The organism is Limnobacter sp. (genome assembly GCF_036846585.1).
In the GTDB taxonomy this organism is placed as follows: Bacteria; Pseudomonadota; Gammaproteobacteria; order Burkholderiales; family Burkholderiaceae_B; genus Limnobacter.
This window is the reverse complement of record NZ_DAIUBR010000008.1, coordinates 1-56,489: the sequence shown is the minus strand read 5'-3', so window position 1 is coordinate 56,489 and position 56,489 is coordinate 1. Positions and strand designations below refer to the sequence as shown.

63 protein-coding genes (1 of these 63 running past the window's edge) are annotated in these 56,489 nt (G+C 53.5%); 10 read left to right on the top strand and 53 right to left on the bottom strand.

All coding sequences use genetic code 11. The annotated features are described in order from the left end of the window. The 4 genes from V7028_RS05775 to V7028_RS05760 all read right to left on the bottom strand — a co-directional run. Positions 1-307, bottom strand: partial view of a hypothetical protein gene (locus V7028_RS05775; protein WP_334119145.1) — the 5' portion only. Its footprint begins 122 nt before the window's first position; only the first 307 of its 429 coding nucleotides appear in the window; it begins with the start codon at positions 305-307; its stop codon lies off the left edge, out of view. 61 nt (positions 308-368) lie between these two features. Continuing rightward, positions 369-758, bottom strand: coding sequence for a RhuM family protein (gene rhuM, locus V7028_RS05770; RefSeq protein ID WP_334119144.1), 390 nt, complete (start codon positions 756-758; stop codon positions 369-371). Between the two features lie 339 nt (positions 759-1,097). Next, positions 1,098-1,616 (bottom strand): single-stranded DNA-binding protein, encoded by a 519-nt coding sequence (ssb, locus tag V7028_RS05765; RefSeq protein ID WP_334119143.1) that lies wholly within the window; start codon positions 1,614-1,616, stop codon positions 1,098-1,100. 60 nt (positions 1,617-1,676) lie between these two features. Beyond that, positions 1,677-2,942 carry an MFS transporter gene (locus tag V7028_RS05760; protein WP_334119142.1) on the bottom strand — a complete coding sequence of 422 codons (1,266 nt, stop codon included), beginning with the start codon at positions 2,940-2,942 and terminating at the stop codon, positions 1,677-1,679. A 102-nt stretch (positions 2,943-3,044) separates the two neighbouring features. Here V7028_RS05760 and uvrA point away from each other — a divergent pair, with 102 nt between their 5' ends. From uvrA to V7028_RS05740, 4 genes are all read left to right on the top strand, one after another. Continuing rightward, positions 3,045-5,930, top strand: a complete 2,886-nt coding sequence (gene uvrA, locus V7028_RS05755; RefSeq protein ID WP_334119141.1) for an excinuclease ABC subunit UvrA — start codon at positions 3,045-3,047, stop codon at positions 5,928-5,930. Positions 5,931-6,009: 79 nt separating this feature from the next. After that, positions 6,010-6,867, top strand: coding sequence for a mechanosensitive ion channel family protein (locus tag V7028_RS05750; protein WP_334119140.1), 858 nt, complete (start codon positions 6,010-6,012; stop codon positions 6,865-6,867). A gap of 95 nt (positions 6,868-6,962) precedes the next feature. Beyond that, a complete protein-coding gene (locus V7028_RS05745) occupies positions 6,963-9,329 on the top strand; it encodes a hypothetical protein (RefSeq protein ID WP_334119139.1) in 2,367 nt (788 codons plus the stop codon). Between the two features lie 134 nt (positions 9,330-9,463). Next, positions 9,464-10,690 carry a TIGR03118 family protein gene (locus tag V7028_RS05740; protein WP_334119138.1) on the top strand — a complete coding sequence of 409 codons (1,227 nt, stop codon included), beginning with the start codon at positions 9,464-9,466 and terminating at the stop codon, positions 10,688-10,690. Positions 10,691-10,751: 61 nt separating this feature from the next. Here the strand turns inward: V7028_RS05740 and V7028_RS05735 are convergent, their stop codons facing one another. The 11 genes from V7028_RS05735 to V7028_RS05685 form a co-directional block, all read right to left on the bottom strand. Next, the gene (locus V7028_RS05735) at positions 10,752-12,239 is read right to left on the bottom strand and encodes a glutamate synthase subunit beta (RefSeq protein WP_334119137.1); all 1,488 of its coding nucleotides are present in this window, start codon (positions 12,237-12,239) and stop codon (positions 10,752-10,754) included. Between the two features lie 30 nt (positions 12,240-12,269). Next, complete coding sequence (locus V7028_RS05730) at positions 12,270-16,994, bottom strand: glutamate synthase-related protein (protein WP_334119136.1); 4,725 nt, start codon at positions 16,992-16,994, stop codon at positions 12,270-12,272. 145 nt (positions 16,995-17,139) lie between these two features. Continuing rightward, a complete protein-coding gene (locus V7028_RS05725; RefSeq protein WP_334119135.1) occupies positions 17,140-17,844 on the bottom strand; it encodes a hypothetical protein in 705 nt (234 codons plus the stop codon). Between the two features lie 10 nt (positions 17,845-17,854). Further along, positions 17,855-18,991, bottom strand: coding sequence for a deoxyguanosinetriphosphate triphosphohydrolase (locus V7028_RS05720; protein ID WP_334119134.1), 1,137 nt, complete (start codon positions 18,989-18,991; stop codon positions 17,855-17,857). A 2-nt stretch (positions 18,992-18,993) separates the two neighbouring features. Beyond that, positions 18,994-20,088 (bottom strand): 3-dehydroquinate synthase, encoded by a 1,095-nt coding sequence (gene aroB, locus V7028_RS05715; protein ID WP_334119133.1) that lies wholly within the window; start codon positions 20,086-20,088, stop codon positions 18,994-18,996. Then, positions 20,085-20,642: a shikimate kinase gene (locus V7028_RS05710; protein WP_334119132.1), complete on the bottom strand. Its 558-nt coding sequence runs from the start codon at positions 20,640-20,642 to the stop codon at positions 20,085-20,087. Before V7028_RS05710 ends, aroB begins: the two co-directional genes overlap by 4 nt. 49 nt (positions 20,643-20,691) lie before the next feature. Next, a complete protein-coding gene (locus V7028_RS05705) occupies positions 20,692-22,770 on the bottom strand; it encodes a type IV pilus secretin PilQ (protein ID WP_334119131.1) in 2,079 nt (692 codons plus the stop codon). Next, a complete protein-coding gene (locus V7028_RS05700) occupies positions 22,770-23,279 on the bottom strand; it encodes a hypothetical protein (protein ID WP_334119130.1) in 510 nt (169 codons plus the stop codon). The genes V7028_RS05705 and V7028_RS05700 overlap by 1 nt, the downstream gene beginning before the upstream one ends. Next, positions 23,276-23,905 (bottom strand): type 4a pilus biogenesis protein PilO, encoded by a 630-nt coding sequence (locus tag V7028_RS05695; RefSeq protein WP_334119129.1) that lies wholly within the window; start codon positions 23,903-23,905, stop codon positions 23,276-23,278. Before V7028_RS05695 ends, V7028_RS05700 begins: the two co-directional genes overlap by 4 nt. After that, positions 23,892-24,470: a PilN domain-containing protein gene (locus V7028_RS05690; RefSeq protein WP_334119128.1), complete on the bottom strand. Its 579-nt coding sequence runs from the start codon at positions 24,468-24,470 to the stop codon at positions 23,892-23,894. Before V7028_RS05690 ends, V7028_RS05695 begins: the two co-directional genes overlap by 14 nt. Then, positions 24,461-25,429, bottom strand: a complete 969-nt coding sequence (locus tag V7028_RS05685) for a hypothetical protein (protein WP_334119127.1) — start codon at positions 25,427-25,429, stop codon at positions 24,461-24,463. Before V7028_RS05685 ends, V7028_RS05690 begins: the two co-directional genes overlap by 10 nt. Positions 25,430-25,610: 181 nt before the next feature. Between V7028_RS05685 and V7028_RS05680 the strand changes: the two genes are divergently transcribed. After that, positions 25,611-28,091, top strand: a complete 2,481-nt coding sequence (locus V7028_RS05680; protein ID WP_334119126.1) for a penicillin-binding protein 1A — start codon at positions 25,611-25,613, stop codon at positions 28,089-28,091. Between the two features lie 10 nt (positions 28,092-28,101). On the opposite strand, the gene cyaY is transcribed toward V7028_RS05680, so the two are convergent. Further along, the gene (gene cyaY, locus V7028_RS05675; RefSeq protein WP_334119125.1) at positions 28,102-28,428 is read right to left on the bottom strand and encodes an iron donor protein CyaY; all 327 of its coding nucleotides are present in this window, start codon (positions 28,426-28,428) and stop codon (positions 28,102-28,104) included. On the opposite strand from cyaY, the gene lptM reads away from it, so the two are divergent. Then, positions 28,427-28,585, top strand: a complete 159-nt coding sequence (lptM, locus tag V7028_RS05670; protein WP_334119124.1) for an LPS translocon maturation chaperone LptM — start codon at positions 28,427-28,429, stop codon at positions 28,583-28,585. The two genes, cyaY and lptM, sit on opposite strands and share 2 nt — an antisense overlap. A 27-nt stretch (positions 28,586-28,612) precedes the next feature. Further along, on the top strand, positions 28,613-29,920 hold the full coding sequence (gene lysA, locus V7028_RS05665; RefSeq protein WP_334119123.1) for a diaminopimelate decarboxylase: 1,308 nt from the start codon (positions 28,613-28,615) through the stop codon (positions 29,918-29,920). A gap of 5 nt (positions 29,921-29,925) precedes the next feature. Here the strand turns inward: lysA and ccsB are convergent, their stop codons facing one another. The 3 genes from ccsB to V7028_RS05650 all read right to left on the bottom strand — a co-directional run bounded on the left by ccsB (position 29,926) and on the right by V7028_RS05650 (position 34,186). Further along, entirely contained in the window at positions 29,926-31,266 is a 1,341-nt protein-coding gene (gene ccsB, locus V7028_RS05660) for a c-type cytochrome biogenesis protein CcsB (RefSeq protein ID WP_334119122.1), read from the bottom strand. Next, the gene (locus V7028_RS05655; RefSeq protein WP_334119121.1) at positions 31,263-33,440 is read right to left on the bottom strand and encodes a cytochrome c biogenesis protein ResB; all 2,178 of its coding nucleotides are present in this window, start codon (positions 33,438-33,440) and stop codon (positions 31,263-31,265) included. The genes ccsB and V7028_RS05655 overlap by 4 nt, the downstream gene beginning before the upstream one ends. Positions 33,441-33,532: 92 nt before the next feature. Further along, complete coding sequence (locus V7028_RS05650; protein ID WP_334119189.1) at positions 33,533-34,186, bottom strand: c-type cytochrome; 654 nt, start codon at positions 34,184-34,186, stop codon at positions 33,533-33,535. A 157-nt stretch (positions 34,187-34,343) separates the two neighbouring features. On the opposite strand from V7028_RS05650, the gene yihA reads away from it, so the two are divergent. The 3 genes from yihA to V7028_RS05635 are packed head-to-tail and all read left to right on the top strand — an operon-like array spanning position 34,344 to position 37,061. Further along, positions 34,344-35,000, top strand: a complete 657-nt coding sequence (yihA, locus tag V7028_RS05645) for a ribosome biogenesis GTP-binding protein YihA/YsxC (RefSeq protein WP_334119120.1) — start codon at positions 34,344-34,346, stop codon at positions 34,998-35,000. A gap of 16 nt (positions 35,001-35,016) precedes the next feature. Beyond that, entirely contained in the window at positions 35,017-36,012 is a 996-nt protein-coding gene (hemB, locus tag V7028_RS05640) for a porphobilinogen synthase (RefSeq protein ID WP_334119119.1), read from the top strand. Positions 36,013-36,017: 5 nt separating this feature from the next. Next, a complete protein-coding gene (locus tag V7028_RS05635) occupies positions 36,018-37,061 on the top strand; it encodes a magnesium transporter CorA family protein (protein ID WP_334119118.1) in 1,044 nt (347 codons plus the stop codon). Between the two features lie 19 nt (positions 37,062-37,080). Here V7028_RS05635 and dsbD read toward each other — a convergent pair whose 3' ends face one another. From dsbD to tuf, 34 genes are all read right to left on the bottom strand, one after another. After that, positions 37,081-38,979 (bottom strand): protein-disulfide reductase DsbD, encoded by a 1,899-nt coding sequence (gene dsbD / locus V7028_RS05630; protein ID WP_334119117.1) that lies wholly within the window; start codon positions 38,977-38,979, stop codon positions 37,081-37,083. Then, entirely contained in the window at positions 38,976-39,311 is a 336-nt protein-coding gene (gene cutA, locus V7028_RS05625) for a divalent-cation tolerance protein CutA (protein WP_334119116.1), read from the bottom strand. The genes dsbD and cutA overlap by 4 nt, the downstream gene beginning before the upstream one ends. A gap of 4 nt (positions 39,312-39,315) precedes the next feature. Further along, positions 39,316-40,080 carry an ABC transporter permease gene (locus V7028_RS05620; protein ID WP_334119115.1) on the bottom strand — a complete coding sequence of 255 codons (765 nt, stop codon included), beginning with the start codon at positions 40,078-40,080 and terminating at the stop codon, positions 39,316-39,318. Continuing rightward, positions 40,073-41,026: an ATP-binding cassette domain-containing protein gene (locus tag V7028_RS05615; RefSeq protein WP_334119114.1), complete on the bottom strand. Its 954-nt coding sequence runs from the start codon at positions 41,024-41,026 to the stop codon at positions 40,073-40,075. The genes V7028_RS05620 and V7028_RS05615 overlap by 8 nt, the downstream gene beginning before the upstream one ends. Before the next feature lie 165 nt (positions 41,027-41,191). Further along, entirely contained in the window at positions 41,192-41,590 is a 399-nt protein-coding gene (gene rplQ, locus V7028_RS05610; protein WP_334119113.1) for a 50S ribosomal protein L17, read from the bottom strand. Between the two features lie 33 nt (positions 41,591-41,623). Continuing rightward, entirely contained in the window at positions 41,624-42,604 is a 981-nt protein-coding gene (locus V7028_RS05605) for a DNA-directed RNA polymerase subunit alpha (protein ID WP_334119112.1), read from the bottom strand. 63 nt (positions 42,605-42,667) lie between these two features. Next, positions 42,668-43,291, bottom strand: a complete 624-nt coding sequence (rpsD, locus tag V7028_RS05600; RefSeq protein ID WP_334119111.1) for a 30S ribosomal protein S4 — start codon at positions 43,289-43,291, stop codon at positions 42,668-42,670. A gap of 74 nt (positions 43,292-43,365) precedes the next feature. Next, a complete protein-coding gene (gene rpsK / locus V7028_RS05595; protein WP_159569022.1) occupies positions 43,366-43,761 on the bottom strand; it encodes a 30S ribosomal protein S11 in 396 nt (131 codons plus the stop codon). A 27-nt stretch (positions 43,762-43,788) separates the two neighbouring features. After that, a complete protein-coding gene (gene rpsM, locus V7028_RS05590; protein WP_305586142.1) occupies positions 43,789-44,154 on the bottom strand; it encodes a 30S ribosomal protein S13 in 366 nt (121 codons plus the stop codon). A 15-nt stretch (positions 44,155-44,169) separates the two neighbouring features. Beyond that, on the bottom strand, positions 44,170-44,283 hold the full coding sequence (gene rpmJ, locus V7028_RS05585) for a 50S ribosomal protein L36 (RefSeq protein WP_008249416.1): 114 nt from the start codon (positions 44,281-44,283) through the stop codon (positions 44,170-44,172). Between the two features lie 24 nt (positions 44,284-44,307). Continuing rightward, a complete protein-coding gene (infA, locus tag V7028_RS05580; RefSeq protein ID WP_008249415.1) occupies positions 44,308-44,526 on the bottom strand; it encodes a translation initiation factor IF-1 in 219 nt (72 codons plus the stop codon). 3 nt (positions 44,527-44,529) lie between these two features. Further along, positions 44,530-45,858: a preprotein translocase subunit SecY gene (secY, locus tag V7028_RS05575; protein ID WP_334119110.1), complete on the bottom strand. Its 1,329-nt coding sequence runs from the start codon at positions 45,856-45,858 to the stop codon at positions 44,530-44,532. An 11-nt stretch (positions 45,859-45,869) separates the two neighbouring features. Beyond that, positions 45,870-46,304: a 50S ribosomal protein L15 gene (rplO, locus tag V7028_RS05570; RefSeq protein ID WP_334119109.1), complete on the bottom strand. Its 435-nt coding sequence runs from the start codon at positions 46,302-46,304 to the stop codon at positions 45,870-45,872. Next, complete coding sequence (rpmD, locus tag V7028_RS05565) at positions 46,304-46,486, bottom strand: 50S ribosomal protein L30 (protein ID WP_334119108.1); 183 nt, start codon at positions 46,484-46,486, stop codon at positions 46,304-46,306. The genes rplO and rpmD overlap by 1 nt, the downstream gene beginning before the upstream one ends. Positions 46,487-46,488: 2 nt before the next feature. Next, positions 46,489-47,013: a 30S ribosomal protein S5 gene (gene rpsE, locus V7028_RS05560; protein ID WP_008249411.1), complete on the bottom strand. Its 525-nt coding sequence runs from the start codon at positions 47,011-47,013 to the stop codon at positions 46,489-46,491. A gap of 9 nt (positions 47,014-47,022) precedes the next feature. After that, positions 47,023-47,385: a 50S ribosomal protein L18 gene (rplR, locus tag V7028_RS05555; protein WP_334119107.1), complete on the bottom strand. Its 363-nt coding sequence runs from the start codon at positions 47,383-47,385 to the stop codon at positions 47,023-47,025. Between the two features lie 18 nt (positions 47,386-47,403). After that, positions 47,404-47,937: a 50S ribosomal protein L6 gene (rplF, locus tag V7028_RS05550; protein WP_334119106.1), complete on the bottom strand. Its 534-nt coding sequence runs from the start codon at positions 47,935-47,937 to the stop codon at positions 47,404-47,406. 12 nt (positions 47,938-47,949) lie between these two features. After that, positions 47,950-48,345 carry a 30S ribosomal protein S8 gene (gene rpsH, locus V7028_RS05545; RefSeq protein ID WP_305586149.1) on the bottom strand — a complete coding sequence of 132 codons (396 nt, stop codon included), beginning with the start codon at positions 48,343-48,345 and terminating at the stop codon, positions 47,950-47,952. Positions 48,346-48,357: 12 nt separating this feature from the next. After that, a complete protein-coding gene (gene rpsN, locus V7028_RS05540; protein ID WP_334119105.1) occupies positions 48,358-48,663 on the bottom strand; it encodes a 30S ribosomal protein S14 in 306 nt (101 codons plus the stop codon). 8 nt (positions 48,664-48,671) lie between these two features. Next, positions 48,672-49,211 carry a 50S ribosomal protein L5 gene (rplE, locus tag V7028_RS05535; protein ID WP_334119104.1) on the bottom strand — a complete coding sequence of 180 codons (540 nt, stop codon included), beginning with the start codon at positions 49,209-49,211 and terminating at the stop codon, positions 48,672-48,674. 10 nt (positions 49,212-49,221) lie between these two features. Then, on the bottom strand, positions 49,222-49,536 hold the full coding sequence (gene rplX, locus V7028_RS05530; RefSeq protein WP_305565516.1) for a 50S ribosomal protein L24: 315 nt from the start codon (positions 49,534-49,536) through the stop codon (positions 49,222-49,224). A gap of 7 nt (positions 49,537-49,543) precedes the next feature. Continuing rightward, complete coding sequence (rplN, locus tag V7028_RS05525) at positions 49,544-49,912, bottom strand: 50S ribosomal protein L14 (protein ID WP_305565514.1); 369 nt, start codon at positions 49,910-49,912, stop codon at positions 49,544-49,546. A 108-nt stretch (positions 49,913-50,020) separates the two neighbouring features. Further along, positions 50,021-50,293, bottom strand: a complete 273-nt coding sequence (rpsQ, locus tag V7028_RS05520) for a 30S ribosomal protein S17 (RefSeq protein WP_305565512.1) — start codon at positions 50,291-50,293, stop codon at positions 50,021-50,023. After that, the gene (rpmC, locus tag V7028_RS05515; RefSeq protein WP_334119103.1) at positions 50,290-50,484 is read right to left on the bottom strand and encodes a 50S ribosomal protein L29; all 195 of its coding nucleotides are present in this window, start codon (positions 50,482-50,484) and stop codon (positions 50,290-50,292) included. Before rpmC ends, rpsQ begins: the two co-directional genes overlap by 4 nt. Positions 50,485-50,487: 3 nt before the next feature. Continuing rightward, complete coding sequence (rplP, locus tag V7028_RS05510; protein ID WP_130557586.1) at positions 50,488-50,904, bottom strand: 50S ribosomal protein L16; 417 nt, start codon at positions 50,902-50,904, stop codon at positions 50,488-50,490. A gap of 14 nt (positions 50,905-50,918) precedes the next feature. Beyond that, entirely contained in the window at positions 50,919-51,719 is an 801-nt protein-coding gene (gene rpsC / locus V7028_RS05505; protein ID WP_334119102.1) for a 30S ribosomal protein S3, read from the bottom strand. 9 nt (positions 51,720-51,728) lie between these two features. Then, positions 51,729-52,058, bottom strand: coding sequence for a 50S ribosomal protein L22 (gene rplV / locus V7028_RS05500; RefSeq protein ID WP_305565505.1), 330 nt, complete (start codon positions 52,056-52,058; stop codon positions 51,729-51,731). A gap of 10 nt (positions 52,059-52,068) precedes the next feature. Next, positions 52,069-52,344, bottom strand: a complete 276-nt coding sequence (gene rpsS, locus V7028_RS05495) for a 30S ribosomal protein S19 (protein WP_305565503.1) — start codon at positions 52,342-52,344, stop codon at positions 52,069-52,071. A gap of 15 nt (positions 52,345-52,359) precedes the next feature. Beyond that, positions 52,360-53,187 (bottom strand): 50S ribosomal protein L2, encoded by an 828-nt coding sequence (gene rplB / locus V7028_RS05490; RefSeq protein WP_105028065.1) that lies wholly within the window; start codon positions 53,185-53,187, stop codon positions 52,360-52,362. Between the two features lies 1 nt (position 53,188). Next, a complete protein-coding gene (rplW, locus tag V7028_RS05485) occupies positions 53,189-53,485 on the bottom strand; it encodes a 50S ribosomal protein L23 (RefSeq protein WP_305565501.1) in 297 nt (98 codons plus the stop codon). Then, positions 53,482-54,102 (bottom strand): 50S ribosomal protein L4, encoded by a 621-nt coding sequence (rplD, locus tag V7028_RS05480; RefSeq protein ID WP_334119101.1) that lies wholly within the window; start codon positions 54,100-54,102, stop codon positions 53,482-53,484. The genes rplW and rplD overlap by 4 nt, the downstream gene beginning before the upstream one ends. A 10-nt stretch (positions 54,103-54,112) precedes the next feature. After that, a complete protein-coding gene (gene rplC / locus V7028_RS05475; RefSeq protein WP_334119100.1) occupies positions 54,113-54,757 on the bottom strand; it encodes a 50S ribosomal protein L3 in 645 nt (214 codons plus the stop codon). A gap of 113 nt (positions 54,758-54,870) precedes the next feature. After that, a complete protein-coding gene (rpsJ, locus tag V7028_RS05470) occupies positions 54,871-55,194 on the bottom strand; it encodes a 30S ribosomal protein S10 (RefSeq protein ID WP_334119099.1) in 324 nt (107 codons plus the stop codon). 101 nt (positions 55,195-55,295) lie between these two features. Beyond that, positions 55,296-56,489, bottom strand: coding sequence for an elongation factor Tu (tuf, locus tag V7028_RS05465; protein WP_334119098.1), 1,194 nt, complete (start codon positions 56,487-56,489; stop codon positions 55,296-55,298).

The window sequence follows — 56,489 nt, the reverse complement described above, 5'->3', positions numbered from 1 at the left end:
GCACCACATTGCCCATGCAATCGGCTTCGCTGTTGACCTGAATCACCGTGTCAACCCACTTGTAGAAACCTTGCTCGTCGGGGCGCAGGCTGATGTCATACCGGGTTTGAACCACCTGTCCGCCACTGAGAATTTGTGCAGTGCCGTCGGTACGAATGTCGTAAATTTCAGAACAGTTTTGCTCGGGTAAATTGATGCGCCACAAACCCACCAGCGGGTGTTCTTTGGGCAGTATGGGTTCGGCCTGCAAAGGAGAAATCAGCAAGGCTGCGCTCGCGCAGGCCAAGAGGGAAAAACGGTACTTCATGACAAACCTCTGCTGCAATGGTTGGTGCAACAAGCATACTAAGTTGACACGCACACCGCAATCACCGCTGAATTCGTTGCCATTTCAACAATGTGTCAATGTCCTGCGCCCCGCGTAGTTCTTTATGGGCGCGCTGCTGTAAAGCGTAGTGATCATACTCAGCGTAGGCTTTTTTCTCAGCCTGATGTTTACCCACTCGTCCAGCATCTGGTAGCACGTCGCGATCATTAAACTTTAAAAACTGCTCAAGCTTCTCAAGCCAATCACGCAAGAATACTTGCTTACGCCGCATCGCCTGGTCTTCAGCAAAATTCAGCCACATACTGACAATCCGATTCAATTCTACGATTTCAGCTTCACTCAAATAATTCTTGGCAACAGTTACATCAGCCTTCCGAACCTCACTTCCCTTGAAAGTACGTAACCCCATGTCGGGTTGATTGGCATCCACTCACTCGTAAATGAGCTCTGCTGCTGTCTTGCCTGAACAGGCAAAATGCAGTTTGTTTTGAATGGAACTGGTTAGTTTGATTAAGCGATGGCTCGTAATCGGCTGCAAGCGTACTGGAGGCCCATTTTCGGAATTGTGTCCCACGGGGGGAGCGACCGAGGTCCCCCTGAAATTGCAACGACGATTTGTCTGTGGGCATTTAGTTTGCTCCATCAACAAGGCTTTTAGAGCTTAGTTGTTAACGCTTGCCACGTTAAACCAAGTCCCTATTAAAAAAACCCCACCAAGCGATCAGCTCGATAGGGTTTCCTGACTGCCAAAATAATACTTTTATCCCAATCAAAACGGAATATCGTCGTCCAGATCGGCCACGCTTTGAGGTGCCGAGCGCTGCGGTGCGGGCGCAGACGAACGCATGCTGCTGCCACCGCCTGAACTGCCACCTGAGCTGCGGCTTGGTGCAGGTGACTGATCAAAGTCATCACCACCGCCCATGGACGAACCACCGCCACCGCCGCCGCCTTCACGACCACCCAGCAACTGCATTTGATCCGCAATAATTTCAGTGGTGTATTTGTCCACACCCGACTGGTCTTGCCACTTGCGGGTTTTCAGGCGCCCTTCAATGTACACGGAGCGGCCTTTCTTGCAGTATTCACCTGCAATTTCAGCCAGGCGACCGTAAATGACCACGCGGTGCCATTCGGTTTCTTCGCGTTTTTCACCTGTGTTTTTGTCTTTCCAGTTGCTGGACGTGGCCAAGGCCAGGTTCACCACGGCACCGCCATCGGGTAGATAGCGCACATCGGGATCTTTGCCCAAATTACCAACCAGAATTACCTTGTTTACTGAGGCCATGGAATGAAATGCTCCTTAAATTCTTGAAATGAGTATTGAAATGCATTTAAGTGGGGCTGGCTAAGTGTGACTGATTGAGCCATCGACGGGTGCCTGTTGTGCTGCAGCCGCCGTTGATGCTCGCGGGGGCAGGGCTTTGATGCCCACAGCCAACAAAAACCACAACACAACCAACAACAACACGCCTTCAAACACGCCTTGCGCACCCAAATGGCGAAAGGCCAAACCACCCAGCGCGCCACCGGCAAAAAGCCCCAACGCTTGAGAAGTATTATATACACCCAAAGCCAAACCCCGGTGACTGAGGGGTGCCACTCGTGATACCCACGAGGGAAGGGTAGCCTCGAGCAAATTAAAGCCCACGAAGTAAGCCAACAGCAACACAACCACGGCCCAGCCTTGTTCTGCAAACAACGCCAGCCCTAGCAACACCGCCCCCATCAGTCCAATTGCGCCCAACTTCACCAGTTTGGTTTTTGCTTTTTTCTCGGCCCACACCATCAGTGGCACCATCAGCAGGAACGAGCCCAACACCACAGGCAAGTACACTTTCCAGTGTTCTTCGAGCGGCAATTCCAGGCCACGGAGAAGCAGGCTGGGCACCACCACAAACAAGGACATTTGGGTCAGGTGCAAGGTAAAAATACCCAAATTCAAGCGCAGCAGGTCGGGCTGAGTTAACACAGCCCAGCCATCTGCAAAGCTGCCTTTCAGCTTGGCCTCCTGATCCGCCAAATTCGGGGTGGGCAACAGCCAGATCACCACCCCAATGCCCAGAATACTGAGCCCCCCAGTGATGCCAAACAAACCACTGAGCCCAAGAAACTTGTACAGAATTGGCGCAAAAACCAGCGACAGGGCAAAGGTAATCCCGATGGATGCGCCAATCATGGCCATGCCTTTTGAACGCACTTCATCGCGGGTTACATCGGCCAGCAAGGCCGACAAAGCGGCTGAAATGGCCCCTGCCCCTTGTAGCGCGCGTGCCCACACCAGCTGCTCGACCGTTTCGGCCACATAACCCAACCAGCAACCCACGGCAAACAACAGCAAACCGCCAATGATGATGGGCTTTCTGCCAATTTTGTCGGAAGCCCAGCCCAGTGGAATTTGCATGCAGGCCTGCGCCAGCCCATAAATGCCCATGGCCAGGCCCACCACGCTTAAGTTGTCGCCCCCTGGCATGCCTGCTGCATGCAGGGAAAACACCGGCAGGATCATGAACATGCCAAACATGCGCAATGCATAAATGCTGGCTAGCCACACAGCGGCTTTGCGCTCGGCGGGCAACATTTTGAAAGCATCGGGGGCGGTGTTACGGCTCATGTGTTATTGAAATTCAAGGGCTTGAACAACCCGTGTAGATGTGTTGATCCGGGAAACCGTCTATAGTATCAGGTTGGCCGCTGATTCCATTTGCTGTACCGCATGAACTCCATTCGCATTCGTGGCGCTAGAACCCACAACCTGAAAAACATTTCGCTTGACCTGCCCCGCGATTCCCTCGTGGTGCTGACCGGGCTATCCGGGTCGGGCAAATCAAGCCTGGCTTTCGACACCCTGTATGCCGAAGGCCAGCGCCGCTATGTTGAAAGTTTGTCGGCGTATGCCCGCCAGTTCTTGCAATTGATGGAAAAGCCTGATGTCGATTTGATCGAGGGGCTTTCCCCGGCCATTTCCATCGAGCAAAAGGCCACCAGCCACAACCCGCGTTCAACCGTGGGCACTGTGACTGAAATTCACGATTATCTGCGCCTGCTGTTTGCCCGTGCCGGCACGCCCCGCTGCCCTGAACACGACATGGAACTGAGCGTGCAAACGGTTTCAGAAATGGTGGACACGGTGCTGGGCTGGCCGGAAGAGGCCCGCATCATGATTTTGGCGCCCGTGCTGAACCAGCGCAAAGGCGAGCATGTCGATTTGCTGAACGACCTGCGCGCCCAAGGCTTTGTGCGCATTCGTCTGAAAAAAGGCCCACAGGACGCCCCCGAAATTCTGGAACTGGACAAACTGCCACCGCTGGACAAGCACCACAAACACAACCTGGACGTGGTGGTCGACCGCTTGAAGGTGCGCGTGGACGCCCGCCAGCGCTTGGCTGAAAGTTTTGAAACCGCATTGCGCTTAAGCGATGGCAAAGCGATTGCCGTGAATCTGGACACCGATACAGAAACCGTGTTTTCCAGCAAATTTGCCTGCCCGGTGTGTGATTACAGCCTGACCGAGCTTGAACCCCGTTTGTTCTCGTTCAACAACCCGGCCGGTGCCTGCCCGGTGTGTGATGGCTTGGGCCATGAAACCTTTTTCGACCCGCTGCGCGTGGTGGCCCATCCAGATGTTTCACTGGCCGCGGGCGCGATCAGCGGTTGGGACAGGCGCAACGCCCTGTACTACCAAATGATTCAAAGCCTGGCAGCCCACTACGGGTTTGATCCGGAATCGCCCTGGAACGAGTTGCCGGAAGATGTGCAACAAGTGGTGTTGTATGGTTCTGGCAGCGAACAGATCACGTTTACTTACTTAAGCGAACGCAGCAAGCCAGTTGCCAAAACCCATGCCTTTGAAGGCATATTGCCCAACCTCACCCGCCGCCACCGCGACACCGATTCTTCAGCTGTGCGCGACGAACTGGGCAAGCTAATGGCGGTGCGCAGTTGCCAGGCCTGTCAGGGTTCACGCCTGAAAACCGGCGCACGCCATGTATTCATTGGCGAGCACGAACACCGCAAAGCCTTGCACCAGGTTACCGAGCTGCCGATTCACAAAGCGCTGAACTACTTCGAGGCCATGCAGATGCATGGCGCGAAAGGGCAGATCGCCGACAAAATTGTGGTGGAAATCAAGGCACGTCTGCAGTTTTTGAACGACGTGGGCTTGAACTATTTGACGCTGAACCGCAGCGCCGATACCTTGAGCGGCGGCGAAAGCCAGCGCATTCGACTGGCCAGTCAAATTGGTTCCGGACTGACCGGCGTAATGTATGTTCTCGATGAACCCTCCATTGGTTTGCACCAGCGCGACAACGACAGGCTGATACAAACCCTGTTGCGCCTGAAGAATTTGGGCAACACCGTGCTGGTGGTGGAACACGACGAAGACGCCATTCGCTGCGCAGATTACGTGGTGGACATGGGCCCCGGCGCGGGCGAACACGGCGGCCAAATTGTTGCGCAAGGTACGCCTGCAGAAATTCTGGCCAGCCCCGAATCGCTAACTGGTCAGTACCTGAACGGCAAGCGGAAAATTGAACGCTTAAGCCCCATGCGCAAACCCGACCCGGCACGCATGCTGTCCATTCACAATGCCACCGGCAACAATTTGAAAGACGTAAGCGCCAGCATTCCCGTGGGTCTGTTTGTGTGTGTCACGGGTGTTTCCGGTTCAGGCAAATCAACACTGATCAACGACACCTTATTGGCCGAAGCCGCGCACCAATTGAACCGCGCGCACAAGGAAGGCGCGCCGCATAGCCACATCAGCGGGCTTGAACATTTCGACAAAGTAATTGCGGTTGACCAAAGCCCCATTGGCCGCACGCCACGCAGCAACCCAGCCACATACACAGGCTTGTTCACACCGATTCGCGAATTGTTTGCGGGTGTACCGGCATCGCGTGAGCGTGGCTACGATGTGGGCCGCTTTTCGTTCAACGTGAAGGGTGGCCGCTGCGAAGCCTGCCAGGGCGATGGCGTGGTGAAAGTGGAAATGCACTTTTTGCCTGACCTGTATGTGCCTTGCGACGTGTGCCACGGCAAACGCTACAACCGTGAAACGCTGGAAATCTTGTACCGCGGAAAAAGCATTGCCGAGGTATTGGAGTTGACCGTTGAACAGGCGCTGGAGGTATTCTCGGCGGTGCCCAACATTGCGCGCAAACTGCAAACACTGATTGATGTGGGTTTGGGGTATATACGCTTGGGGCAATCGGCCACCACGCTGTCGGGCGGTGAAGCACAGCGCGTGAAGTTGTCGCTTGAACTGTCGAAACGCGACACAGGCAAAACGCTTTACATTCTGGACGAGCCCACCACCGGCCTACACTTTCACGACATTGCGATGCTGCTGAAAGTGTTGAATCCGCTGGTTGAACAAGGCAACACGGTGTTGGTAATCGAGCACAACCTGGATGTAATCAAATGTGCAGACTGGGTTCTCGACATGGGCCCAGAGGGTGGCGACAATGGCGGCATGCTGATTGCGCAAGGCACACCGATGGACATTGCAAAAAACGCAAACAGCCACACCGGAAAATTTCTTGCACGGTTTTACAACGATGAAGCTGACAAGGCGCAAAGGGTCAGTGGCTCGCCCTGACAGACACGAATCAGGACTGAAATAGCTGTGTATTTTGAGTCATGTACAATAGGGAGCTCTTTAAAGCAGTGGGAGCACCATGAACGAACAACTCGAAACCCTATTCAAATACATCGAACCAGCCAAACTGCTGGACCTTGGTTTGCAGGCCACAAAGTTTATTCTGGTCATCGTCGTAGCGCTTGCCGTACTACGATTGGTGAAAACTGCAGTCGACCGCGTGGGCAAACGCATGCAGGCGCGTAGCAGCAGCACTCTGGACGATCAAAAACGAATTGAAACCCTGATGCGCGTGCTGAAGTACGTGGCCAATGTGGTCATTTTGCTGCTGGGCGCATTGATTGCGCTGGGCACCATTGGAATTTCAATTGCCCCAGTGCTAGCCGCCGCCGGTGTGGTGGGTTTGGCAGTTGGTTTTGGCGCGCAAAGCCTGGTGAAAGATTACTTCACCGGCATTGTGCTGCTGATTGAAAACCAGATTCGCGCAGGCGACTTCATCGAAGTTGGCGGAAAATCAGGCACCGTGGAAAACGTGACTTTACGTTACGTTCGCCTTCGCGATGCGCACGGCAATGTGCACTTTGTTCCGAACGGTCAAATTGATTCGGTCACCAACTCCACCATGGACTTTGCCTATGCTGTAGTTGATGTGGGCATTGCCTACAAAGAAGAAGTCGACGCAACCATTCAAGTCATGCAAAAAGTGGGTACTGAATTGGCAGAAGACAAGGAATGGGGCACGAAGATTACGGAACCCATGTCTACCTTTGGCGTGCAAGAACTTGCTGATTCAGCTGTGATTGTTCGCGTTCGTTTTAAAACGCTGCCGGGCGAGCAATGGGGTGTACGCCGCGAGTACAACAAGCGCATCAAGGCGGCATTTGACAAAGTTGGCATCGAGATTCCATTCCCCCATGTCACCATGCTGAATAGCTGAAAATGCTGTCGTAGTGGGGCAGGCATACCTACAGTAAGGGATTTACACGCAACGATTATTGAATGAGAATGATTTTCATTCAATAAGGAGTTGCCGTGGTTTTTCCGAGCCAGTCTACCTGCCCCTACTTCCCAAGCGACGTTTCGCCACCACTGTCGCGTTATGATTTTCAACACAAGATCAGCCATGTCTTGGAAGGTCTGGCGAGCACATTACAGCGCGCAGAATCGCAAGTCACCTACAATCTGAACGCCAACGATGGCAGGTTGGGACATGTCTCTCAACAAGCTTTGGATAAATCCGTCACATCGGCCAAGCAAGCAGTACTCAGGGCGTTTGATCAACAACATCAAGCCAGAAAGCACACCGGGCAATCTCGCCTTGAACTGGTTCGTACCCTGAATTTGGAGCCTGATGCACGGGGCGATGACAATCCATTGAATGCATTCAATGTCGAAGAATCCCTGCTGCCGCCATTGGCTTCATCGAGCCCAGGCAAGGCTCGCAGCCAGCCATCGAACAACTCTCAAAACACAAAAAGCAAGGCAGAAAAACACCACAGCCACGAGCATGAGCACGGGGGCGGAATTGTGATCGACCTGGACGAAGCAGCCCATGGGGCCTTTGCATCCAGCAAATATCTCAGCGAAGTAGCTCAGGGCAGGCCTGAAACTGTGGCCGCTACATTCAAGGAAAATGCTGCGCAGATGGGCGAGCAACCCATTCGTTACTTGGGCAAGGAACTGACCGAAAGCGGTGTCACAGAGTTTGCAACTGCGGCAAGTGCAGGTGCCCTGATGCTGCCGCTTGCAGCCTTGGCAGTGAAGGCTGGGGTTGAGGAGTGGCAACACAGCGGCCATGAGCTTAAAGAACTAAATGCCCTGCGCCTTGGTCAAGAAGAAGAACTTACACAACTTCAAGCTACAACCCACGGTCTTGATTCAAACACGCTGTTGAAAACACAAGTTCAGGCGCAGGAGGTGCGTCTGGACAAAACAGCGCAAGCCATCCGGCAAACCAGGAAAGACCGTGAAATCGGTGCAATGTCTGCTGCTTCCGGACTGACCATTGGACTAAAGGCGCTCTCAGACCTCGCCTTGAAAATATCCATCGGAATCAAAGGGGCGCTAACAGGCAAGGGATTCTTTGCACTCAGTGAATCTGCACAGACTGGTTCAACTGCTGCTGGTGCTGCCGTAGGTTTCGGGATTGCAGGCACATTTGTGCTTGGTCCATTGGCGGGTCTTTTTGCAACAGCCTTGGGTGCATTCTTTACGATTAAAACCATGGGCAAGTTTCGACAACTGAAGCATGACTTCGCACACCTGAAAGCAGACATCAAAACGGATGCGCTAACGCGGACTGGCAATGCCAGTGAAGCGTCTGAAACCTTGCGCAGTTTTCTTATTCGCCAAGGTGAGAAACGCATTGGATTCTTCAAGCGATTTGCGCGCTGGAACAAAGCCTTCATGGTGGGTAGCGGTCTTTACGCGGCCAGCGCCGTCACCAAAGCGGTGGTAGTGGGGGTGGCTGCGGCAGGTGTAGTTGCTGCTGCGAGCAACCCGATCGGTCTGGCCGTTCTAACTGCGGTAGGAATTGTTGGGTCACTGGCCATGGGGGTTGCTTCCTTCAGTTTCTTCCGCGGACACGGGAAACAAAGCAAATACACCGGTGTAACAGCCGCTGACCATGCGTGGGTGGACAGAAAACTGATGACTGAGTTGCACGGTATGCAAACTGCCAACATTTACCATACAGCATTGGGTGAAACCGAAAATATGAGAACCGAACACGCTGGGTTCGATATGGCAACCACCTGCCTAAAGTACCTGAACACACAGAAAAGATTGCTACGGGAATTTTTGGGACATACCGCCCAGTCATGCAACAAGAAATCACCCCTGAACAAGAAGTTGAGCCTTTGGCAACACCTCGGCGGTCGAGTGCTGAAAAACAAAGAATTACGTGCCTTTCTGGCCACAGAGAATGGCAAGCAGAGGCTGAAGGATATGGTGAAGCATTCCTTGATTGCAAAAAGCCAAATGTTGTCGGAGAAACTTCGGCACCGTGAATTGCTGTTGCAGATTGCCAAAAACGAGGTAAATGGTGCACTTTTCAGCAACAATCCCCCGGTAAACAGCAGCGATGCTCAAAACACACTCACCCAGTTAAAACAAGTTGGGGAGGTGCTGCAACGCTTGGACGGGGAATACGGTAAAGACCAGGCCGAACTTGAATTAAGCCTACTACGACTGAAGAACATCGAGTTCAATTCGGAACACAGCGTACTGAGTTTGGCAGAGTACCTGGACGCGGGCAGCAACCACAAAGCCGTCAGTAAATACCTTCATCAAAAAATGGATGGAAACATTCGTCAGGCCAGAGGAGTGCTGTTCGAATCCCAGCTAGAAGGTGCCCGCTTGCGGGACAAACAATTCAATGCCCTCAAGGAAACCAAATAATGCAGTCACCAATCACGGGCCCCCAGTTAACCCAGCAACTTTAATTTTTACTCCATGGACACACAATGAAACGTCGCGACTTTTCAAAACTCATCGTTACCCTACCTGCCTTCGCTTCGCTATCAGGATGCTGGATGGAAGTACTCAATCAATATGAACAGTTCAACCTGGCTGCTGACGATGCCAGTCGAGCAATGTTCTCCCCAAAACTGGCAAACTTCGCTGAGTCAGGTGGCTTTAAAAACGCTTGGGGAATTGCAATACGTCCAGCAGGAGCGGGTGGCCATTTTTGGGTGACTGCGGGTCGATACTCTTATCAGTTTCTGGGCGATGTGACCCAATCCCCAGACCCCACCCTGAGACAGCTGACACAAGACAATCTTAAGCTGGTAGAAATACCGGGCATCTCAGATGAAGGTGGATTCTCCACCGGCACAGTATTCAACGGCGCAAATTTGAACAGTGATCAGTTTTTGATCAAAAACCAAGCTGTGATTGTGAACGGTCAAACCATCTCACTGAGCGGTTCAGCGCGTTTTCTGTTCGCCACAGACACTGGGGTCATTTCTGGCTGGACGGAACGAGACCCAAGTAACCCGGGCAAACCAGTCCGAGAAGATGGCCCCGCAGTGGTGACGATTGATGACAGAGCAAACGGTGCCGCTTTCTTCGGCATAGCGCTTCGCCCCGACAATTGGTCCACCCTGTGGGCAGCCGACTTTGGCAAGAACCCCAGGTTGCGACAATTCAACGACCAATGGGAGGAAGTTGAATTAAAAGGTTTCGTGAACCCATTTGCCAGCGGGCCAAACGGCAAAGTACTGCCAGGTGATTACGCACCGTTCAACGTACAGGCCTTGCAGGTTCAATCGCGCTGGTTTGTTTTCGTAGCCTATGCAAAAACACAGGCAGATCCAGCCAATCCTGCTGCTTTTCTGCCAGGCGAAGAAGATGCTCTAGACTCCACCCACGAAGGCAACAAACCCAACAGAGGCAAAGTGGTGATGTACGATTTGGAAGGATATTTGATTCAGGTCTTTGATGGGAAACGATTGAACGCACCTTGGGGAGTGACGATTGCCCCCAGTGGATTCGGCAAATTGTCCAACAAACTCTTGGTTGGAAACTTTGGCGGAAAGGGAAAAATTGCTGCCTATGACATCGCGACGGGTCGCTTTGAGGACTGGGTGAGAGACACCGTAGGCAAACCAGTGCAAATTCCTGGTCTGTGGGGTTTGCAATTTGGAAATGGAGCCAGCCTGGGTGACAGCGATGCACTTTACTTCGCAGCCGGGCCTGGTGAGGAAACACAAGGCTTGTTCGGAGTTTTGCGCCAAGCACAAGTACCAATGCCTACCTAGGACCAACCTTGACGTCAACCTTTTTCAGGGTAACGTCAAGGACTGAATAGCAAAGGATGCCTTAACGCGGCAATACAGTAGCGCCCATCAGGAACTCGTCCACTTCACGTGCAGCCTGGCGGCCTTCGCGAATGGCCCACACCACCAGTGACTGGCCACGACGCATGTCGCCCGCAGCGTACACTTTGTCAACGTTGGTTCGGTAACAGCCATCACCATCGGTGGTGGCTTTTGCATTGCCACGGTTGTCTTTCTCAACACCGAAAGCATCAAGAATGCTTTTTGCGGGGTTGGTAAAGCCCATGGCAAACAACACCAAATCAGCCTCAACCATGAACTCTGAACCTGCAACTTCCTGCATTTTCATTTGACCAGTGGCGTCGTCTTTCACCCATTCAACCTTGGCACACTTGGCAGCTTTTACATTGCCTTTGCCATCGTCGATGAATTCTTTGGTGGTCACAGCCCAATCACGTGCCACACCTTCTTCATGTGAGGAAGAGGTGCGCATTTTCATGGGCCAGTAAGGCCACACCAAAGGCTTGTTTTCTTCTTCGGGTGGTTGGGGCATCAATTCAATTTGCGTAACCTGCTTGGCACCATGGCGGTTGGATGTACCCACACAATCGGAACCTGTATCACCACCACCAATCACAAGCACGTTTTTCTTCGTGGCCATGATTTGGTCTTTCAACTTGTCGCCTGCATTCACTCGGTTTTGCAGTGGCAGGAATTCCATTGCAAAGTGAACGCCTTTCAACTGGCGGCCAGGGATGGGCAAGTCGCGTGGTACTTCTGAACCACCGGTCAAAATGACAGCGTCGAACTGCGCCATCAATTCTTTCGGTGTAATGGTTTCTTTGGCCAAATTGGTGATGCCGCCCTCTGCCAGTTTCTCGCCCACAAACACACCGGTTTTGAAGGTCACGCCCTCTTTCTGCATTTGATCCACGCGACGGTCAATGTGGAATTTTTCCATCTTGAAGTCGGGGATGCCATAGCGAAGCAAACCGCCAATGCGGTCGTTCTTCTCAAACACGGTGACATCGTGACCAACACGCGCCAGCTGCTGTGCAGCAGCCATGCCTGCGGGGCCTGAACCCACCACGGCTACTTTCTTGCCGGTTTTCTGAGCAGGCGCCTGTGGCACCACCCAGTTGTTTTCCCAGCCTTTGTCGATGATCGCGTGTTCAATGCTCTTGATGCCGACTGGGTCTTCGTTGATGCCCAAGGTGCACGCAGCTTCGCAAGGTGCCGGGCAAATGCGGCCCGTAAACTCGGGGAAGTTGTTGGTGCTGTGCAAAGTGTGCAACGCCGCCTTCCAGTCTTGCTTGTAAACAAGATCATTGAAGTCGGGGATGATGTTGTTGACCGGGCAGCCGTTGTTACAGAACGGAATGCCACAATCCATACAACGCGCACCCTGAATTTTGGCTTCGTCGTCGTTCAGCGTAATAACAAATTCTTTGTAGTGCTTGACGCGCTTTTCGGGAGCCTCACTGGCTTCCTTCAAACGCTCAAATTCCATAAATCCTGTGACCTTTCCCATTTTTCTAAATCCTCGTTAACAGGTTGGTTCTCAAGCAGCCACTGCAGGTTTTTCCTGCGCCACCACATACAGTTCTTTCAGGGCGCGGCGGTATTCTGTCGGGAATACTTTGACGAACTTCTTGCGCTCGGTGCCCCAGTTTTCCAGAATTTCCTTGGCGCGTTCGCTGCCGGTGTAACGGGCATGGCGTTCGATCAGGCCTTTCAAAATCACCTCGTCAGGCTGACGGTCCGCACCACGTGCGGGGCTGTGCCAGATTTCGCGGTTGCTCAAGGCTTCCTGTTCGGTCGCAGACACCACTTCTTCCAGCTCAACTTGCGCCATGTTGCAACGCTTGGCGAACAGGCCATCAATGTCGTACACATAGGCCAAACCGCCGCTCATGCCAGCTGCAAAGTTGCGGCCGGTTTCACCCAGCACAACCACGGTACCGCCTGTCATGTATTCGCAACCATGGTCGCCAGTGCCTTCGATTACCGCAGCTGCGCCAGAGTTACGCACGGCGAAACGCTCGCCGGCTACGCCGCTCAGAAATGCTTCACCAGCGATTGCGCCGTACAGCACGGTGTTGCCCACAATCATGTTTTCCTCAGACAAACCGCGGAAGTCATTGGTGGGGCGCACAATAATACGGCCGCCACTCAAGCCCTTGCCCACGTAGTCGTTGCCTTCACCCACCAGGTCGGCTGTTACGCCGTGTGCCAGGAAAGCACCAAAGGATTGACCGGCTGTACCGGTGAACTGAATGTGGATGGTGTCGTCGGGCAAACCAGCGTGGCCGTACTTCTTGGCCACTTCACCAGACAACATGGCACCTGCAGTACGGTTCACGTTTTTGATTGGCGTGATGAAGGAAACACGCTCGCCTTTTTCCAAAGCAGACTTGGCCAGCTGAATCAATTTCTGATCCAGTGCCTTGTCCAAACCGTGGTCTTGAGTACCAGTGTGCAGCAGCGGCTCGGAAGTACCTTCCGGCACCCACAGCAGGCGACTGAAGTCCAATCCCCTTGCTTTCCAGTGGGTGATGCCTTTCTTCATGTCGAGCAAATTGGCTCGGCCAATCAATTGGTCAAACTTGCGAATGCCCAACTGCGCCATGATTTCGCGCACCTCGTTGGCCACGAAAAAGAAGTAGTTCACCACGTGTTCTGGCTTGCCGGTGAACTTCTTGCGAAGTTCAGGGTTTTGTGTGGCAACGCCCACGGGGCAGGTGTTCAAGTGGCACTTGCGCATCATGATGCAGCCTTCAACCACCAGCGGTGCAGTAGCAAAGCCAAATTCATCGGCACCCAGCATGGCACCAATCACCACGTCACGGCCGGTTTTCATTTGACCATCCACCTGCACACGAATGCGGCCACGCAAGCCGTTCAACACCAGGGTTTGCTGCGTTTCAGCCAAGCCCAGTTCCCAGTTGGTACCTGCATGCTTGATTGAGGACACTGGTGACGCACCTGTACCACCGTCTTGGCCAGCGATCACCAAGTGGTCGGCTTTGGCTTTGGACACACCTGCGGCAATTGTGCCCACGCCCACTTCTGACACCAGCTTCACGGAAATGGAAGCCTGTGCATTCACGTTTTTCAGGTCGTGAATAAGCTGCGCCAAATCTTCAATAGAATAAATGTCGTGGTGCGGGGGTGGGGAAATCAGGCCCACGCCAGGCACGGAATAACGCAGCTTGCCGATGTAGTCAGACACCTTGCCGCCGGGCAGCTGGCCGCCCTCACCGGGCTTGGCACCTTGCGCCATCTTGATCTGGATTTGATCAGCGGAAGTCAGGTATTCAGCGGTTACACCGAAACGGCCAGAGGCCACCTGCTTGATGCGCGAGCGCAGTGAATCGCCTTTCTTTAAGGGGAAGTCTGCAACCACCACGTCGCCCAGGAAGCTCTTCAGTGTTTCGCCATCTTGAATCAAACCTTGACCGGGGCCAAACTTTTCAAGACCTGCGCGCAGTTCGGCGCTGTAACGCTTTTCGTCTTCGCCACCTTCACCTGTGTTGCTTTTGCCGCCGATGCGGTTCATGGCAACAGCCAAAGTGGAGTGCGCTTCAGTCGAGATGGAGCCCAGTGACATGGCACCAGTTGCAAAACGCTTCACGATTTCTTCAACAGGCTCTACTTCCTCGATTGGAATGGCTTTGGTCGGGTCAATCTTGAATTCAAACAGGCCACGCAAGGTCATGTGGCGCTTGCTTTGATCGTTGATGATCTGCGCGTATTCCTTGTAGGTGTTGTAGGTGCCAGAACGTGTGGCGTGCTGCAATTTTGCAATTGCATCGGGTGTCCACATGTGTTCTTCACCGCGGGTACGCCAGGCATATTCGCCGCCTGCGTCCAGTGCACCAGCCAACACGGGGTCGGGGCTGAATGCGGCCTGGTGAATGCGAATGGCTTCTTCTGCCACTTCAAACACGCCAATCCCTTCTACCTTGGTGGGTGTACCGGCAAAGTACGCGTCGATGAAGGACTGGTTCAAACCAACCACTTCGAAAATCTGCGCACCAGTGTAGCTCATGTACGTGGAAATGCCCATTTTGGACATCACTTTCATCAAGCCCTTGCCCACCGCCTTGATGTAGTTGTACACCGCCTTTTCCGGGCTCAAATCGCCGGGCAGGCCTCGGGCCATGTCAGCAATTGTTTCCATGGCCAAATAGGGATGCACGGCTTCTGCGCCGTAACCAGCCAACAGGGCGAAGTGATGAACTTCACGGGCTGAACCGGTTTCAACCACCAAACCTGTGGATGTGCGCAGGCCCACTTTCACCAGGTGCTGGTGAATGGCAGAAACAGCCAACAGCGCGGGAATGGCCACGTTGTCGCGGCTCATCATGCGGTCGGTGACAATCAACACGTTCACGCCTTGCTTCACAGCGTCGCGGGCTTCGGCACACAGGGAAGCGATGCGCGCTTCAATGCCTTCCTTGCCCCAGGCCACTGGGTAACAAATATTCAATTCATGGCTGGTGAACTTGCCGCCGGTGAACGCTTCAATGTTGCGGATCTTCGCCATGTCTTTTGAAGTCAGCACAGGCTGTGACACTTCAAGGCGCATGGGCGGGTTGATGTTGTTCAGGTCAAGCAGGTTGGGCTTGGGGCCGATGAAGCTGTTCAAGCTCATCACCAGGTTCTCACGAATCGGGTCGATCGGTGGGTTTGTAACCTGTGCAAACAACTGCTTGAAGTAGTTGTACAGCGGCTTGAGCTTGTTGGACATCACGGCCAAGGGGCTGTCGTTGCCCATGGAGCCGGTGGCCTCCTCGCCGTTTTGCAGCATGGGGGCCATCAGGAATTTCAGGTCTTCCTGGGTGTAGCCAAAAGCCTGCTGGCGATCAAGCAGGTTTTCATTGGGCTCAATGGGCTCAGGCTGACCTTCCACTTCATCAAGCTTCACACGAATGGTGTCAATCCACTGCTTGTAAGGCTTGCCCGCGCTGAGCTGGTTCTTCAGTTCATCGTCGTTGATGATGCGACCCGCTTCCATGTCGATCAGGAACATTTTGCCGGGCTGCAGGCGCCACTTTTTAACAATCTTGCTTTCTGGAATGGGCAAGGTGCCAGATTCAGAAGCCATGACAACCAAATCATCTTCGGTCACGATGTAACGCGCGGGGCGCAAGCCGTTGCGGTCGAGTGTGGCGCCAATTTGCTTGCCATCGGTGAAGGCCATGGCGGCGGGGCCGTCCCAGGGTTCCATCATGGCAGCGTGGTACTCATAGAAGGCGCGGCGGTTGTCATCCATCAGGGTGTGCTGTTCCCAGGCTTCCGGCACCATCATCATCATGGCCTGGGCAATTGGGTAGCCGGCCATCACCAGCAGTTCCAGACAGTTGTCGAAACAGGCGGTGTCAGACTGGCCTTCAAAAATCAAGGGGTACAGCTTTTGCAGGTCGTCGCCCAACACGGCGCTTTTCATCACGCCTTCGCGTGCGCGCATCCAATTGAAGTTGCCCTTCACGGTGTTGATTTCACCGTTGTGAGCCAACATGCGGTAGGGGTGGGCCAGCGGCCACTCGGGGAATGTGTTGGTAGAGAAGCGTTGGTGCACCAGTGCCAATGCAGACACGCAACGCGGGTCTTTCAGGTCGAGGTAATACTCGCCAACCTGGTTGGCCAGCAGCAGGCCCTTGTACACAATGGTACGGGCGCTCATCGAGGGGCTGAAGTATTCGGTGCCGTGCGCCAGGTTCAGATTTTTAATGGCGTGCACCGCGCGCTTGCGAATTACGTAAAGTTTGCGTTCCAGCGCATCGGTCACCATGATGTCGCGGCCACGGCCCACGAACACCTGGCGAATCACGGGTTCTTTCAAACGCACTGTGGGGCTCATGGGCATGTCGGCATTGATCGGCACATCGCGCCAACCCAGCAACACCTGGCCTTCGGCTTTCACCGCACGCTCAATTTCCTGCTCGCAGGCAATGCGTGAAGCGGTTTCTTTGGGCAGGAACAACATGCCGACGCCGTATTCACCGGCGGGTGGCAAGGTTACGCCTTGCCTGGCCATTTCTTCACGGAAGAAGGCATCGGGAATTTGAATCAGGATACCGGCACCGTCGCCCATCAAGGGGTCGGCACCCACGGCGCCACGGTGGTCCAGGTTTTCCAGAATTTTCAGGCCACCGGCAATAATGTCGTGCGTACGCTTGCCTTTGATGTGCGCCACAAAGCCAACGCCACAGGCGTCGTGTTCATTGCTGGCGGAGTACATGCCTTTTTCTTCGGCAATCTTTCTAATGTCTTGTTGCATGGAAAAGCCCCTGATTTCAGTACGTTGGTCACTTTACTGCAGTGCGGCAAGATTCTCAAGGAAAATAAATGGGGTCTGACCCCATTTATAAACACCTACCAAATTCAGGGGATGTTAATTAGGGACACACAGATAAAGGGCGCACTTAATTTGTGCTTTCTGGAGTTTTTATTGGACGTCCGCGGGGCCTGGGGCGAACCGGGCGGTTCGCAAGGTCTTGAATTTGCGTACAAAAAGCATCGTCGCTCCAAAGCCAACCTTTTTGCAAGCACTCTGTAAGATTGGCACCATCCCCCTCGCTCAAGCCCTGATCACTGAACTGACGGTAACGGCTTTGACGCTCAAAGGGCGTGTTGCCCAATTGCCAATACACGGGCAAATCGCTTAACCAGGCTTCATTCACCACGCCAGCGTGCGCGGCAAAACTACTCCAGGGGTAAGTAGCCAAGTCAGGGGCACCCGCAGCACGCGTGGCCATTTGTTCGACAAACAGGCAGGCCTTCAGGCTGCGTGAACCAGGTTGAACCACGGTTGATTTGAAACGTGGCTCCCAAAGCGCACTGGAATTAACCGCTTGCACTTGCCGCACCGCAGGCGAAAAGCGGCGATTGAGGTTCTGTATAAACCGCCCCACACGCTGTGCCTCTTGGGCAGAAATCATGAGCAAGGCCCCAGCGGGCACCATGCAGTAAGCATGCAGAGCCACCCCTTCCTCAGTTGCGCTCAAGGGCAACTGGGCATGAAACAGCTGAAAGGCCTCGCGGTTTTTGAACACATCCTGCCCGGCAATGCCCTGCAATTCGAGCACCATGGGGCATTCAGGGATGAACAGGCGGGCCTGGCGAGCCATTTGAGAAGCCTTAGGACTGAATGCCGGGAACGGTCAGGCGCTGGTGTTCTTTCATGGCATAGCGGTCAGTCATGCCGGCAATGTAATCGGCAATGGCGCGGGGCACATCGGCTTCGGATCGACGAAAGAATTGTGGGGGCAACAGGCGCGGATCTTCCATGAAAATCTGGAACAGGTCTTCCACCACGCGGCGCGCTTTTAATGTGGCGCGCAAGACTTGGTAGTGCTGATACAGGGCTTTGCGCAAAAACACTTTCAGCTCGTGATTCAACTCGGCCATTTCTCCGCTAAAACCAATCAGCTTGTCGGCCAACTGCACATCGGCAACGCTGGTCGGTTTCATCAACTGAATTCGTCGCTCGGATTCATGCAACAAATCCTGAACCAGTGCGTTGATGATGCCGCGCACGGTTTCGTGAATCAACCGTCGACCATCGATGCTGGGGTGGCGGGCCATCACCCGATCCAAGTGAATTTTGAACAACGGTACCTCAGCCGCTTGCTCAAGCGTGATCAGGCCAGAACGCAAACCGTCGTCAATGTCGTGGTTGTTGTAGGCAATTTCATCGGCCAGGTTGGTGACTTGCGCTTCAAGCACCGGGCGGCGGTTGCTCAAAAACCGGTCCGCCACTTCACCCAGCTTTTCAGCGTTGGGCCTGGAACAGTGCTTCAAAATGCTTTCGCGGGTTTCAAAACAAAGATTCAGCCCATTGAAACTGGCATATTTTTCTTCCAGTTCGTCTACCACGCGCAGGCTTTGCAAGTTGTGCTCGAACCCGCCGTACGGGGCCATGCATTCATTCAGTGCGTCTTGCCCGGCGTGGCCAAAAGGCGTGTGGCCCAAATCATGGGCCAGCGCAACCGCCTCGGTCAACTCTTCATTGAGCCCCAGGTTGCGGGAAATGCTGCGCGCAATTTGTGCCACTTCCAGGCTGTGTGTTAAGCGGGTTCGGTACAAATCACCTTCAGTATTTACAAACACCTGGGTTTTGTATTCAAGGCGGCGAAAGGCAGCGCTGTGAATAATGCGGTCACGGTCACGCTCAAATTCGGTTCGGCCTTCCGGGCTTTTCTCGGGGCTCAGCCGGCCACGGGTGTTCGTGGAACTGACAGCATAGGGGGCCAAACCAAGTTCAAAGTTACGCACTGTTAGTCCCCTGCCCCCATTTCCTGCAACGTTTGCCGCACCAGCGCCTCGTCTGCGGGCGAGGTGGATGCACCACCCAGCCCGTTAAGTAACACGTACTTGATTGAACCGGAATCGGCTTTCTTGTCGTGCGCCATCAGTTCCATAAACTTTTCAACGCCCAAACGTGGCGGGATGGCCGGCAAACGGGCGTCAATCACAACCTTTTTCAGGCGTGCTGCTTCTTCGGCGCTTAAACGGCCCATGCGGCGACACAAATCAGCGGCAATCACCATGCCGCAACCCACCGCCTCGCCGTGGTACCACTGACCATAGCCCATGCCCGCCTCAATGGCGTGGCCGAAGGTATGACCAAAATTCAGAATGGCGCGAATACCGCCTTCTCGTTCGTCTTTCGACACCACATCGGCCTTGATCTCACAAGAACGCTTTACCACCAGCGCAAGCAGTTCCAGGTCGCGATTCAACAGGGCTGGCATGTTGGCTTCGACCATGTCCAGGTATTCAGTATCGGCAATCGCCCCGTGCTTGATGATCTCTGCCAGGCCGCAGCTCAGTTCGCGGTCGGGCAAGGTGTTCAATGTAGAAATGTCGGTCACCACCATTTGTGGCTGGTAAAACGCGCCGATCATGTTCTTGCCCAGTGGGTGGTTGATGCCTGTTTTGCCACCCACGGAACTGTCCACCTGGCTCAGCAGCGTGGTGGGCATTTGAATAAACGGAATTCCACGCATGAAGGCCGACGCAGCAAAGCCCCCCATGTCGCCAATTACACCACCCCCCAACGCGACCAACACGGTTTTGCGGTCACAGTGGTTTTGCAGCAAAGCGTCAAACACACGTTGCAGGGTGGGCCAATCTTTGAATTCTTCACCATCAGGCAGGCTGACAGTGTGGACAAGTTTTGCACCCGCCTCTTGCAGGGTGGCTTTCACCTTGTCTGCGTACAAGGGGCCGACCGTGGTGTTGGTGCAAATCATGACCACCTTGCCCGCCACATGAGGGGTGAATAGTTCAGCTTCGCCCAGCAAACCTGCACCAATGTGAATCGGGTAACTGCGGTCACCCAAATCAACTTCCAAAGTGTATCGACTCATTCTGTTCCAGTTGCCTTTTGTTCAATTCCGGGTGCTTTCTGACCCAATTTTAAAGCATGGCTGATTTTGTGAACAATTTGGTACACAGGTTGCCGGCCAGTTTCAACAACCACGGTCGCACACTCTTTGTACAACGGCAAGCGGGCAGCCAATAGTTCCTCAATTTTGCGTCGGGGGTTCGGCCCTTGGAGCAAAGGCCTGTTTTTGTCCAGGCGCGTGCGCTGATAAAGGTCTGCAGCGGAAGCACTCAAATACACCACGGCACCTATTTGCGTTAGCATCTCGCGGTTTTCAGCCGCCAACACGATGCCACCGCCAGTGGCAATAACCTGCCGCTCTTTTCCAACAAAACTGGCCAGTGCCGTCGACTCGCGTCGACGAAAACCGGCTTCGCCTTCAATTTCGAAAATGACGGGAACACTGACACCCGTTTGTTGCTCGATCAGGTGATCGGTGTCAGTGAATTCCCAGGACAGATGTTTGGCCAAGGCCTTGCCGACTGTGCTTTTGCCGGCACCCATCATGCCCACCAGCACAATGCATTGATTGGACACTTCGTTGAATCTTTGTAAACAATCAAATCATTGTACGGTAAAGCATGTGCTATTGGTCTGTCAGCACAACTGGCGTCAAAAAGATTAACAGCTCAGCACGGCGCTTGCTGTCGGTTTTGCCTTTGAACAGCAAGCCCAAACCGGGAATGTCACCAAAGAAAGGCACCTTCTCGTTCAACTCATTGTCATCTTCTTCAAAAATCCCGCCCAGCACCACAGTACCCCCATCGGCCACCAACACCTTGGTTTTCACCCGACGCGTGTCAATGGCGGGGCCATTGGCGGTTGTAATGCCGATGGAGTCTTTGGCTATGTCCACATCCAGCAACACAGTGCCATCGGGCGCAATCTGGGGAGTTACAGCCAGCTTCAGGTTGGCTTCCTTGAATTCCGTGGCAGTCGCACCACTGCTGGTGGCGATCTGGTACGGAATTTCCGTACCCTGCTCAATCAAAGCCGGCTCTTTGTTGGAAGTAATGACCCGCGGATTTGATACGGTGCGAATCTTGTTTTCAGTTTCAAGGGCGCGCAGTTGCAAGTTGATCAAGCGGGTCGAATTGGCATTGAAAAGGGTATACGCCAGTGTGGTGGAGGCGCTTGGCCCACTGTCGACAAACCCTTTGTTGCCAAACTGGTCGCCAATGTCGGTGAACGCGGTGGCACGCGAGGAAGCAGACTGAATACGCACCCCAAGGTCCTTGGACACTGACGTGTCTGCCAACACCACGCGTGCTTCAATCATGACCTGTTTCACCGGCTTGTCCAGCCCAGTGACGATCATGCTGATCCTCTCCATGCGGGTTGGCGTATCCTGCACGAAAATCTGGCTGGTTCGCTCGTCGGATATCAAGGTTCCGCGTGACGACAGCAACCGGGAATCTTCTGATTTGATCAATGCAACCAAATCTGCGGTTTTTTGGTAACTGATCTGAAACACTTTTGACACCAAAGGCTCCATGTCATCTTGAGCCCTGCGATTGGCAATCTGAAACTGATCGTTGCTGACATCCGCAGGCGTCGACACCAGCAGCACATTGCCAGACTGACTCGACACCAACCCTCTGGAGCGCATGACTATATCCAAAGCCTGATCCCAAGGCACGTCTTTCAAGAACACAGTTACTTTGCCTTGAACCGAATCGCTCAACACAAGGTTCATTTTCGTGAAATCAGCGAAAACCTGCATCACGGTTCGAATGTCGGCATCTTTGAAATCAAGCGTAATGGGGCGCCCACTGTAACGGGCCACCGCGCTTGGCGCGTTTGCTGCGGCGCCCATCTCCAGTTTGCTGGCCTGCCCGGCACGCTTGTCAATTGGCGTAACTTCCACCTCCACAACGGGCCCATGCTGCCGAACAATGTGCGTGGCATTGTTCAATTCCATCTGTACCAACAGGGTTTGATTGCCGGGTACCAAGGTCAATGCCTGGACCGGAGAATCGGGTTTGCCTGGCAGCTGCTTCGGCACCCCTGGCTTGACTCGGGCGTTTGCGAACCGAAGCCGCAAACGCGTGTTGTTCAGCACCGCATCGGCCACAATTCCACTGCGATCAAACTCAATACGAACTACCTGCTTGCCGTTTTGCTCGCTTACATTCCAAGTGTTCAGTATCGGCCCTTCTTCCATCACGGCTGGTTTGCCCAGCACCTCCTGGACGGTTTGCTTCAAGGCGCTTTTCCTGGGCAGTACCGCCGCCTGCCCGCCACTGGGCACAAAGGGTTTTGGGCCCGAGAAAACCAGTTTAACCACTCGATCCGACTGGCTGGTCTGAACCTCGTAATTTTGAGCCATCTCGAACACCAAACGGCTTTTTCCGCCCGACGCAATCAACTGGGACTTCTTGATTCGACTGTCAGAAGCAAAGACAACGGGCAAAGATTCGTTGCTTAACTCAGCAGAAAAATCCATGACTTGACGCGCCGGGTTGGCGATTCGAAACAAGCCAGGCTTGTTTTCCAGCGCTTGATCAAACTGCAGAATCACCTGGGTACGGTCGTCAAGTTCTTCCACTTTGACATCGATGATCGTCAGCGCCAAAGCCTGGCCGGTCAGCACAAAAAACAAACCAGCGCCCAATAAACCATTTCTCAGAAAACAAACAAGGTGTTTGATTGATTCAATAGCCATCAAAATTCTCCAGACGAAACACCAGGTATCAAGTTCAGTTCCAGGCGCTTGCCTCCTGTCTTCGTATCCAGCGGCATCAACACCACCTGCCCCCGGCCAAAAGCCACCACTTGATAGGTGCCCAACACGTAACTGCCTAGCCCCACCACATGGTCTTTCTCACCATCGTTCAAAATCGCGACCCGCTGACCGGAGGACTCAATCAAACCAGTCAACTGCAACGACTCGGCAGACAAACCATACGCTGCCACCTGACCCTGCTCCGCCAATGAATTGACACTGGACCATTCAAACAAGCGGCCAGTGATGGCGGGCAGTCTTGACGAATCCGGACTGAGAGCCTCGGGCTGTGGCGCGGCCACAAGACGCCCCACAGCCCCCCCCGCACCTTGCCGCCCTTGATTAAGCCGCTGCTCCAACCCTTTCAATGCAACGGCATGACGTTCTGCAGGGTCTTCCAGTTCAGGCAACACCGGAACCAGCAACAAAGAAAACAGAAATTCAATCATTTGGTATCCCCCTGCCCGGACTCGCCAGGTGGGGAAAGTGGTGCATTCGCTGAAAGCTGGGCAAAGGCATTCAATTCGCCATTCAATTGCCAGCCATCAGAATCGGGCAAGACAGACATTTCAAACTCCTTCAAGCTGACCTGACGACTCAGACCTGCAATGTGGTTGGGCAACCGGGAAATCGCGCCCCCTTCTCCACGTACCCGAACCTTCACGGGAACAATCCGCATCACTTCCTTGTTTACAGGCGCCTGTGGTGTAAATTCAGACAAACTCAGCTTCTGCCCCAAAATCATTTCATTGATTCGCCCCAGCAATGAAGCCAGTTCACGCTCGGTGGGCAAGGCCATGGTCAACACCGGCAGCTGCGCCTCCAGTTGCGCCAACCTCTCTTCGATTGCTGGCGCCTCCAGCAACAATTGCGACTGAGCATCAAGTCGCTGCAAAGAATTCCGAATGTCCATGTCAAGCCGGAAACTTGTATCAACATCCTCCTTCCAAAACATCAGGAAACACACAACGACCAGCAAAACCCATGTACCCAGTACAACAAAAATTCGATTGGAAACACTGAGAAGTGGCAGATCTTCCAGCAAGGTCCGAAAATCCCGCTCATCTAGGCGCATCGTTACCTCCTCGCAGCGATGCCTTGATCTCAAACAGGTGTCGCTGGCTCGCTTTTTCACCGCCGCCAGTCGCGGGCTCTGTCAGCGTGATCAGATCGACTGAATGAAACAGCTCATTGCCTGCCTCCATCTGGTCTACCCACGCAGCCAAGCCAGACACAGCATCAGTAAATCCGTTGACCGTCATGACGTCTTTTGCTGCAGACACCCGCGTGATGGACACACTGTTGGGCACCGTGCCGTCCAGAAACGACACCCACTGACTCGCCAACAGCGACTCCTCCTCAACAGCTTTCAAGGCGCTGACCTGACGATTGAGCACAGCCAGGCGATCTTTCATCGCTTGAACTTCCTGCGCCCGGGTGGCCACCTCAGACTCCATCGCCGACAGGTTGCCCAAAAACTGCTCCTTCCTTGCAACACGATCCGAAAACTCACTGCCCACCGAATAGCAAAACAACAAACCCGCCAAAAGCCCGGCACACAACTCTGCCACTACGCGTCGGCGGCGTTTGTTCTCACGAAGCACCCTGTAAGGGGACAAATTAAACAGAATCACTCGCATGGCATGGCCTCCAGTGCGCCAAATGGCACAACGTCATCGTGCCAATGCAACTGCAACTCCCTGCGCGGCGGAACATCCATTAAACGCGGCGACAGGGTTTGGCTTCGCCTGACCGTTGCTTCACACCCCTTGGTGTACATCAACTCCCCACCCAGAATCAGTCGCACCGAGGCGGATTCCTCCGGTGCCCCATCGCGCGTCCAGGTTGATACAAGGCGCTCTAGCGCGGAAACAGCTTGCACCACGGAAAATCCTTCCTCGCTGTGTTCCCAGCTTTCATTGAACAACACACCTTGAGAAAAAACAGCCAGCCGAATACGATGACGAGACAACTCCCCGTGCAGCAGAAACCGGACATTGGACATTTTCAAAGCGTCAGGCACCATTTGCAGGTAGCCGTTCATGGCAGCCACTGAATCCAGCGTAATTCCCAAACACGTCAAGCTACAGGCCTGGCAGGCCAACAGAATTTCGTCGACCTGCTTTTGATCAATCCCAGCCACAGCAAGGCTAACACTGCCATCGGAAAGCTCGGCCTTGATCTGCCAGTCAAACGCAGCCTCCCGTTCCGACTCGCCCGCCGCAGCTTCCATCAATTCCTGAATCTGGTAACGAATTAGACCCTCGCGCTCGTCCTTGGCCACACTGATCTCACCCAGATACGCATGTTTGGATGGCACCGAAACCACCACATACAACGGGCGCACCGACGACACAGGCAACTGGCCCAACGAGTCGCCCATCGCCTTTTGGAGTGACGAGGATGTCAACAGAGCCTCGCCCAACGGAGCAATACCCAAGGCACACCCACCCGAAGCGTGAATCGATTTAAAAGAGAGCCGATCCCGCCGTTCAACTTCTCCATACACCCAGCGACAGTGGTCACCGCCAAACGAAAGGGAAAGGGCATGTGGCGCACTCCCCTGCAATTTCAACAACAATGAACGAATGAATTTCATGAATAGACTCTGTGCAATATAGAGCTTCAGAGTAGAGAATTCAGACAGGCTAACTAACCCTCAATAGAGTGCCCAACCAGAAGGGGGAGATCCGAGATTTCGCCTCCACAGGTCAACGGCCTCAATTTCCAGTGCGTTGGCAGATACAATGTAGGCACTGCCACCAATCTTGCAACGACCTGTGAATTCAAACAAAACCCGCCGCCAATCCCAACAATCCGGCTTTATCGCATCCGCCCTCACCGTACTTGTCGGCTTGGGCGTGTCCGCCGTTCTCTTGGTGAGCGTCGCCCTGGCACTCATTTTCCCGAAGCTTCCAGATCTGGACACCCTGACCGACTACCGGCCCAAGGTACCACTTCGCGTGTTAACTACAGATGGCGTACTGATCGGAGAATTTGGCGAGGAAAGACGACGCCCCGTGGACATTACAGAAGTGCCTGTGGTGATGCAACAAGCGATTCTGGCGGCAGAGGACGACCGTTTTTACGAACACGGCGGCATCGATTTCATGGGCGTTGCCCGTGCGCTGGTTACCAACGTCACATCGGGCGGGCGGGCGCAAGGCGCCAGTACCATCACCATGCAGGTTGCACGCAACTTTTTTCTAACCCGCGACAAAACCTGGACTCGCAAGCTTTACGAAGTACTGCTGGCCTACAAAATTGAAGACAACCTGTCCAAAGACGAAATTCTGGAGCTGTACATCAACCAGATTTACCTGGGTCAGCGTGCCTACGGGTTCCAGTCCGCATCACAGGTGTATTTTGGCAAACCCCTTCGTGAAATCAACGCAGCCGAAGCTGCCATGCTGGCCGGCCTGCCCAAAGCCCCGTCTGCCTACAATCCGATCGTGAACCCCAGTCGCGCACGCATTCGGCAAGAGTACGTACTGCGTCGCATGCACGATCTCGACTACCTGGACGACGAACAGTATGAAGAAGCGCTGAAAACAGAACTGGTGTATCGCAATCGCAAAGTCAACGGGGACGACGTGGAGGCCACCACCGGCCTGACCATCAATGCCGACTACGCGGCAGAAATGGCCCGCCAGGCCGTGGTTGAAATGTACGGCGAGGAAGCCTACACATCTGGCATCACCGTGACCACCACCCTGATCGCCAAGGAACAACGCGCTGCCCAGCGCGCATTGCGCAACACCGTCATGGACTATGAACTGCGCCAATTCTTCCGTGGCCCCGAAGGTTACATTGAGCTGCCCAACGACCCCAAGGAAGCCGAAGAAATTATTGGCGACAACATCAGCGATTACAGCGACTACGGCTTTCTGCAAAGCGCCGTTGTGCTGTCGGCCAGCCCCACCGAGGTGGTGGTATCACAGGGCGCAGGCGAACCATTGAAGCTGACTGGCACCAGCTTGAAACCCGCAGAAAGCTGGCTTAATGAACGTGCACCAGCCAACAAACGCCTGAAACGCGGCGCAGTGGTGCGCATTTTGAAGCGCAAAGACCAGCCACCCATGTTGACCCAACTGCCGGAAGTACAGGCCGCATTCATTGCCATCAACCCGAAAGATGGCGCAATCCGTGCACTCTCGGGTGGATTTGAATTTTCGCGCAACAAGTTCAATCACGTCACGCAAGCCACACGCCAACCGGGCTCTGCTTTCAAACCATTTGTGTATTCCGCGGCGCTTGAGAAAGGCATAACACCCACTACACTGGTGGCAGACGAACCCATTTTCGTGCCCGCCGACACCCCCGGTGGAAAAGACTGGAGCCCCAAAAACTACGACGGCAAGTACGATGGCCCCATGCTGCTCAAAGAAGGCCTGGCCAAGTCCAAGAACATGGTATCCATCCGCGTGTTGCAGGAAATTACGCCGCAATACGGCCAGCGTTGGGCCACACAGTTTGGCTTTCCTGCCGCCAATGTGCCGCCCTACCTAACCATGGCACTGGGTGCGGTCACCACCAACCCGCTGCAAATGTCCAGCGCCTTCGCGGTGTTTGCCAATTCAGGCTATCGCGTCAAGCCGTACCTGATTGAAAAAATCATCGATGGCAGCGGTCGCATTGTCGCCCGCGCACGCCCTGCGGTGGCAGGCGAGGAAGCCAACCGGGTTATCGATGCACGCAACGCATTTCTCACAACCCGCCTGCTGCGTGAAGTCATTGATCGCGGCACAGCCACACGCGCCAAAGTGCTGAACCGTGGCGACATCGTGGGCAAAACCGGCACCACCAACGACAGCCATGACGCCTGGTTTGCTGGCTACAACAGCGACATTTCAGCCGTCGCCTGGGTGGGTTACGACCAACCAAGAAACCTGGGTGCCCGCGAGACAGGCGGTGGATTGGCCCTGCCCATCTGGATCGACTACATGAGAGTGGCGCTGGCCGACTTGCCAGAGAAACCACAAGCCGTGCCCGCTGGAATCGAATACATTGATGGCAACTACTACTACTCGGAATACACACCGGGCTCGGGGATTGCCCGAATTGACGTGAATGGCGGCGGGGACGATATACCCAGCCTGTTCGACTTCCTGAAAGGCCTGGGCGGCATGCTAGAAGGCGGTGGCAACCAGGGATCAAGCGGCAGCAGCAACCCTCTGACAGGCGATGGCACCACCCACACCGAACCCACACGCAAAAAAGACCCGCCCAAAGATGACATTGAGCGGCTGTTCGGAAATTAAGCGCTTGCGCTTAAAATTTGGGGCAAACTTGGCCGATCTGCCCACTCAACAGATCAACAAAGTGGGTTTTAAAAGGTGTCTTGCTGCGGGTATCCAGCCACTCACCATTTGAATACTGGTAGTGAAAACCACCCGATTTCGCAGCCAGCCACAGCTCGTGGTTGGCCACCTGGCTGTTGAGGATCATCTTGCCTTTGTCTTCAAAATCAAGGGTCAATACATTGCCCGAGCGCATTGAATCTGCATCAAGGTCCAGCGTATCGACCAAGGATTCAATATACTCTTCTACTTGAACCAAGGTGGCATCCACCACCGCCTGGAATTCCGTGTCTGTCATGAAAAAATCACCTTTAAGAACATTGGCCATTGTCACCCTGTTTGTACTGGGCCTGAACGCCTGTGGCCAACGCGGCCCGCTTTATTTGCCCGAACCGCCACCGCCCATGCCAAAACCCGCAGGCTACGACAAACCCGAACAACAGCAAAACCGCTAAACCCACAATTACCGAGCAAATTTTACCGTGCAAAACAATTCAGTGAACCCCAGCGACCTCAACCCACACTTGCAGTATGACGCCGCAACAGGCGAACTTCAGCTCGAGAACACCGAGCTTTCGGGTTTGGCGCAGGAATTTGGAACACCCTTGTACGTGTACTCCGCCAGCTCCATCAAAGCAGCCTACCGTGCATATGCAAGCGCCTGCCAGGGCTTGGCACTGGTCACCATTTGTTATGCGGTTAAAGCCAACTCCAACATTCACATCCTGAAAACACTGGCCCAGGAAGGCGCCGGGTTCGACATTGTTTCAGCAGGTGAACTGGCCCGCGTCATTGCCGCAGGCGGTGACCCTCAAAAAGCCGTGTTCGCAGGCGTGGGCAAGTCCACACAGGAAATTGAATACGCACTGGGGCAAGGCGTGGGCTGCTTCAACGTCGAATCAGAAGCCGAAATGGAACGTGTTGCGCAGGTGGCTGAAAAAATGCAGCGCAAAGCCAATGTGTCACTGCGCGTGAACCCCGATGTGGACGCCAAAACCCACCCCTACATTTCCACCGGTCTGAAAGAGAACAAGTTTGGCGTTTCAATGAATGCAGCCAAACGGGTGTACCAGTTTGCCCATGCACACCCTTGGTTAAACGTACACGGCATTGACTGCCACATCGGCTCGCAACTGACAGACGCCAGCCCCTACTTCGACGCGCTCGACCGCGTGCTGGCACTGCTTGACCAGTTGGCCGCAGAGGGAATTGAGATCAACCACCTGGATTTGGGCGGCGGCATCGGTATTCGCTATCTGAATGAAACACCACCCAGCCCAGCAGACGTGTTGCCCAAATTGATCGCCAAGGTGAAGGCTTGGGCGCAGACCAAAAATCGCCCCATGCCCAGCCTGTCATTCGAGCCAGGTCGTTCCATCGTGGGCAATGCCGGTGTACTGCTGACCCAGGTCGAATTCCTGAAAGAAAACGAAGGCAAGCATTTCGCGATCGTGGATGCAGCCATGAACGACCTGATGCGCCCGGCCATGTACAAAGCGTTCCATGGTGTGGTGGCTGTGCAGCAAAACCCGCACGCCACTGCGCAAGAATACGACGTGGTTGGCCCCGTATGTGAATCAGGCGACTGGCTGGCCAAAAACCGCACCCTGGCCATTGAACAGGGCGATTACCTCGCAATATTGTCCGCTGGTGCGTACGGCCAAACCATGGCCTCTAACTACAACAGCCGTGGCCGGGCCGCCGAAGTACTGGTAGAAAATGGCAAAGCCACCTTGATACGGCGACGCGAAACCATCGAGGACCAGCTGCGCCCTGAACTGGACGTATAAAAAGGTTACAGTTCGCCGTAGGAATGCAGGCCCGACAGGAACATGTTCACGCCCAGAAAAGCAAACCCCGTCACCAGCAGCCCCACCAACGCCCAGTACGACGCAACCACGCCACGCAAGCCTTTCACCAGGCGCATGTGCAACCAGGCCGCATAGTTCAACCACACGACCAGCGCCCAGGTTTCCTTGGGGTCCCACTGCCAGTAGGCGCCCCAGGCTTCAGCTGCCCACAGGGCACCCAAGATGGTCGCCACAGTGAAGAAGGCAAAACCCACTGCGATCGACTTGTACATCACGTCATCAAGCACTTCAAGCGGTGGCAACGCATCGGCAATTCGCCTGCGGGCCAACAAAATAGCACCCACCACCACGCAGCCAATTCCAAAATACATGGCCCAGTAAACAGTTACCCCACCACTGCGAAACACCAACGGCTCCAGAAACATCAACACACCCAAGGCACCCGTTGGAATCAGCGCCTTAATGCTGGGCGCGTGGGCATGTACCTTCAACAGGTAAGCAAACGCCACCATGGCCGACAATGAAAACGTGCCGTAACCAATGAAGTTGGCAGGCACATGGATTTTCATCCACCAGCTTTGCAAAGCAGGCACCAAAGGCTGAATGGCATAAGCCTGGCGCTCAATGCCGTACCAGGCCAGAAAGCCCACAGCAGCCACCACCACCAGCATCACGAACGCACCCAACTGGCGGGTTTTGTACACCTGCTCGTAAAACAGGTAATACATGGCCGTGATCAACGCAAACAGAACAAACACTTCATACAGGTTGGACACAGGAATGTGACCCACATCCGCACCAATCAGATAGCTTTCATACCAGCGAATGAACATGCCGGCAAAACCCATCACCACCGCACCCCAGGTCAGGGCCGTGCCCACGAAACTGGCCGTGGGTGAACGCCCCACCAAACCAATCCAGTAAGAAACCGTGGCCACCACAAACATCACGCCCATCCACAAAATTGCGGACTGGCTAGAAAGCAAATACTTCAGGAAAAACCGTTGCTCCGCGGCAGCCAAATCACCACCATAGCTTGAAATGGCCAACAGGCTTAAACCTGCCACTGTCAGGATCAACCACTTCAGCGAACCCCAGCGGTAAGCCATGTAAGCCGTCACTGGCACGCAGCTCCACAAAATGCTGATTTCGTAGATGTCCATAAAACTGTGGTACTGCTGCGAGGCATATCCCGCCGTCGCCGCCAACAAGGCCGCAAAAGCAAAATCGCTCCAATGAAACGATTTTGAAAACCAGCCCGCCTTCTTTGTTGGCAAACCTGGCTTTTCACCCCCGGGTGCCTGGTTGATCCACGTCGAACTCATACCGCATCTCCTGCACTGGCCACTTTTTTGGAAGCCCTGCTATTCAATTCATTCACAAACTGCTCGTACTCTTTCTCAAAATCCATGGTCCTGCGTGTAGTCGACATGCCCATCATCACTTTCGAGCCACCCTCATCATCCGTCACCCAGAAAAACGCTCGGCGTTCACGGATGTAGAACATTGAAAATACCCCGATGCACAAGAACAAACAACCCAGGTACACAATCCATTGTCCCGGTGCCTTGGCCAACTGAAACACACTGGCCTTCACCTCGTCAAACTGGTCCAGCTGAAACATCACAGGCGCGCCATACAGCGACAAATCCGACAAGGCAATTTGCGCATCCTGCACAAAGCGGCCATGCACTTCATCAGGTACAGCCGCTTGTAAATTCGCCGTGGTGCGGGAAAGTTGGTACACCTCCCACATGGCACCCTGCAACAGGCGGATAATCACGTCGCTTGCCCGCTCACGCTCACCTTCCGGCACAGTGGACTCAATAAACTGCGCAATGGCTGGCAAACCGGAAAGTCCGCCATCCGTGCCAGCAAACCGTTCCAGCGCGCGCCGGGCGCTGTCAGCCACACTGGCTACCAACTGAGCAGAATCTGGCCGGTCGCCAAAAGCCTGTTGTGCAAATCGCCTGGCCGCGGTGTCGCGAACCTGCGCACTTTGCAACGCCGCCCGGAATCGCATGAAGCTGTCCAGCTGATCATTTTCATCCACAGGCAAGCGCAGGTACTTGAAACCATCGGCAGGGGTGTCACGCACACCCGCCAAATAATAACGGCCACCGTCCAGATTAATGGGCAACATGTAATTGTGAAACTCACGGGCCTGCCCGGACTGGTCACGCAACTTGTAAGTAATGCTGGGGCCTATGTTGGTGAACTTGGTTTTTGCGTCTTCTTTCACGCCGGGGCCCAGCACGCTGGCCAAATTTGTCTCGAAAGGCGACAAGGCATCAGCATTGCCCAAAGTCAGATCGTCCACGCTCACCTGATCGGAATTTTCAACCGGCAGCGCTTCCACATTGATCGACTTGAACGCAGTGAATTCGATTTTCATCTGCTCATTCATGTCGCCTTGAAGCTGGCTTAAATCACGGCCACCGCCCACCACGCCATCCAGATCAAAACGGTAATCGCGCGCACCGCTCAAAGGAATGCCTTTCAACTGCACTTTGGTTCCACCATCGTCGAAGCTGGACTGGTAAACAGTCACCCCCTTGTAAATCAAAGGCTTGTTCACCTCGATGGTCGCCTCAAAGCGCTCTTTGGTTTCCGGATCAAACACCACCACATCACTGGCGAACAGTTTGGGCATCCCGGTGCTGTAAAAATCGATGCGAAATTCTTTCAGGGTCAGTTCGAAAGGCAGGTCTTGTACCAGCAGGCCATCGTCAGTGTTCAACACTGCAACGCGGCTGGTTTCCCCCTCGGGAAGCAACAAGTTGGCACGGTAACTGGGGTTGGACACCGCCAAACGGGCCGTGTCCGGAATCCCCGCATTAATTTCCGCACCACTTACCGGGGTTTTGCCCGTGGCCCACACCGCCACCTGCAACGGCACCCCGCTGTCGAGCAAGCCACCAATACAAATCACAATAATCGACATGTGCGCGGCAATGTAACCAAAGCGGTTCGCACTACCGGCCTTGGCCGCAACCATCGTGCCATTGGCACGCACCGACTGCTTAACCTTGAACCCCTTGTGTTCAAGCCACTCGGCAATCACGCCGGGCAAGGCTTGCGGCTTTTCATCGAAGCGGCCCTCCCAACGGTGGGCAAACGCCTTCAGGCTGCTTTCGCGCATGTTCTCGCGATACACCCGCATTTCCTTGATCATCTTGGGCGTGTTTCGGTACACACACAAAGAGGTGGATGCCACCAGAAAAGCCATCACGGCAATAAACCAAGGGGCGTTATAAATGCGGAACAGCCCCAAGGGCTCGAAAAATGACGCCCAGAAAGGCCCAAACTGGTTGACGTAGTTCACCCAGGGGTCCGCCTGCCCCACCACCGTACCAATGGCCGAGGCGATACAAATCAGGGTCAGCAGGCTGATGGCAAAGCGCATCGAACCCAACAACTCCATCAAACTGGCCCCAAACGACTGTCTGCCCGTACGTTGCGGGCTTAAATTGTCGACTATGTCCCCTGAACTACTCACGCGCTTCCCCGTTGTTGATTGCCCCTTCGACCGGCTCGAAAAAAAAGGGGCTAACCTTTAGCCCCTTTTTGACCGGCGGTTGCGTCAAATGTTCAACGCAAACCTGCAATGTAATCTGACACCGCTTTCATTTCCTTGTCCGACATCTTGGCAGAAATCACGCTCATCTGTTCGCTGTTGTTGCGCACACCGTCGCGGAAAGCCACCAACTGGCTTTCTGTGTACTGTGCATGCTGACCACCCAGGCGCGGGTATTGGGCGGGAATGCCTGCGCCGTTCGGGCTGTGGCATCCAGCACAGGCCGGGATCTTTTTGTCAGCAATACCGCCACGGTAAATCTTCTCACCCAGTTCCAGCGTGTCTTTGTTCTTGGCTGAACTCAAAGTCTGCTTTTGCGCCGCCAGGTAGGCCGACACGTTTTTCATGTCTTCTTCTGACAAACCAGCGGCAAAACCGGCCATGATCGCATTGTCACGCAATGGCTTTTCACCGTCTTTGCCTGCCTTGAAATTGCTCAATTGCTTGTACAGGTACTCAGCATGCTGACCGGCAATCTTGGGGTAGATAGGCGCAGAAGCATTGCCATCTGCACCGTGGCACGCCACGCACTGCTGCATGATTTCCTTGCCCTTGGCCAAATCGGGCTTGAACGCTTCAACAGGGTCGGCAGCAGCTTGGGCCACAGACATTGAAAACATCAAAGCGGCAAACAGAGAACTCAGTTTTAGCGTTGTCAGCTTGTTCAGCATGGTCAAAAACCCATCAAAAAGTGCATCAATAAATAGTAAGGCAAACCGAAAATCTGCATCCGCGCACCCAACAACAATGTCAGGCATCAGCAAAGTTTTCACAAACCCTAGATTATAACCACTCAAGGGCCTGTCTTGCATCTAAAATGTGCGCATGACAATCAATTTCCACAACACGCATTTCGAGGTGTCCGCATCTCGCATGGCCGAATGCCCGGGCGCCAGCGTCCCCGAGATCGTATTTGCCGGGCGCTCCAACGCCGGCAAGTCCACGGCCATCAACACCCTGTGCAAGCAACGGCAACTGGCCTACGCCAGTAAAATGCCGGGGCGCACACAGCTTCTTAATTTTTTTCACGTCATCGAACAGGCCGAACCCATTGCGCGCTTGGTCGATTTGCCCGGTTACGGCTTTGCCCAACTGGCCCAAACCAGCCAAAGCGTGTGGGACAAAGAACTGGGCAGCTACCTGGCCGACCGCCCAAGCCTTGTGGGCACCGTGCTGATCGTTGACTGCCGCCGCGGCCTGCTTGAACTCGATTATGCGCTGATCAAATGGGTTGGCCATCGCCAGTTGCCGGTACACATCCTGCTGTCCAAAGCGGATAAATTTAACCGCCAGGAGCAGGTTCTCGCCCTGCGCGCCACCCAAAAGGCGCTTGATCCGTATCGGGTCAACGGCCATGAAATCACCGTTCAACTGTGGTCCGCATTGAAGAAAATCGGCATGGTTGAACTGGAAACCCAATTATCCAACTGGGTTCGTCCACCCGTGGCCGACGGCGAGTCCGACCACGCACTCGAACACTGAATCACAGGCAAGCACCATGACCCAACACCTGTACCACCGCCCCCGCCGCCTGCGCCGAACAGAAGCCCTGCGCCGTTTGGTCAGCGAACACACGCTGTCTGCGGCCGACTTCATTTACCCGGTATTCGTGGTGCCCGGCAACAATAAACGCGAGGCCGTGGCCTCCATGCCCAGCGTAGAACGCCTGTCGCTCGACCTGCTGTTTGCCAAAGCTGAAAAATGTCTTGAACTGGGCGTGCCCGTCATGGCTCTGTTCCCCGTCATTGAAACCGGGAAAAAAACCGCCGACGGCCTGGAAGCCACCAACCCTGAAGGCTTGGTACCTCACGCCGTACGCCAACTGAAAAAACGGTTTCCGGAACTGATGCTGCTGACAGATGTGGCGCTCGACCCCTTCACCAGCCACGGACAAGACGGCTTGATCGACGACAACGGGTACGTGCTGAACGACGAAACCGTGGAAGTGCTGCAAATGCAGGCCTTGGTCCAAGCCCAGGCCGGCGTGGACATCGTCGCCCCCAGCGACATGATGGACGGGCGCATCGGCGCCATTCGTGAAACCCTCGAAGCCAACCGCTGCATACACACCAGCATCATGGCGTATTCTGCCAAATACGCCTCAGCCTTCTATGGTCCGTTTCGCGACGCCGTGGGCTCCAGCGGCAACCTGGGCAAAAGCAACAAAAAGGTGTACCAGATGAACCCCGCCAACAGCAATGAAGCACTGATGGAAGTGGGCATGGACCTGGACGAAGGTGCCGACATGGTCATGGTCAAACCGGGCATGCCCTACCTCGACATTCTGTGGCGAGTGAAAGAAAAATTTGCACGCCCCACTTTTGCATACCAGGTCAGCGGTGAATACGCCATGATCAAGGCCGCCGCACAAAACGGCTGGCTCGATGAAAACGCCGTGGTACTTGAATCACTGCTGGCCTTCAAGCGAGCTGGCGCCGACGGCATACTCACCTACTTCGCACTCGACGCCGCACAACTGCTGAAACAAGGGTAAAGCGCATGGGCATCTGGACGCATCTGGACCAACACAACATCCGACAACTGGACGATGCACCCGCCGCGCTACCCAAAGAGGGTTTTCTGTGGCTGGACACCCAACTTGACGAAGACCTGATCTGGGTGCCCACTGCAGAAGCATTGTTGGGGCTCAAGCTGGATGAACTTCACCTGGAAGACCTTGGCAACACCTTTCACCCCAGCCACTTCGACATTGGCGACGGTTACAATATTCTCATTATCCGGTCCCTTTCCAGCAAGCCCCTGTTCGACGAAAACAATCGCCTCAGCATCAAAACCCGCCCGGTGTTTTTTGTGATCACACCCAAGCTGTTGGTCACCTTTCGCCCGAAAGACAGCCGCACGTTCGCCATGGCTCGCAAATTTGTGGACAGCGCGCCCCCGAAAACGCTCGACGAAATCGAAACCTTCCTGAAATTCAAACGCCCACCCGCCTGCACAGATGAACTGATGATTCAACTGGTCAGCAATCTGGTCGACCGTTTTATGGAAACGCGGATTGAAATTTCGGAACAACTGGATCGCTGGCAGCGCGATTTACTGAATCCGCGCAAACGCTTTCAAGACTGGAATGCACTCTTGGCCGCCCGCAATGAAATGAACCGACTTGAATCGGTTGCTCAAGACCAACGCGACGCACTGACCGACTGGCAAGACGACCAGGAACGCGAAGGCCGCATGGCCGCATCACTTCAGGTCAATGCCCGCGACACACTTGAACACCTTGAACGCGTGGTCAGCCTGACCCGCCGCCTTGGCGCAAACACCGAAACAGCCGTTCAGCTTCATTTTTCCGCCACCGCGCACAAAACCAATGAAATTGTCACGGTATTGACCATGTTGACCGCCCTGTTCATGCCACTCACTCTGATCAGCGGCATATTCGGCATGAACTTCGGGAAAACTCCCCTGCTGGAAAACCCAAACGGCTTCTGGATCACCATCGGCCTGATGGGCCTGTCCAGCCTGATATCACTGGGCCTGATTTTCTGGATCAAAGGGCGCAACCACCTCGGCAAACCGTAAGCGTTACAAACCCCGCGCCTTACAAGCCCAGATTCGGGCGAACCTGAGCCAATGTTTCGTCAAACCGACGCGCATTCTGAAAGCCAATCACGGTGTGAATTGACTCAATCTTGCCCGCAGGGAAAAACAGAATGGCAGGCGGACCGAACAAATTAAATTGTTTCAATAAAGCGCGATCGCCTGCTGTGCTGTCAGTCACATCCACCTGAACCAGGCGGACCCCCTTCAACTTCTCTTTCACGTTTGCATCGGTCAAGGTAAACAGCTCGAACTCTTTGCAACTGACACACCAGTCCGCATAAAAATCCAGCATCACTGGCTGCTTGCTGGCCGCAATCAATGCCACCGCCTCTTCACTGGGTACTTTCTCAAAATCCGGCTTGCCTAGCGTATTTGCAGCCACAGCGCCAGATGCGCCAAAGCCAGCCCCACCCAAACCAGCCAAAGGCTGCAACAGGCTGGAGGAACCCGAGAACAACCCCATCAGGTAAATCAAAGCCAGCAGGGAAAACATCAGCCCGAATGTTTTGCTCAACACCCTGCCCCGCGTGCCCATGGTGGCCATACTGACCGCACCATGAAACAAGGCAGCCGCCACCATACAGGCCAACAACGCCCACATCGCCATAATCAGCCAAACAGGTGTCACCGGTGTGATGGTCCACACCGCCACAGCCAGCAGCACAAAGCCAAAGGCAGCCGACACCCAGCTCATCCAGGCGCCTGCCTTAGGCAATGCAGCACCAGCACCTGCCGCAAACAGCACCAGCGGCAAACCCATGCCCAAAGCCAGCAAAAACAAGGCCGCACCGCCCAACACTGCATCACCACTTTGCCCAATGTACAACAAGGCGCCCGCCAGAGGCGGCGCAACACAAGGCCCCAGCAGCAATGCGGAAAGAACCCCCATCACCAACACCGGAACGAACTGGCCACCTTTTAAGCGCCCGGTTTTTTCCTGCAACCAGGATTGAAAACTGCCAGGCAACTGCAACGAATAACCCATCAGCAAGGCCACGCCCAACAAGCTCAAAATACCGCCAAAAGCCCACAGCACCGCCGGTTGCTGCATGGCCATCACAAGGCTTTGCCCGGTCAGGCCAGCCAGAACACCCAACAGCGCATAGGTCAGCGCCATACCCAGCACATACACAAGGGCCAGCGCCATTGGCCGGGCCTTCCCGGCCACAGCACCCGCACCGTGCCCCACCACCAAACTGCTGACAATCGGCAGCATCGGCAACGTACACGGCGTAAATGCCAGCAACAAACCCAAACCGAAAAATACAGGCAACACCACCAACCAGGACTGGTCTGCCAAACGGGACGCCAAATCCCCGGCCTCATCCGCAGGCAAGTTACCTGGCGCACTGCCGGGGGTAGAAACATCGTCTTTCTTTCCAAAAAACGACCCCATGCCGCCACCGCCCAACACACCGCCCAGCAAACTGCCTTCCTTGAAAGCCACGGGCGTGGTCATTGGCGGGTAACACAAGCCCGCATCGGCACAGCCTTGCGACACCATCACCGCGGTTGCATCGGCGAGTGAGGCGTGCCCAAGGCTGTAACGAATCTGAAAAGCGATCTCGCCCCGCAAAGCCTCAATTTCCTGATTCAGAAACTCATCAAACTTCCGATCCCCACGGGGCAATTCCACGAATTCGAACACCGGTAGCTTGTTCGGATTCTCAAGCGCAAACCGCTCCCGGTACAAATAATATTCTGGCGCCACAGTGGCGCGCACATCGATCAGGCAATTCTCAACACAGCTTGGGTCCTGTGCACTCAACTTGAACTGAAACGCTTCCTCAGGCGGTAAAAAGTCATTGGTCTGCGCTGTTGCCAACCCCGTCCACATCGCCACACACAACATACCCGCTTGAAGCGCATTTACACAGGCTTGACGAAAAACGCTCATGCCTTGCCCCCTACACTTGCACGCACCCAGTCCAGATAAGGTGTATGCCCATCTGCCACTGACAATACAATCAACTCGGGCACCGCATAGTCATGCCAGGCCGCCACTGTTTTCTTCAAACCTTCAAGCTGTTCATCTGCACATTTCATCATCAACATCCATTCCGTGGCATGCGCTATATCGCCTTGCCACTCGTACACCGATTCCACAGGCCCCACAATTGTTGCGCAAGCCACCAACTTCTCTTTCACCAGTCTGTTTGCCAAAGCCGCCGCTTTTTCTTTCGAATCGATCGTTGTGTAGGCTACCCAACAGCCCGTCATGTCTGCCATTGCCTCAACCCCTGCGTTTAAACCGGCGCTCGGTCAAATAAATTGCCAAGCCGATCCCCAGAACTGCATAGACAGCCATTTGCGCCAAAAGTGCCGCCAACCCACCAAATTCACGTGCATAAATACCACGCAGTGCGTCCACCACCACCGACAAGGGCATGTAATCAGCAATGGCCTTCAACCAGCCTGGCAACTGCTCCCGCGGGAAAAAAGCACCCGACAAAAATGTCATGGGCGTCACCACCAGCGTGAAATAAAACATGAAAAAATCATAGCTTGGCGCACGTGCATTCACACACAAGCCAAAACCAGCAAACATCAGGCAAGCCAGAACCAGCACCAGCCACGACAACAACCAGAACTGCAAGTCGCCAATGCCCAACAAAGCAATGATCAACAACATCGCCCCCGTGCTGATCAAACCCTTGCTGGCGGCCCAAGTGCATTCACCCAACACAACCTCGCGCAGCCGAACCGGTGTGTTCATGATGACTTGCCAGGTTTTCTGGGTGTGCATCCGCGAAAAGGCAGAATACAAAGCCTCAAAGGTGGGTGCATTCATTGCGCTGATACTGACAGCACCCACAGCGAGATAATTCAGATAAGGCATTCCCCCAACGTTTGGAAGCATGGAACCCAAACCCAGGCCAAACGCCATCAACGCCATCACCGGATCAACCACATTGCCCAACAGCGAAGCAAAAGCCAGTTTGCGCCACACCATGAAATTGCGGCGCCAAACCTGAAATACGGCGTGAAAGTTAATCATCGCGCAAGGCCCTGCCAGTCAAACTGAAAAATACATCCTCAAGGTTTCCAGGCCGGTAAATGTAATCCACATCGTCCTGAGGCAATGCCTTCATTTGCGCCAAAACCTGATCCGCCAATTCATTCCTGAAAAAATAAGTCTCCCCCCGTTGCTCAATTGCACCTCGCAACTGACGGTGATTAACATCGACCCAACGTTGTGCCCCGATCCCCCACAATTCCAGCACCGCATAACCCACAACATCCCGGATCAGCGTCAGCGGCTTGTCACACACAACAATATTTCCATGATCCAGCACCGCAACCCGATCAGCCAAACGCTGCGCCTCATCCATGTAATGGGTGGTCAACAACATGGCCACACCCTGGCGCTTCAAATCCACCAAACGGTCCCAAATCACATGCTTGGCCTGCGGATCCAGCCCGGTAGTCGGCTCATCCAGAAACAGGACACCGGGGCGGTTAATCAAGGCACGGGCCAGCATCAAGCGCCTGCGCATGCCGCCGGACAAGGTGCCCACCGAATCATTGCGCCGGGAATTCAATTGGGCGAACTCGAGAAGTTGATCTGCACGCTGGCGCAGTTCTGTGCCATGAATCCGAAAATAGCGCCCAAAAACCAGCAAATTCTCGTACACAGTGAAATCAGGATCCAGTGCATCGTATTGAGGCACCACACCCACAGCCTGTCGTGCCGCATGCCCAGCCTTCGGCATGAGCTGACCCAACAGGTGAACCGTGCCGCGGTCTGCGTCTGCAAGGCCCAGTGCCAGCGAAATCGTCGTGGACTTGCCTGCACCATTGGGGCCCAGCAAAGCCACACACTCCCCGGCAGCCAGGGAAAAATTCAAGCCTTTGAGTACAGGGCGTCCCGAATAGGTCTTAAACACATCGGTCAAACGCAATACATCTGAAGCAATCAAATCAACACATCCATTTTTTGCCATTCAAACACTTGTCTACACAAACCATCCAAGACGCTGCGGACAAACAAAAAAAGCCGAGTCAGCATAAGCTAACACGGCTTTTTCGAATCCGAATTTACAGCAATTCAATCAATCGAAATTATGCAAACCGAATGACCCCGGTGCAAGCATTCCGATCAAGCAGAATTAAGCCTGTTCTTCAGCAATCTCAACGATTTCAGCGGTCTCGGGGCGATCCACCAACTCAACCAGAGCCATCGGTGCATTGTCACCCTTGCGGAAACCGAACTTCAGTACGCGCATGTAACCACCTGGGCGGGCAGCATAACGTGGACCGATCTCGTCGAACAACTTCAATACCATTTCACGGTCGCGCAAGCGGCTGAAAGCCAAACGCTTGTTTGCCAGTGTCGGTGACCTGCCCATGGTGATAATGGGTTCTGCAATCTTGCGCAGTTCCTTGGCCTTGGGCAGCGTTGTTTTGATCACTTCATGACGCAACAAAGCGTTGGTCATGTTTCTAAACATAGCAAGGCGGTGGCTGCTGGTGCGATTTAGTTTACGCAATCCATGACGGTGACGCATTTTAAATATCCTTCAATCTAACAAACGCTAAGCTCAGGGCTTATCGAGACCGGCGGGTGGCCAGTTTTCCAATTTCATACCGAGTGTCAAACCGCGTGCGGCCAACACCTCCTTGATTTCGTTCAGAGACTTTCGACCCAGATTCGGGGTCTTCAGCAGCTCGTTTTCCGTGCGCTGAATCAAGTCGCCGATGTAGTAAATGTTCTCAGCTTTCAAACAGTTTGCAGAACGCACCGTCAGCTCCAGGTCGTCTACCGGGCGCAACAGGATTGGATCAACCTGCGGTGCACGCTGGGAAACTTCTGGTTCCGCCGTGTTTTCCAAAGCAGCAAATACTGACAATTGCTCAACCAAAATACGGGCAGCAAGGCGAATTGATTCTTCAGGTGACAACACACCATTGGTTTCAATCGACATCACCAAACGGTCCAAGTCGGTACGCTGTTCAACACGTGCGCTTTCTACTGCATAAGACACACGCTTAACAGGGCTGAACGACGCATCCAGTACAATGCGGCCAATCGCCTTGCTTGGTTCATCGGGGAAACGACGAACTGAACCCGGTACATAACCACGGCCCTTCTCAACCTTGATCTGCATGTCCAGCTTGCCGCCGTGCGACAAATTGGCGATCACGTGATCTGGATTGATGATTTCCACATCATGTGGCAACTCGATATCGCCCGCAGTCACAACACCTTCAACTTCACGCTTCAAGGTCACTGTAACCACATCACGTGATTCAAGCTTGAACACAATCCCTTTCAGGTTCAGCAACAGGTCAACAACGTCTTCCTGCACACCATCCAGAGTCGAATATTCGTGCACCACACCAGCAATCGACACCTCGGTGGGTGCATAACCGATCATGGAAGACAACAACACACGACGCAGGGCGTTGCCCAGAGTATGGCCATAGCCACGCTCAAACGGTTCCATCACTACTTTGGCGCTATTGGGGGCGACTGTTTCGACCTCAACAATACGGGGTTTTAGCAAACTTGCATTAAACATTCAAAATCCTTTTCAATACCCTCGGCTCGTTACACCGATAAGGCTGGGGATCAATTAATCAAATTAACGTGAGTACAGTTCCACGATCAAACTTTCGTTGATCTCTTGGGACAGATCTGCACGGTCAGGAACGCTCTTGAAAGAACCTTCCAGTTTCTTGGCATCTACATTCACCCACAAAGGGAAACCCATTTGTTCGGCCAATGTTACAGACTCCACAATGCGTACCTGAGTCTTCGACTTTTCGCGAATGGAAATGACGTCATTCAACTTCACGGAATAGGAAGGAATGTTAACAGCCTTGCCATTGACCAGAATCGCCTTGTGGCTAACCAGCTGACGAGCTTCGGCACGTGTAGAGCCAAAACCCATGCGATAAACCACGTTATCCAGACGAGATTCCAACAACTGCAGCAATGTTTCGCCGGTGTTGCCCTTGCGGCGTGACGCCTCAGCGAAGTAGCGACGGAATTGCTTCTCCAACACGCCGTACATACGCTTTACCTTCTGCTTTTCACGCAACTGCTGACCATAGTCAGAAGTACGTGCGCCGGAGGTGCGGCCATGCTGGCCTGGCTTGGAATCAAGCTTGCACTTGGAATCGAGACTACGGCGTGCGCTCTTCAGACTTAAGTCTGTGCCTTCACGACGTGACAACTTACATTTTGGACCTGTATATCTAGCCACTTGAAACCTCTTTCATTACGCGATGTGAATCGCTTCAGTCCGCCAAATGATCTGGCGAACAATGGTCTTAAAAATTAGATGCGACGACGCTTGGGAGGACGACATCCGTTGTGCGGGATCGGAGTGATATCAGAAATACTGGTCACTTTGATACCCAATGCATTCAAAGCACGTACGCTGGATTCACGGCCGGGGCCAGGTCCTTTGATAAGCACTTCAACTGTCTTGATACCGCATTCCTGTGCAGCCTTGCCAGCAACTTCAGCAGCGACCTGAGCAGCAAAGGGAGTGGACTTGCGTGAGCCCTTGAAACCCTGAGCACCCGATGTAGACCAAGCCAAAGCATTGCCCTGACGGTCCGTGATCGTGATGATGGTGTTGTTGAATGAGGCGTGTACGTGCGCAATACCGTCAGAAATATTCTTTTTGACTTTTTTGCGTACGCGGTTATTCGCTGTTCCTTTGGCCATTTGGCTAACCTTCCTATGATTACCTGATTATTTCTTCAGTGCGATACCAGCACGCTTCGGACCCTTGCGAGTACGAGAGTTTGTGCGGGTACGCTGACCACGTACAGGCAGACCTTTACGGTGACGGAAACCACGGTAGCAACCCAAGTCCATCAAACGCTTGATGTTCATGGTTACGTCGCGTCGCAGATCACCTTCAGTCAGGTACTTGCCTACTTCGTCACGCAGCTTCTCCAAATCTGTGTCATCAAGGTCTTTGACCTTTTTGGACTCAGGAATTGAGGTCACTGCACAAATCTTCTTGGCGGTGGAACGACCAATGCCGAAAATAGCAGTCAGACCGATAACGGTATGCTGGTGGCTTGGAATGTTAATGCCGGCAATACGAGCCATTTAAATCCCCTTTTATTAACCTTGACGCTGCTTGTGGCGCGGCTCAGAACAAATCACGCGAACAACGCCTTTGCGCTTGATCACTTTGCATTTTCTACAAATCTTTTTCACAGAAGCCTGAACTTTCATGGCGTAACTCCAAAAAGAACCAATTTACTTGGCTCGAAAAACAATTCGTGCTCTGGACAAGTCGTACGGCGTCAACTCAACCGTCACCTTGTCACCAGGAAGGATACGAATGTAATTCATGCGCATCTTGCCCGATATGTGACCAAGCACCACGTGACCATTTTCCAATTTCACTCGAAAAGTGGCGTTAGGGAGGTTCTCTACTACCTCTCCCTGCATTTGGATAACGTCGTCTTTAGACAATCACTACCTCGTTAATCCAGAACCTTTGAAGCTTGATTTCTTCAAAAGGCTGTCGTATTGCTGAGACATCACGTAGGCCTGAACCTGTGCCATGAAGTCCATCGCAACAACTACAATAATCAACAGAGATGTACCGCCAAAATAGAACGGAACACTCAATCCCAAAACCAGAAATTCCGGCAACAAACACACCAAGGTGATGTAAGCAGCGCCAACCAGCGTCAAACGTGTCAACACCTTGTCGATGTAACGAGACGTTTGCTCACCCGGACGAATACCTGGCAAAAATGCACCACTTTTCTTCAAGTTGTCTGCAGTTTCACGACTATTAAACACCAAGGCGGTGTAAAAGAAGCAGAAAAACACAATGGCAGCGGCATACAGCAGCATGTACAGCGGGTGGCCTGGAGACAATGTCTGAGACACTTCCTTCAAAAAACCCACCACGGCACCGTCGCCTGAACCAAACCAGCTGGTCAATGTTGCGGGCAACAAAATAATGCTCGACGCGAAAATGGGAGGAATAACACCCGCCATGTTCAACTTCAAAGGCAAATGAGAAGTTTGTCCCTGGTATATCTTGTTACCGACCTGACGCTTGGCGTAGTTGACCGTAATCTTTCTTTGACCACGCTCCACAAAAACAACCAGGTAAGTCACTGCAACAGCCAACACAACGATCATCAGCGCAATCAGTGAACTCATCGCACCGGTACGAACCAACTCAAACAGTCCGCCAATTGCGCCTGGCAGCCCGGCAGCGATACCTGCAAAAATCAGGATCGAAATACCATTGCCCAAACCGCGTTCGGTAATTTGTTCACCAAGCCACATCAGGAACATGGTGCCGGTGACCAGCGACACAGCCGTTGTAAAGCGGAAAGCCATACCGGGATCAATAACAAGACCCGCTTGAGACTCCAAAGCCACGGAGATGCCGATGGCCTGGAATGTTGCCAAGAAGAAGGTACCGTAGCGTGTGTACTGGGTAATCTTGCGACGACCCGCCTCACCTTCCTTCTTCAGGGCTTCAAGCTGCGGAACAACAACGCTCGCCAACTGCATCACAATGGACGCCGAAATATACGGCATGATGCCCAATGCAAAAACAGTAAAACGGGACAAGGCACCACCGGAGAACATGTTGAACATGCCCAGAATGCCGCCTTGCTGACTGTCAAACAACTGCTTCAACTGAGTCGGATCAATTCCCGGTACGGGAATGTGTGCGCCAATACGATACACAATCAGAGCCAACAACAAGAACACCAGACGCTTTCGCAAATCTGAAAACTTGTTGGACGACGCCAATGTAGATGGGTTAAAGGCCACGCGATGCTCTCTTAAGCGTTAATGGTGCCGCCAGCTGCCGCGATGGCCTCTGCTGCGCCCTTCGTTGCCTTAATGCCGTTCAATACAACAGCACGCTTGATCTCACCAGCCAGGATCACCTTGACAGCCAAAGTTTGAGCGGGCACAAGACCCGCCTGCTTCAACGTCAAAATATCCACTGAGTCCACCGCCAACGTATCCAGATCGGTCAAACGGATCTGGGCATTGAAAGCCGCAGTACGGGATGAGAAACCACGCTTTGGCAAGCGACGATGCATTGGCATCTGGCCGCCTTCAAAACCTACTTTATGAAAGCCACCGCTGCGTGACTTTTGACCCTTGTGACCACGGCCAGCAGTTTTACCCCAACCGGAGCCAATACCTCGGCCCACACGTTTGCGGTTGAACTTACTGCCTGGTGCAGGTGCAAGTGTATTCAGTTCCATTATGCAGCCTCAACTTTCAACAGGTATGACACCTTGTTAATCATTCCACGCACTTCGGGCGTATCCACCAGCACTCGGCTGTGATTGATACGACGCAGACCCAAACCACGCACAGTAGCGCGATGTGATTCCTTGGTCCCGATAATGCTCTTAACCAACGTAACTTTTACAGATGCGCTCATGATCAAGCCTCAAATAACTTTTCAACTGACAAGCCACGCTTGGCGGCAATTTCAGCTGGGGTTTGCAACTTGCCCAAGGCATCCAGGGTAGCTCGCACCAGGTTGTAAGGGTTCGATGAACCGTGGCTTTTTGCCACGATATTGCGAACACCAACAACTTCCAGAACAGCACGCATTGGACCACCGGCAATGATACCGGTACCTTCTTGTGCGGGGGCCAAAAACACCTTGGAGGCGCCATGCTGGCCGTACACGATGTGATGGATTGAACCATCACGCAAAGATACCTTTTCCATCTGGCGGCGCGCCTGCTCCATGGCTTTTTGAACAGCCACCGGCACTTCACGGGACTTGCCCTTGCCCATACCCACACTACCATCACCATCGCCAACTACCGTCAACGCTGCGAAGCCGAGGATACGACCACCTTTAACAACCTTGGTCACGCGGTTAACCGCGATCATTTTTTCTTTCAGGCCGTCATCACGCGCTTCAGGCGCGGCATTTTTACCTTGCATTCTTGCCATGATCACTCCTTAGAATTTCAAGCCGGCTTCACGCGCAGCGTCAGCCAGTTCTTTTACGCGACCGTGGTAGGCAAAGCCTGAGCGATCGAAAGCAACTTCGCTGATGCCTGCGGCCAAAGCCCGCTTGGCAATTGCAGCACCGACCAAAGCGGCAGCGGCCTTGTTTGAACCGGACTTGCCTGCCAATTCAGCACGCAGGTCTTTGTCGTTGGTAGACGCAGACGCCAAAACCTGACCACCATCCGCAGAATGAACTGCGGCATAGATGTGGGAGTTGGTACGGAACACACACAGACGTGTTGCACGAGCAAGTGCGATACGGCGTCTGGTTTGTTTTGCACGACGGGCACGTGCTTCTTGTTTGGTTTCCATAATTTACCTCTTGGTGCCTTATTTCTTCTTGGTCTCTTTGATAACCACACGTTCATCCGAGTAACGCACACCCTTGCCCTTGTAGGGCTCTGGTGGACGGTATGCGCGGATTTCAGCGGCAGTCTGACCAATCACTTGTTTATCGGCACCCTTCAAGATGATCTCCGTGGGCGTTGGCGTTTCAGCCTTCACACCAGCTGGCAATTTGTGAATGACAGGGTGAGAAAAGCCCAGCGCCAGGTTAATCGAATCACCCTGAATAGCCGCCTTGTAACCCACGCCAACCAACTGCAGCTTGCGCTCGAAACCTTTGCTTACACCGTTGACCATATTGGCCAACAGAGCGCGCGCAGTGCCGGCCTGTGCGTTCGCCTCGGTGGTATCAACAACCGGCTTGACAGACAACACGCCATTTTCGAATACTGGCATCACCAGTGAGTTGACATTCAGCTTCAGCTCAACATTGCCGCTTTTTACTGAAACAACCTGACCATTCACGGTAATCTGTACGCCTGAAGGCACAGAAATGGGAGCTTTCGCTACTCTTGACATTTCATTACCCCTTTAAGCCACGTAGCAGATAACTTCGCCGCCAATACCAGTGGTACGGGCCTTGCGATCAGTCATCACGCCTTTGGATGTTGAAACAATCGCCACGCCCAAACCGTTCATCACCTGAGGAATTTCGTCTTTACCTTTGTAAATACGCAAACCGGGTTTTGAAACACGCTCGATCTTCTCGATCACGGGGCGACCCGCGTAGTACTTCAATTCAATTTTCAAAACAGGCTTTGCTGACTCGCCAACAATTGAGAAGCTCTCAATGTAACCTTCGTCTTTCAAAACCTGCGCAATAGCTACCTTCACTTTTGAGGAAGGCATCTCAACCGAAACCTTGTCAACACCCTGAGCATTGCGAATGCGGGTCAACATGTCGGCGATTGGATCACTCATACTCATAATTAGAACCCCTTACCAACTTGCCTTAGTGATTCCAGGAATCTCACCACGCATGGCAATTTCACGGATCTTGTTACGGGCCAAACCGAACAAACGGAATGTGCCGCGGGGACGACCAGTCAATTCGCAGCGATTACGCTGACGAGTTGGGTTCGCGTTTCTTGGCAGCGCCTGCAACTTCAGACGCGCCTCATAGCGGTCTGCTTCGCTGACCGACTGATCTTTTACAATCTTGTTCAAAGCCTCACGCTTGGCTGCATACTTCTTGACCAAGCTGGCGCGCTTTTTCTCGCGATTAATCAAAGCTAGTTTTGCCACGTCACACCTCAGTTACGGAACGGGAACTTGAAAGCGGCCAACAAAGCCTTGGCTTCATCGTTGGTACGCGCTGTCGTAGTTACGCTGATGTTAAGACCCCGAAGTGCGTCGATTTTATCGTACTCAATTTCAGGGAAAATAATCTGTTCTTTGATACCGATGTTGTAGTTGCCACGGCCATCAAATGACTTGCCGGACACACCACGGAAATCGCGAACACGAGGAAACGCGATTGTTACCAAACGGTCCAGGAATTCATACATGCGGTCACCGCGCAAAGTCACCATACAACCGACTGGATAACCCTCACGAATCTTGAAACCCGCAATCGCCTTCTTCGCTTTGGTAACCACTGGCTTTTGACCAGCAATCTTGGTCAGATCACCCACAGCGTGCTCAATGATTTTCTTGTCATTCACCGCCTCACCCACACCCATATTCAGAGTGATCTTGGTAATACGAGGCACTTCCATAACGGACTTGTAACCGAACTGGTTGGTCAGCTGACTAACCACTTCGTTTCTATAAAACTCTTGAAAACGTGACACGACGGCCCCCTTAGTTTGCCAACTGGGCGCCGGTTTTCACCAGAACCCGCACGGACTTGCCATCCACCTGCTTGACGGCTACACGAGATGGCTTACCTGTCTCTTTGTCAAACAAGCTGACATTGGACTGGTGGATAGGCATTGTCTTGTCAACAACACCACCAACATCTCCCTTCATAGGATTTGGCTTTTGATGCTTTTTAACGATATTCACACCCTCTACCAAGAGGTATTCATCGTTCACACGAGAAAGCACAACACCTTTCTTGCCCTTGAACTTGCCGTTAAGCACCAGCACTTCATCGCCTTTACGAATTTTGTTCATAATTCCCTCACAGAACTTCTGGTGCCAACGACACGATCTTCATGAACTTTTCATTACGAAGTTCGCGTGTCACTGGGCCAAAAATACGGGTACCGATGGGCTCTAGTTTTGCATTAAGCAAAACCGCAGCATTGTTGTCGAACTTGATCAACGCACCATCGGGACGACGAACGCCCTTGGCCGTGCGAACGACCACTGCGTTGTAAATTTCGCCCTTTTTGACGCGACCACGTGGGGCCGCATCCTTAATGGTCACCTTGATGATGTCACCAATGCCCGCGTAGCGACGCTTGGAACCACCAAGGACCTTGATGCACATTACAGAACGCGCACCCGTGTTGTCGGCCACATCTAGCCGTGATTGCATTTGTATCATGGATTGTCAAACCAACTTAATCGCTTTCGCAACCAGTTTTGGTCCCGCATGGGTTGAAAAGATAGCCTGCTATATTAGCAGGCTTGAGTTACTTGAGCAAGACAAAAATCAGATGATTTTCGCTTTCTCCAATACTTTGGTCACACTCCAGGACTTTGTCTTGGAAATTGGACGACCCTCGCAGATCTCAACCAGATCACCTTCCCCGACTTCATTGCTTTCGTCGTGAGCAGTGTACTTGTGAGACTTCACGATATATTTACCGTAAATCGGGTGCTTGATCCGGTTTTCAACCATCACCACCACCGATTTGGTCATCTTGTCGCTGACCACACGCCCCACCAGGGTGCGCTTCAAACTTGTTTTCGCTTCGGTGCTCATGCGGCCCTCTTCGATTGTGTCATCACTGTTTTTACACGGGCGATGTCTTTGCGTACTTTTGCCAACTGGGAGTTATTGGTCAATTGCTGCGTAGCAGCCTGCATGCGCAGAGAAAACTGCGCGCGCAACAACTCTTCCAACTCTTTCGTCAATTCTGCAGCGCTTTTACCGCGCAATTTAGAAGCTTTCATTGCTTAACTCCCAATCTGACGTGTTACGAACACGCAAGGAAGAGGCAGTTTGGCAGCCGCAAGGCGGAACGCCTCGCGTGCCAGCTCTTCGCTTACGCCGTCCATTTCATAGAGAACCTTACCCGGCTGGATTTCAGCCACATAAAACTCTACGTTACCTTTACCATTACCCATGCGCACTTCTGCGGGCTTGTTGGTAATCGGCTTGTCCGGAAACACGCGGATCCAAATCTTACCGCCACGCTTGATGTGGCGGACCATGGCTCGACGGGCAGATTCGATCTGGCGAGCGGTCAAACGACCGCGACCAGTTGATTTCAGACCGTATACACCAAAAGAAACACTTGCACCACGAGTGGCCAGGCCAGTATTGCGACCTTTGTGTTCCTTTCTATATTTGCGACGTGATGGCTGTAACATCATGCGCTCCCAGATTACTGTTCTGAGGAAGTGCTTGCAGCGCCTTCCTCTTTGTTTGCACCACTAGCTGCTGCGCTAGCACCTTCGGGTTTGCGCGCCTTGCGTGCACCGGCCGGGCGGGTAGAAGGACGACGCGGACGACGCTCTTCTTTTTCTGCCTCAACTGGCGCTGCCGCTACATCGCCGCGACCCAATGTGTCGCCCTTGTAAACCCAGACCTTGATACCAATAATGCCGTATGTTGTCGCAGCTTCGCTGGTTGCGTAATCGATGTCGGCACGCAGTGTGTGCAAAGGCACGCGACCTTCGCGATACCATTCTGTACGCGCGATCTCAATGCCATTCAAACGACCGGACGACATGATCTTGATACCCTGCGCACCCATGCGCATCGCGTTTTGCATCGCACGCTTCATGGCGCGACGGAACATAATGCGACGCTCCAGCTGCTGGGAAATGCCATCAGCGATCAGTTGCGCATCAATTTCAGGCTTGCGAACTTCTTCGATATTCACATGCACAGGAACACCAACCAATTTCTGCAAGCTGGCCTTCAACAATTCAATGTCTTCGCCTTTCTTGCCGATCACCACACCAGGACGTGCCGAGTAAATGGTAACGCGGGCGTTCTTGGCCGGGCGCTCGATCAGCACACGACCAACAGATGCGTTCTTCAGCTTCTTCTTCAGGAAATCACGAACCTGGATGTCTTCAAGCAGCATCTTGGAGAAATCCCGGTTCGATGCGTACCAGCGAGAAGCCCAGTTGCGTGATACTGCCAGGCGAAAGCCCGTAGGGTTAATTTTCTGACCCATGTAACCCCCTTAGTTTCCAACCGTCACATAAATGTGACTGGTCTTCTTAGTGATACGATTGCCGCGACCTTTGGCGCGCGCTGTAAAGCGCTTCAACACAGGCCCCTCTTCCACGTAAATGGTTTTTACCTTCAATTCATCCACATCTGCCCCGTCATTGTGTTCGGCGTTGGCGATAGCACTTTCCAACACTTTCTTCACAATGCCAGCCGCTTTCTGCGGAGAGAAGGCCAGGATGTTCAAGGCCTGATCAACCTTTTTGCCACGAATCAGATCAGCGACCATTCGGCCACGCTGAGGAGACAAGCGAACACCCTTTAAAATTGCACGAGTTTCCATTTCCTACCCCTTATCGCTTGGCCTTCTTGTCAGCCGCATGACCCTTGAATGTGCGTGTCAACGCAAATTCACCGAGCTTGTGGCCAACCATGTTTTCGTTGATGTACACAGGCACATGTTGCTTGCCGTTGTGTACCGCGATTGTCAGACCAATGAAGTCTGGGAGCACAGTCGAACGACGCGACCAGGTTTTAATTGGACGCTTGTCCTTGGACGCTGCGGCAGCCTCTACTTTTTTGATCAAGTGGGCGTCGCAAAAAGGACCTTTTTTTAATGAACGAGACATATCTGTTTACCCCACTTAACGCTTGTGACGACGCTGAACAATCATCGAATTGGTACGCTTGTTGTTGCGCGTGCGGTAACCCTTGGCTGGCTGGCCCCAAGGGCTAACTGGCACACGGCCTTCGCCGGTTTTGCCTTCACCACCACCATGTGGGTGGTCTACAGGGTTCATCGCAGTACCACGCACCGTCGGGCGAATACCCTTCCAGCGTGTTGCACCAGCCTTACCCACTTTCTTCAAGCTGTTTTCTTCGTTGCTCACTTCACCAATGGTGGCGCGACATTCGATGTGCACACGGCGAATTTCACCGGAGCGCAAACGCATCTGGGCGTAAGTGCCGTCACGTGCCAGCAACATGGCGGAGCCACCTGCTGAACGCGCAATTTGAGCACCCTTGCCAGGCAACATTTCCACGCAATGCACTGTAGTACCTACAGGAATATTGCGAATTGGCAATGTATTACCGATCTTGATTGGCGCTTCGGAACCGTTCACCACGGTTTGACCCAATTGCAAGCCGCGAGGCGCAATGATGTATGCGCGCTCACCATCTGCGTAGCAAATCAAGGCAATGTGAGCGGTGCGGTTAGGATCGTACTCGATCGTTTCCACTTTCGCAGGCACACCATCTTTGTTGCGCTTGAAGTCAACCATGCGATAGTGCTGCTTGTGACCACCACCCATGTGACGGGTCGTAATACGACCGTTGTTGTTACGGCCGGCAGTCTTGGATTTCTTTTCGAGCAGCGGAGCGTAAGGCTCACCCTTGTGCAAATGCGGGTGAACCACTTTCACCATGGCACGGCGACCAGGCGACGTTGGTTTTAATTTAACTAATGGCATGTTACGCAGCCTCCGAGAAATTAATTTCCTGACCAGCTTTCAGCGCAACGTAGGCTTTGCGCACATCGGAACGACGCCCGATGGTGCGGCCAAAGCGCTTCTGCTTACCAGCAATATTCACTACACGCACGGCCTCAACTTCCACCTTGAACAACAGCTCAACAGCAGCCTTGATCTCTTGCTTGGTTGCAGTAGTGCAAACCTTGAAAGCAATTTGCTCATGCTTGTCGGCCAACATGGTGCTCTTTTCAGAGACGATGGGCGCCAACAGAATTTTCATTAAACGCTGAGTGTTCATGCGTACATCTCCTGCAGTTTGTCGATTGCAGCGCGAGTCGCAACCACTTTCTTGAAGTAAATCAAGGAAAGAGGATCGGCGTAGCGTGGCTCGACCACTGCCACGTTGGGCAGGTTTCTGGATGCCAAGTACAAGTTCTCGTCCACTGAATCCACAATCATCAGTACGGAATCAAGACCCATGGTTTTCAATTTCTGATCAAGCAGCTTGGTTTTGGGAGACTCGAGATCCAAAGACTCCACAACCACCAAGCGACCCTCACGGCTCAATTGAGACAAGATAGAGCAAACACCAGCGCGGAACATTTTCTTGTTAAGCTTCTGCGTGAAGTTCTCGTCTGGAGAGTTCGGGAAGGTTTTGCCGCCTCCGCGCCACAATGGGCTGGACACCGCACCGGCACGCGCACGGCCCGTGCCTTTTTGCTTCCATGGCTTGCGTGTCGAAGCACGCACTTCCGAACGGTCTTTTTGCTGACGCGTACCCTGACGAGCATTGGCCTGATACGCAACAACCAGCTGATGAATCAGCGGCTCGTTGTACTCACGACCAAACACCACATCGGACACCTGAACAGTTTGAGAGGCCTGCCCAGAATCACTAATGACTTTCAATTCCATCTGGTTCCCCTTACGCCTTTGCCTTGACAGCCGGCTTAACCAACAATTGGCCACCCTTCGATCCGGGCACTGCACCCTTGATCAAAAGCAAACCACGCTCGGCGTCTACACGCACAACTTCCAGATTCTGGGTAGTACGATTTACGTTACCCAACTGACCAGCCATGCGCTTACCAGGAAATACACGACCTGGATCCTGGGCCATACCAATGGAACCAGGTGCATTGTGCGAGAGCGAGTTACCGTGAGATGCGCGCTGCGAACTGAAGTGGTGACGCTTGATGGCACCACTAAAACCCTTACCCTGCGTTACGCCACTTACGTCAACTTTCTGACCTGGAGCGAAAATTTCCGCAGACACAGCAGCACCAACCCGCAGATCAGCAAGCTTGGCGGCGTCAACACGAAATTCAACCAGGGAAGAAGCTGCTTCAATAGAAGCGGCAGCAAAATGACCGGCCTGCGCCCTGACGACGCGGGAGGCTCGCTTGGACCCGTAGGCCAACTGAACGGCTGTGTAGCCGTCTTGTGCGAGTGTTTTGAGCTGCGCAACACGGTTAGAAGACACATCAACAACAGTTACGGGAATAGATACACCCGCGTCCGTAAAGATGCGCATCATGCCGATCTTGCGACCAATAAGGCCTAGACTCATGATTTCTCCAATTTCGGCTACGATTGGCCGAATGATTAAATTCTATCTAAAGCTAACCTTTTGAAAAGGTTAGCCAAAGATTATATGCGTTAATTTGATTTACTGCAACTTATTTACTGCAATTTAATTTCTACATCTACGCCAGCAGGCAAGTCCAGCTTCATCAAAGCATCCACAGTTTTGTCTGTTGGATCAACAATATCCATCAAACGCTGGTGGGTGCGGATCTCAAACTGGTCACGCGAAGTTTTGTTCACGTGCGGCGAACGCAAAATGTCGAAACGCTTGATGCGCGTCGGCAAAGGAACCGGGCCTTTCACCACAGCGCCCGTGCGCTTTGCAGTTTCAACGATTTCAAGCGCAGATTGATCGATCAGCTTGTAATCAAACGCTTTCAAACGAATACGGATTTTTTGCTTGTTTTGTTGCTGAGTCATCATTTTTTCCTAAAGAGCTAAACGAGCGTGACCAAACTTAACTTTCGGCTCACCTCAAAATTGCCCGCACCAATGAAGTCAGTGCGGGCGTTCCACAAGCATTACTTGGTGATCTTGGCCACCACACCGGCACCCACTGTACGACCACCTTCGCGAATCGCGAAACGCAAGCCTTCTTCCATCGCAATCGGGGCGATCAATTCAACATTGATCGACACGTTGTCGCCTGGCAGTACCATTTCCTTGCCTTCAGGCAGGCTGATTGAGCCCGTTACGTCAGTTGTACGGAAATAGAACTGGGGGCGGTAGTTGTTGAAGAATGGCGTGTGACGACCACCTTCTTCTTTGCTCAATACATAAATTTCTGCACTGAAACCGGTGTGCGGCTTGATTGAACCAGGCTTGGCCAATACCTGACCACGCTCGACGTCTTCACGCTTGGTACCACGCAGCAACACACCCACGTTGTCTCCGGCCTGACCCTGATCCAACAGCTTGCGGAACATTTCCACGCCGGTACAGATTGTCTTGACCGTGTCTTTGATGCCCACGATTTCGATTTCTTCGCCAACCTTCACCACACCACGCTCGATACGGCCTGTTACCACAGTACCGCGACCGGAGATGGAGAACACGTCTTCGATTGGCATCAGGAAGGTGCCATCTACTGCGCGCTCGGGTGTTGGAATGTAGGTGTCCAGGGCTTCGGCCAAACGCTTGATCGCGGCCTCACCCAAATCACCCGTGTCGCCTTCCAGGGCCAACTTGGCTGAACCCTTGACGATTGGCACGTCATCACCAGGAAAGTCGTACTTTGAAAGCAGCTCGCGCACTTCCATTTCAACCAGCTCCAGCAGCTCTTCGTCATCCACCATGTCGCACTTGTTCAGGAACACGATGATGTAAGGCACGCCAACCTGGCGAGCCAACAGGATGTGTTCGCGAGTCTGGGGCATGGGGCCATCAGCGGCCGAACACACCAGGATCGCGCCATCCATCTGCGCCGCACCGGTAATCATGTTCTTTACATAGTCGGCGTGACCGGGGCAATCCACGTGCGCGTAGTGACGTGATTCTGTCTCGTACTCAACGTGCGCCGTGTTGATCGTGATGCCGCGCGCCTTTTCTTCCGGGGCCGCGTCAATCTGGTCGTAGCCCTTCGCTTCACCATGACCGCTCAGGCGGGCCAGTACGGTTGTGATCGCCGCTGTCAATGTTGTCTTGCCATGGTCTACGTGACCAATCGTTCCAACGTTTACGTGTGGCTTCTTGCGCTCAAACTTTTCTTTTGCCAT

What these genes read in the sequence shown, in the direction of transcription:
- yihA (WP_334119120.1), top strand. Translation starts at nt 34,344, where the DNA reads ATGACAATCAATTTCCACAACACGCATTTCGAGGTGTCCGCATCTCGC.
- V7028_RS05740 (WP_334119138.1), top strand. Translation starts at nt 9,464, where the DNA reads ATGGAAGTACTCAATCAATATGAACAGTTCAACCTGGCTGCTGACGAT.
- rplF (WP_334119106.1), bottom strand. Translation starts at nt 47,937, where the DNA reads ATGTCAAGAGTAGCGAAAGCTCCCATTTCTGTGCCTTCAGGCGTACAG.
- rplN (WP_305565514.1), bottom strand. Translation starts at nt 49,912, where the DNA reads ATGATACAAATGCAATCACGGCTAGATGTGGCCGACAACACGGGTGCG.
- V7028_RS05705 (WP_334119131.1), bottom strand. Translation starts at nt 22,770, where the DNA reads ATGGCTATTGAATCAATCAAACACCTTGTTTGTTTTCTGAGAAATGGT.
- cyaY (WP_334119125.1), bottom strand. Translation starts at nt 28,428, where the DNA reads ATGACAGACACGGAATTCCAGGCGGTGGTGGATGCCACCTTGGTTCAA.
- rpsQ (WP_305565512.1), bottom strand. Translation starts at nt 50,293, where the DNA reads ATGAGCACCGAAGCGAAAACAAGTTTGAAGCGCACCCTGGTGGGGCGT.
- rplP (WP_130557586.1), bottom strand. Translation starts at nt 50,904, where the DNA reads ATGTTACAGCCATCACGTCGCAAATATAGAAAGGAACACAAAGGTCGC.
- V7028_RS05685 (WP_334119127.1), bottom strand. Translation starts at nt 25,429, where the DNA reads ATGAAATTCATTCGTTCATTGTTGTTGAAATTGCAGGGGAGTGCGCCA.
- tuf (WP_334119098.1), bottom strand. Translation starts at nt 56,489, where the DNA reads ATGGCAAAAGAAAAGTTTGAGCGCAAGAAGCCACACGTAAACGTTGGA.
- rpmJ (WP_008249416.1), bottom strand. Translation starts at nt 44,283, where the DNA reads ATGAAAGTTCAGGCTTCTGTGAAAAAGATTTGTAGAAAATGCAAAGTG.
- rpsS (WP_305565503.1), bottom strand. Translation starts at nt 52,344, where the DNA reads ATGTCTCGTTCATTAAAAAAAGGTCCTTTTTGCGACGCCCACTTGATC.
- ccsB (WP_334119122.1), bottom strand. Translation starts at nt 31,266, where the DNA reads ATGAGTTCGACGTGGATCAACCAGGCACCCGGGGGTGAAAAGCCAGGT.
- V7028_RS05700 (WP_334119130.1), bottom strand. Translation starts at nt 23,279, where the DNA reads ATGATTGAATTTCTGTTTTCTTTGTTGCTGGTTCCGGTGTTGCCTGAA.
- rpsC (WP_334119102.1), bottom strand. Translation starts at nt 51,719, where the DNA reads ATGGGTCAGAAAATTAACCCTACGGGCTTTCGCCTGGCAGTATCACGC.
- rpsK (WP_159569022.1), bottom strand. Translation starts at nt 43,761, where the DNA reads ATGGCCAAAGGAACAGCGAATAACCGCGTACGCAAAAAAGTCAAAAAG.
- V7028_RS05760 (WP_334119142.1), bottom strand. Translation starts at nt 2,942, where the DNA reads ATGAGCCGTAACACCGCCCCCGATGCTTTCAAAATGTTGCCCGCCGAG.
- V7028_RS05615 (WP_334119114.1), bottom strand. Translation starts at nt 41,026, where the DNA reads ATGGCAAAAAATGGATGTGTTGATTTGATTGCTTCAGATGTATTGCGT.
- V7028_RS05605 (WP_334119112.1), bottom strand. Translation starts at nt 42,604, where the DNA reads ATGTTTAATGCAAGTTTGCTAAAACCCCGTATTGTTGAGGTCGAAACA.
- V7028_RS05750 (WP_334119140.1), top strand. Translation starts at nt 6,010, where the DNA reads ATGAACGAACAACTCGAAACCCTATTCAAATACATCGAACCAGCCAAA.
- rplR (WP_334119107.1), bottom strand. Translation starts at nt 47,385, where the DNA reads ATGGAAACCAAACAAGAAGCACGTGCCCGTCGTGCAAAACAAACCAGA.
- aroB (WP_334119133.1), bottom strand. Translation starts at nt 20,088, where the DNA reads ATGAGTCGATACACTTTGGAAGTTGATTTGGGTGACCGCAGTTACCCG.
- hemB (WP_334119119.1), top strand. Translation starts at nt 35,017, where the DNA reads ATGACCCAACACCTGTACCACCGCCCCCGCCGCCTGCGCCGAACAGAA.
- rpsH (WP_305586149.1), bottom strand. Translation starts at nt 48,345, where the DNA reads ATGAGTATGAGTGATCCAATCGCCGACATGTTGACCCGCATTCGCAAT.
- rplV (WP_305565505.1), bottom strand. Translation starts at nt 52,058, where the DNA reads ATGGAAACTCGTGCAATTTTAAAGGGTGTTCGCTTGTCTCCTCAGCGT.
- rpmD (WP_334119108.1), bottom strand. Translation starts at nt 46,486, where the DNA reads ATGAGCGCATCTGTAAAAGTTACGTTGGTTAAGAGCATTATCGGGACC.
- V7028_RS05725 (WP_334119135.1), bottom strand. Translation starts at nt 17,844, where the DNA reads ATGGCTCGCCAGGCCCGCCTGTTCATCCCTGAATGCCCCATGGTGCTC.
- rplD (WP_334119101.1), bottom strand. Translation starts at nt 54,102, where the DNA reads ATGGAATTGAAAGTCATTAGTGATTCTGGGCAGGCCTCTCAAACTGTT.
- rpsE (WP_008249411.1), bottom strand. Translation starts at nt 47,013, where the DNA reads ATGGCAAGAATGCAAGGTAAAAATGCCGCGCCTGAAGCGCGTGATGAC.
- V7028_RS05735 (WP_334119137.1), bottom strand. Translation starts at nt 12,239, where the DNA reads ATGGGAAAGGTCACAGGATTTATGGAATTTGAGCGTTTGAAGGAAGCC.
- rplQ (WP_334119113.1), bottom strand. Translation starts at nt 41,590, where the DNA reads ATGCGTCACCGTCATGGATTGCGTAAACTAAATCGCACCAGCAGCCAC.
- rplC (WP_334119100.1), bottom strand. Translation starts at nt 54,757, where the DNA reads ATGAGTCTAGGCCTTATTGGTCGCAAGATCGGCATGATGCGCATCTTT.
- rpsM (WP_305586142.1), bottom strand. Translation starts at nt 44,154, where the DNA reads ATGGCTCGTATTGCCGGCATTAACATTCCAAGCCACCAGCATACCGTT.
- uvrA (WP_334119141.1), top strand. Translation starts at nt 3,045, where the DNA reads ATGAACTCCATTCGCATTCGTGGCGCTAGAACCCACAACCTGAAAAAC.
- V7028_RS05695 (WP_334119129.1), bottom strand. Translation starts at nt 23,905, where the DNA reads ATGCGCCTAGATGAGCGGGATTTTCGGACCTTGCTGGAAGATCTGCCA.
- cutA (WP_334119116.1), bottom strand. Translation starts at nt 39,311, where the DNA reads ATGGCAGACATGACGGGCTGTTGGGTAGCCTACACAACGATCGATTCG.
- V7028_RS05730 (WP_334119136.1), bottom strand. Translation starts at nt 16,994, where the DNA reads ATGCAACAAGACATTAGAAAGATTGCCGAAGAAAAAGGCATGTACTCC.
- rplB (WP_105028065.1), bottom strand. Translation starts at nt 53,187, where the DNA reads ATGCCATTAGTTAAATTAAAACCAACGTCGCCTGGTCGCCGTGCCATG.
- lptM (WP_334119124.1), top strand. Translation starts at nt 28,427, where the DNA reads ATGAAAAAATCACCTTTAAGAACATTGGCCATTGTCACCCTGTTTGTA.
- V7028_RS05690 (WP_334119128.1), bottom strand. Translation starts at nt 24,470, where the DNA reads ATGCGAGTGATTCTGTTTAATTTGTCCCCTTACAGGGTGCTTCGTGAG.
- ssb (WP_334119143.1), bottom strand. Translation starts at nt 1,616, where the DNA reads ATGGCCTCAGTAAACAAGGTAATTCTGGTTGGTAATTTGGGCAAAGAT.
- V7028_RS05635 (WP_334119118.1), top strand. Translation starts at nt 36,018, where the DNA reads ATGGGCATCTGGACGCATCTGGACCAACACAACATCCGACAACTGGAC.
- V7028_RS05620 (WP_334119115.1), bottom strand. Translation starts at nt 40,080, where the DNA reads ATGATTAACTTTCACGCCGTATTTCAGGTTTGGCGCCGCAATTTCATG.
- dsbD (WP_334119117.1), bottom strand. Translation starts at nt 38,979, where the DNA reads ATGAGCGTTTTTCGTCAAGCCTGTGTAAATGCGCTTCAAGCGGGTATG.
- rplO (WP_334119109.1), bottom strand. Translation starts at nt 46,304, where the DNA reads ATGGAACTGAATACACTTGCACCTGCACCAGGCAGTAAGTTCAACCGC.
- rplW (WP_305565501.1), bottom strand. Translation starts at nt 53,485, where the DNA reads ATGAACACTCAGCGTTTAATGAAAATTCTGTTGGCGCCCATCGTCTCT.
- rpmC (WP_334119103.1), bottom strand. Translation starts at nt 50,484, where the DNA reads ATGAAAGCTTCTAAATTGCGCGGTAAAAGCGCTGCAGAATTGACGAAA.
- rplX (WP_305565516.1), bottom strand. Translation starts at nt 49,536, where the DNA reads ATGAACAAAATTCGTAAAGGCGATGAAGTGCTGGTGCTTAACGGCAAG.
- rpsJ (WP_334119099.1), bottom strand. Translation starts at nt 55,194, where the DNA reads ATGACTCAGCAACAAAACAAGCAAAAAATCCGTATTCGTTTGAAAGCG.